General features: G+C 72.4%; 58 protein-coding genes (1 of these 58 only partly in view). 33 read left to right on the forward strand and 25 right to left on the reverse strand.

The window, feature by feature from the left end; all coding sequences use genetic code 11:
• Positions 1–61: 61 nt before the first annotated feature.
• Positions 62–775 carry a spermidine synthase gene (locus ABZU91_RS02060; RefSeq protein WP_355233094.1) on the reverse strand — a complete coding sequence of 238 codons (714 nt, stop codon included), beginning with the start codon at positions 773–775 and terminating at the stop codon, positions 62–64.
• A 127-nt stretch (positions 776–902) separates the two neighbouring features.
• Between ABZU91_RS02060 and eccB the strand changes: the two genes are divergently transcribed.
• The gene (gene eccB, locus ABZU91_RS02065) at positions 903–2,273 is read left to right on the forward strand and encodes a type VII secretion protein EccB (RefSeq protein WP_355233095.1); all 1,371 of its coding nucleotides are present in this window, start codon (positions 903–905) and stop codon (positions 2,271–2,273) included.
• A gap of 75 nt (positions 2,274–2,348) precedes the next feature.
• Here the strand turns inward: eccB and ABZU91_RS02070 are convergent, their stop codons facing one another.
• From ABZU91_RS02070 to ABZU91_RS02085, 4 genes are all read right to left on the reverse strand, one after another.
• Complete coding sequence (locus tag ABZU91_RS02070) at positions 2,349–2,954, reverse strand: class I SAM-dependent methyltransferase (protein WP_355233096.1); 606 nt, start codon at positions 2,952–2,954, stop codon at positions 2,349–2,351.
• A gap of 120 nt (positions 2,955–3,074) precedes the next feature.
• Positions 3,075–3,941 (reverse strand): carbohydrate ABC transporter permease, encoded by an 867-nt coding sequence (locus ABZU91_RS02075; RefSeq protein ID WP_355233097.1) that lies wholly within the window; start codon positions 3,939–3,941, stop codon positions 3,075–3,077.
• Positions 3,941–4,897, reverse strand: a complete 957-nt coding sequence (locus ABZU91_RS02080; protein ID WP_355233098.1) for a sugar ABC transporter permease — start codon at positions 4,895–4,897, stop codon at positions 3,941–3,943. Before ABZU91_RS02080 ends, ABZU91_RS02075 begins: the two co-directional genes overlap by 1 nt.
• Complete coding sequence (locus ABZU91_RS02085; protein ID WP_355233099.1) at positions 4,894–6,288, reverse strand: extracellular solute-binding protein; 1,395 nt, start codon at positions 6,286–6,288, stop codon at positions 4,894–4,896. Before ABZU91_RS02085 ends, ABZU91_RS02080 begins: the two co-directional genes overlap by 4 nt.
• 116 nt (positions 6,289–6,404) lie before the next feature.
• On the opposite strand from ABZU91_RS02085, the gene ABZU91_RS02090 reads away from it, so the two are divergent.
• Genes ABZU91_RS02090 through ABZU91_RS02110 form a run of 5 tightly spaced genes read left to right on the forward strand, consistent with a single transcriptional unit; the run spans position 6,405 to position 10,600 of the window.
• Positions 6,405–7,442, forward strand: coding sequence for a zinc-binding alcohol dehydrogenase (locus ABZU91_RS02090; protein ID WP_355233100.1), 1,038 nt, complete (start codon positions 6,405–6,407; stop codon positions 7,440–7,442).
• Positions 7,443–8,264: a sugar phosphate isomerase/epimerase family protein gene (locus ABZU91_RS02095; protein ID WP_355233101.1), complete on the forward strand. Its 822-nt coding sequence runs from the start codon at positions 7,443–7,445 to the stop codon at positions 8,262–8,264. It begins immediately after the preceding gene.
• Positions 8,261–9,613 carry a hypothetical protein gene (locus ABZU91_RS02100; RefSeq protein WP_355233102.1) on the forward strand — a complete coding sequence of 451 codons (1,353 nt, stop codon included), beginning with the start codon at positions 8,261–8,263 and terminating at the stop codon, positions 9,611–9,613. The genes ABZU91_RS02095 and ABZU91_RS02100 overlap by 4 nt, the downstream gene beginning before the upstream one ends.
• Before the next feature lie 49 nt (positions 9,614–9,662).
• Entirely contained in the window at positions 9,663–10,061 is a 399-nt protein-coding gene (locus ABZU91_RS02105; RefSeq protein WP_355233103.1) for an NUDIX domain-containing protein, read from the forward strand.
• 59 nt (positions 10,062–10,120) lie between these two features.
• Positions 10,121–10,600, forward strand: a complete 480-nt coding sequence (locus tag ABZU91_RS02110; RefSeq protein WP_355233104.1) for a DUF2267 domain-containing protein — start codon at positions 10,121–10,123, stop codon at positions 10,598–10,600.
• Positions 10,601–10,687: 87 nt separating this feature from the next.
• Here ABZU91_RS02110 and ABZU91_RS02115 read toward each other — a convergent pair whose 3' ends face one another.
• Both ABZU91_RS02115 and ABZU91_RS02120 read right to left on the reverse strand, forming a co-directional pair.
• Positions 10,688–11,959 (reverse strand): hypothetical protein, encoded by a 1,272-nt coding sequence (locus ABZU91_RS02115; protein ID WP_355233105.1) that lies wholly within the window; start codon positions 11,957–11,959, stop codon positions 10,688–10,690.
• A gap of 49 nt (positions 11,960–12,008) precedes the next feature.
• The gene (locus ABZU91_RS02120) at positions 12,009–12,524 is read right to left on the reverse strand and encodes an NUDIX domain-containing protein (protein WP_355233106.1); all 516 of its coding nucleotides are present in this window, start codon (positions 12,522–12,524) and stop codon (positions 12,009–12,011) included.
• A gap of 64 nt (positions 12,525–12,588) precedes the next feature.
• Here ABZU91_RS02120 and ABZU91_RS02125 point away from each other — a divergent pair, with 64 nt between their 5' ends.
• Positions 12,589–13,080: a type II toxin-antitoxin system PemK/MazF family toxin gene (locus tag ABZU91_RS02125; protein WP_355233107.1), complete on the forward strand. Its 492-nt coding sequence runs from the start codon at positions 12,589–12,591 to the stop codon at positions 13,078–13,080.
• Between the two features lie 22 nt (positions 13,081–13,102).
• Here ABZU91_RS02125 and ABZU91_RS02130 read toward each other — a convergent pair whose 3' ends face one another.
• Positions 13,103–13,753 (reverse strand): NAD(P)H-dependent oxidoreductase, encoded by a 651-nt coding sequence (locus ABZU91_RS02130; RefSeq protein ID WP_355233108.1) that lies wholly within the window; start codon positions 13,751–13,753, stop codon positions 13,103–13,105.
• Positions 13,754–13,905: 152 nt separating this feature from the next.
• On the opposite strand from ABZU91_RS02130, the gene ABZU91_RS02135 reads away from it, so the two are divergent.
• The 4 genes from ABZU91_RS02135 (at position 13,906) to rox (ending at position 16,840) form a co-directional block, all read left to right on the forward strand.
• Entirely contained in the window at positions 13,906–14,250 is a 345-nt protein-coding gene (locus ABZU91_RS02135; protein WP_355233109.1) for a metalloregulator ArsR/SmtB family transcription factor, read from the forward strand.
• Positions 14,234–14,707 carry an SRPBCC family protein gene (locus ABZU91_RS02140; RefSeq protein WP_355233110.1) on the forward strand — a complete coding sequence of 158 codons (474 nt, stop codon included), beginning with the start codon at positions 14,234–14,236 and terminating at the stop codon, positions 14,705–14,707. The genes ABZU91_RS02135 and ABZU91_RS02140 overlap by 17 nt, the downstream gene beginning before the upstream one ends.
• A gap of 91 nt (positions 14,708–14,798) precedes the next feature.
• Complete coding sequence (locus ABZU91_RS02145; RefSeq protein ID WP_355233111.1) at positions 14,799–15,269, forward strand: phosphotransferase; 471 nt, start codon at positions 14,799–14,801, stop codon at positions 15,267–15,269.
• 143 nt (positions 15,270–15,412) lie between these two features.
• Positions 15,413–16,840: a rifampin monooxygenase gene (gene rox, locus ABZU91_RS02150; RefSeq protein WP_355233112.1), complete on the forward strand. Its 1,428-nt coding sequence runs from the start codon at positions 15,413–15,415 to the stop codon at positions 16,838–16,840.
• Positions 16,841–16,844: 4 nt separating this feature from the next.
• On the opposite strand, the gene ABZU91_RS02155 is transcribed toward rox, so the two are convergent.
• On the reverse strand, positions 16,845–17,492 hold the full coding sequence (locus tag ABZU91_RS02155; protein WP_355233666.1) for a GGDEF domain-containing protein: 648 nt from the start codon (positions 17,490–17,492) through the stop codon (positions 16,845–16,847).
• 269 nt (positions 17,493–17,761) lie between these two features.
• Between ABZU91_RS02155 and ABZU91_RS02160 the strand changes: the two genes are divergently transcribed.
• The 5 genes from ABZU91_RS02160 (at position 17,762) to ABZU91_RS02180 (ending at position 22,242) form a co-directional block, all read left to right on the forward strand.
• Positions 17,762–18,001, forward strand: a complete 240-nt coding sequence (locus tag ABZU91_RS02160; protein WP_355233113.1) for a DUF397 domain-containing protein — start codon at positions 17,762–17,764, stop codon at positions 17,999–18,001.
• Positions 18,002–18,139: 138 nt separating this feature from the next.
• Positions 18,140–19,027: a helix-turn-helix transcriptional regulator gene (locus ABZU91_RS02165; RefSeq protein WP_355233114.1), complete on the forward strand. Its 888-nt coding sequence runs from the start codon at positions 18,140–18,142 to the stop codon at positions 19,025–19,027.
• Positions 19,028–19,157: 130 nt separating this feature from the next.
• Positions 19,158–20,621 carry a protein kinase gene (locus ABZU91_RS02170; protein WP_355233115.1) on the forward strand — a complete coding sequence of 488 codons (1,464 nt, stop codon included), beginning with the start codon at positions 19,158–19,160 and terminating at the stop codon, positions 20,619–20,621.
• A gap of 40 nt (positions 20,622–20,661) precedes the next feature.
• Complete coding sequence (locus ABZU91_RS02175; RefSeq protein WP_355233116.1) at positions 20,662–21,537, forward strand: alpha/beta hydrolase; 876 nt, start codon at positions 20,662–20,664, stop codon at positions 21,535–21,537.
• A 60-nt stretch (positions 21,538–21,597) separates the two neighbouring features.
• Positions 21,598–22,242: a histidine phosphatase family protein gene (locus tag ABZU91_RS02180; RefSeq protein ID WP_355233117.1), complete on the forward strand. Its 645-nt coding sequence runs from the start codon at positions 21,598–21,600 to the stop codon at positions 22,240–22,242.
• Positions 22,243–22,302: 60 nt separating this feature from the next.
• Here the strand turns inward: ABZU91_RS02180 and ABZU91_RS02185 are convergent, their stop codons facing one another.
• The 3 genes from ABZU91_RS02185 to ABZU91_RS02195 are packed head-to-tail and all read right to left on the reverse strand — an operon-like array spanning position 22,303 to position 24,035.
• Positions 22,303–22,800 (reverse strand): DinB family protein, encoded by a 498-nt coding sequence (locus ABZU91_RS02185; RefSeq protein ID WP_355233118.1) that lies wholly within the window; start codon positions 22,798–22,800, stop codon positions 22,303–22,305.
• Positions 22,801–22,848: 48 nt separating this feature from the next.
• On the reverse strand, positions 22,849–23,292 hold the full coding sequence (locus ABZU91_RS02190) for a VOC family protein (protein WP_355233119.1): 444 nt from the start codon (positions 23,290–23,292) through the stop codon (positions 22,849–22,851).
• A gap of 44 nt (positions 23,293–23,336) precedes the next feature.
• Positions 23,337–24,035: a carbon-nitrogen hydrolase family protein gene (locus tag ABZU91_RS02195; RefSeq protein WP_355233668.1), complete on the reverse strand. Its 699-nt coding sequence runs from the start codon at positions 24,033–24,035 to the stop codon at positions 23,337–23,339.
• A gap of 82 nt (positions 24,036–24,117) precedes the next feature.
• On the opposite strand from ABZU91_RS02195, the gene ABZU91_RS02200 reads away from it, so the two are divergent.
• From ABZU91_RS02200 to ABZU91_RS02220, 5 genes are all read left to right on the forward strand, one after another.
• Complete coding sequence (locus ABZU91_RS02200) at positions 24,118–24,912, forward strand: DedA family protein (RefSeq protein ID WP_355233120.1); 795 nt, start codon at positions 24,118–24,120, stop codon at positions 24,910–24,912.
• 594 nt (positions 24,913–25,506) lie between these two features.
• Entirely contained in the window at positions 25,507–26,091 is a 585-nt protein-coding gene (locus ABZU91_RS02205; protein WP_355233121.1) for a hypothetical protein, read from the forward strand.
• Positions 26,092–26,428: 337 nt separating this feature from the next.
• Positions 26,429–26,812 (forward strand): protein-tyrosine phosphatase family protein, encoded by a 384-nt coding sequence (locus tag ABZU91_RS02210; RefSeq protein WP_355233670.1) that lies wholly within the window; start codon positions 26,429–26,431, stop codon positions 26,810–26,812.
• A gap of 141 nt (positions 26,813–26,953) precedes the next feature.
• A complete protein-coding gene (locus tag ABZU91_RS02215) occupies positions 26,954–28,243 on the forward strand; it encodes a D-alanyl-D-alanine carboxypeptidase (protein ID WP_355233122.1) in 1,290 nt (429 codons plus the stop codon).
• A gap of 40 nt (positions 28,244–28,283) precedes the next feature.
• On the forward strand, positions 28,284–29,108 hold the full coding sequence (locus tag ABZU91_RS02220; protein WP_355233123.1) for a peptidylprolyl isomerase: 825 nt from the start codon (positions 28,284–28,286) through the stop codon (positions 29,106–29,108).
• 139 nt (positions 29,109–29,247) lie between these two features.
• Here ABZU91_RS02220 and ABZU91_RS02225 read toward each other — a convergent pair whose 3' ends face one another.
• Positions 29,248–30,270 (reverse strand): LacI family DNA-binding transcriptional regulator, encoded by a 1,023-nt coding sequence (locus ABZU91_RS02225; protein WP_355233124.1) that lies wholly within the window; start codon positions 30,268–30,270, stop codon positions 29,248–29,250.
• Between the two features lie 273 nt (positions 30,271–30,543).
• Between ABZU91_RS02225 and ABZU91_RS02230 the strand changes: the two genes are divergently transcribed.
• Positions 30,544–31,563, forward strand: coding sequence for an acetylxylan esterase (locus ABZU91_RS02230; RefSeq protein WP_355233125.1), 1,020 nt, complete (start codon positions 30,544–30,546; stop codon positions 31,561–31,563).
• A 62-nt stretch (positions 31,564–31,625) separates the two neighbouring features.
• Positions 31,626–32,516, forward strand: coding sequence for a M15 family metallopeptidase (locus tag ABZU91_RS02235; RefSeq protein ID WP_355233126.1), 891 nt, complete (start codon positions 31,626–31,628; stop codon positions 32,514–32,516).
• A gap of 11 nt (positions 32,517–32,527) precedes the next feature.
• Here the strand turns inward: ABZU91_RS02235 and ABZU91_RS02240 are convergent, their stop codons facing one another.
• Complete coding sequence (locus tag ABZU91_RS02240; protein ID WP_355233127.1) at positions 32,528–33,715, reverse strand: spore photoproduct lyase family protein; 1,188 nt, start codon at positions 33,713–33,715, stop codon at positions 32,528–32,530.
• A gap of 161 nt (positions 33,716–33,876) precedes the next feature.
• On the opposite strand from ABZU91_RS02240, the gene ABZU91_RS02245 reads away from it, so the two are divergent.
• From ABZU91_RS02245 to ABZU91_RS02255, 3 genes are all read left to right on the forward strand, one after another.
• On the forward strand, positions 33,877–35,193 hold the full coding sequence (locus ABZU91_RS02245; RefSeq protein WP_355233128.1) for an RICIN domain-containing protein: 1,317 nt from the start codon (positions 33,877–33,879) through the stop codon (positions 35,191–35,193).
• Between the two features lie 538 nt (positions 35,194–35,731).
• Positions 35,732–35,857 (forward strand): hypothetical protein, encoded by a 126-nt coding sequence (locus ABZU91_RS02250; protein WP_355233129.1) that lies wholly within the window; start codon positions 35,732–35,734, stop codon positions 35,855–35,857.
• A 137-nt stretch (positions 35,858–35,994) separates the two neighbouring features.
• Entirely contained in the window at positions 35,995–37,194 is a 1,200-nt protein-coding gene (locus tag ABZU91_RS02255) for an RtcB family protein (RefSeq protein ID WP_355233130.1), read from the forward strand.
• A gap of 42 nt (positions 37,195–37,236) precedes the next feature.
• Here ABZU91_RS02255 and ABZU91_RS02260 read toward each other — a convergent pair whose 3' ends face one another.
• From ABZU91_RS02260 to ABZU91_RS02285, 6 genes are all read right to left on the reverse strand, one after another.
• The gene (locus ABZU91_RS02260; protein WP_355233131.1) at positions 37,237–38,028 is read right to left on the reverse strand and encodes a maleylpyruvate isomerase family mycothiol-dependent enzyme; all 792 of its coding nucleotides are present in this window, start codon (positions 38,026–38,028) and stop codon (positions 37,237–37,239) included.
• Between the two features lie 46 nt (positions 38,029–38,074).
• Complete coding sequence (locus tag ABZU91_RS02265; protein ID WP_355233132.1) at positions 38,075–39,568, reverse strand: MFS transporter; 1,494 nt, start codon at positions 39,566–39,568, stop codon at positions 38,075–38,077.
• Between the two features lie 33 nt (positions 39,569–39,601).
• A complete protein-coding gene (locus ABZU91_RS02270; protein ID WP_355233133.1) occupies positions 39,602–40,213 on the reverse strand; it encodes a TetR/AcrR family transcriptional regulator in 612 nt (203 codons plus the stop codon).
• 131 nt (positions 40,214–40,344) lie between these two features.
• Positions 40,345–41,271, reverse strand: a complete 927-nt coding sequence (locus ABZU91_RS02275; protein WP_355233134.1) for a Gmad2 immunoglobulin-like domain-containing protein — start codon at positions 41,269–41,271, stop codon at positions 40,345–40,347.
• Positions 41,243–42,703, reverse strand: a complete 1,461-nt coding sequence (locus ABZU91_RS02280; protein ID WP_355233135.1) for a HAMP domain-containing sensor histidine kinase — start codon at positions 42,701–42,703, stop codon at positions 41,243–41,245. The genes ABZU91_RS02275 and ABZU91_RS02280 overlap by 29 nt, the downstream gene beginning before the upstream one ends.
• Before the next feature lie 13 nt (positions 42,704–42,716).
• Positions 42,717–43,397 (reverse strand): response regulator transcription factor, encoded by a 681-nt coding sequence (locus ABZU91_RS02285; RefSeq protein ID WP_355233136.1) that lies wholly within the window; start codon positions 43,395–43,397, stop codon positions 42,717–42,719.
• A 160-nt stretch (positions 43,398–43,557) separates the two neighbouring features.
• Here ABZU91_RS02285 and ABZU91_RS02290 point away from each other — a divergent pair, with 160 nt between their 5' ends.
• Positions 43,558–43,890: an L-rhamnose mutarotase gene (locus ABZU91_RS02290; RefSeq protein WP_355233137.1), complete on the forward strand. Its 333-nt coding sequence runs from the start codon at positions 43,558–43,560 to the stop codon at positions 43,888–43,890.
• Between the two features lie 63 nt (positions 43,891–43,953).
• On the opposite strand, the gene ABZU91_RS02295 is transcribed toward ABZU91_RS02290, so the two are convergent.
• Positions 43,954–44,553: a hypothetical protein gene (locus tag ABZU91_RS02295; RefSeq protein ID WP_355233138.1), complete on the reverse strand. Its 600-nt coding sequence runs from the start codon at positions 44,551–44,553 to the stop codon at positions 43,954–43,956.
• A 230-nt stretch (positions 44,554–44,783) separates the two neighbouring features.
• On the opposite strand from ABZU91_RS02295, the gene ABZU91_RS02300 reads away from it, so the two are divergent.
• Entirely contained in the window at positions 44,784–45,428 is a 645-nt protein-coding gene (locus tag ABZU91_RS02300) for a hypothetical protein (RefSeq protein ID WP_355233139.1), read from the forward strand.
• A gap of 9 nt (positions 45,429–45,437) precedes the next feature.
• Here the strand turns inward: ABZU91_RS02300 and ABZU91_RS02305 are convergent, their stop codons facing one another.
• Positions 45,438–46,268 carry a DUF3152 domain-containing protein gene (locus tag ABZU91_RS02305; RefSeq protein ID WP_355233140.1) on the reverse strand — a complete coding sequence of 277 codons (831 nt, stop codon included), beginning with the start codon at positions 46,266–46,268 and terminating at the stop codon, positions 45,438–45,440.
• Positions 46,269–46,412: 144 nt separating this feature from the next.
• Between ABZU91_RS02305 and ABZU91_RS02310 the strand changes: the two genes are divergently transcribed.
• Together ABZU91_RS02310 and ABZU91_RS02315 are read left to right on the forward strand one after the other, a co-directional pair.
• Entirely contained in the window at positions 46,413–46,913 is a 501-nt protein-coding gene (locus tag ABZU91_RS02310; protein ID WP_355233141.1) for a SigE family RNA polymerase sigma factor, read from the forward strand.
• Positions 46,910–47,671, forward strand: coding sequence for a hypothetical protein (locus ABZU91_RS02315; protein ID WP_355233142.1), 762 nt, complete (start codon positions 46,910–46,912; stop codon positions 47,669–47,671). Before ABZU91_RS02310 ends, ABZU91_RS02315 begins: the two co-directional genes overlap by 4 nt.
• A 225-nt stretch (positions 47,672–47,896) precedes the next feature.
• Here the strand turns inward: ABZU91_RS02315 and ABZU91_RS02320 are convergent, their stop codons facing one another.
• Positions 47,897–48,118, reverse strand: a complete 222-nt coding sequence (locus ABZU91_RS02320; protein WP_355233143.1) for a hypothetical protein — start codon at positions 48,116–48,118, stop codon at positions 47,897–47,899.
• Positions 48,119–48,282: 164 nt separating this feature from the next.
• Here ABZU91_RS02320 and ABZU91_RS02325 point away from each other — a divergent pair, with 164 nt between their 5' ends.
• The gene (locus ABZU91_RS02325) at positions 48,283–48,483 is read left to right on the forward strand and encodes a hypothetical protein (protein WP_355233144.1); all 201 of its coding nucleotides are present in this window, start codon (positions 48,283–48,285) and stop codon (positions 48,481–48,483) included.
• Positions 48,484–49,135: 652 nt separating this feature from the next.
• On the opposite strand, the gene ABZU91_RS02330 is transcribed toward ABZU91_RS02325, so the two are convergent.
• A complete protein-coding gene (locus ABZU91_RS02330; RefSeq protein WP_355233145.1) occupies positions 49,136–49,324 on the reverse strand; it encodes a hypothetical protein in 189 nt (62 codons plus the stop codon).
• Between the two features lie 594 nt (positions 49,325–49,918).
• On the opposite strand from ABZU91_RS02330, the gene ABZU91_RS02335 reads away from it, so the two are divergent.
• Positions 49,919–50,173 carry a hypothetical protein gene (locus ABZU91_RS02335; protein WP_355233146.1) on the forward strand — a complete coding sequence of 85 codons (255 nt, stop codon included), beginning with the start codon at positions 49,919–49,921 and terminating at the stop codon, positions 50,171–50,173.
• Between the two features lie 251 nt (positions 50,174–50,424).
• Here the strand turns inward: ABZU91_RS02335 and ABZU91_RS02340 are convergent, their stop codons facing one another.
• Positions 50,425–53,274 (reverse strand): ATP-binding protein, encoded by a 2,850-nt coding sequence (locus tag ABZU91_RS02340; protein WP_355233147.1) that lies wholly within the window; start codon positions 53,272–53,274, stop codon positions 50,425–50,427.
• 204 nt (positions 53,275–53,478) lie between these two features.
• Between ABZU91_RS02340 and ABZU91_RS02345 the strand changes: the two genes are divergently transcribed.
• Positions 53,479–55,011 carry the 5' portion of a M28 family peptidase gene (locus ABZU91_RS02345; protein WP_355233148.1) on the forward strand. 225 nt of this gene lie beyond the right edge of the window, so the window shows 1,533 of its 1,758 coding nt (coding positions 1–1,533); its start codon is at positions 53,479–53,481; its stop codon lies beyond the right edge, outside the window.

Here is a 55,011-nt window from a genome sequence, read left to right on the forward strand (position 1 = left end):
AACACCACACCACAGACACCAGACCCCCCGACCCCACGACCCAACGGGGGGGGGGGCAGGGTCAGCGGCGGGCGACGTAGACGGTGTTGGCGGACTGGCCCCCGGTCAGCGGGTTGGCGAACGGCACGACGTGTGCCCGCACGGTCGCGAACACCTCCGCGAGCGCCGCGACGAAGTCGTCGTCCGGTGGGTCGTCCGACCAGAGCGCGAAGACACCCTCCGGCCGGAGCAGCGCGGCGAGCCGACGGAGGCCGTCCGGCGTGTAGAAGGGCGCGTGGCTCGGGTGCAGGACGTTGCGCGGCGAGTGGTCGACGTCGAGCAGGACCGCGTCGAAGCGTCGCCCGGGATTCTGCGCGTCGAACCCCTCGTCACCCGCCACGGCGGCGAAGAAGTCGGCCTGCGCGAACCGGGTCCGCGGGTCCTCGGCCAGCCCGGCCGCGAACGGCAGCAGTCCCCGCCGGTGCCAGTCGATGACGTCCTCGATGGCCTCCACGACGAGCAGCGCCCGCACCCGCGGGTCGGCCAGCGCGGTGCACGCCGTGTAGCCCAGTCCGAGGCCGCCGACCACCACGTCGAGGGTGTCCCCGGTCAGCTCGGCGAGACCGAGGCGGGCCAGCTCGATCTCGGCGACGGGGAAGAGGCTGGACATCAGGTACTCGTCGTCGAGCTTGACCTCGTACACCTCGAGGTGGAGCGCCGGATCGCGGCGCCGCCGCAGGCTGATCGCGCCGATCGGGGTCTCCCGCCAGGCCAGTTCCTCGAAGCGCGCGCCCACGGATGCCCTCTCGCCGCCGGATTCGTCCCCGGATGGTACCGACCGGACCCCGGCCCGCCACGCAGGGTCCACGGGACATCGACGCAGCGCATATCCTGTGCCCGGTCGAACCAGCGGAAGGGACGTCATGCCGTCGCGGCAGGATCAGCTGCACTCCTACCAGTTCAGCGTCCAGCGGGCGGTCGCCGCGCTGGTGATGCGGGAGACCGACCCGGCGCAGTCGCCGTTTCGGCGGCTGGCGGGCGCGGGCCTGGCCAGCGTCCTCGTGGCGGTGATCGGGCTCGGGGGTTCGGCGCTCTACGGACTGTTCGCCGGTGGCGGCACCGGATGGCGCGACCCGGGCGCGGTGATCGTCGAGAAGGAGTCCGGCGCCCGGTTCGTCTACCGCGAGCAGAAGCTGCACCCGGTGCTCAACTACGCCTCGGCGTTGCTGATCGTCGGGGCGGACCGGTCGAAGACGGTGCTGGTCTCCCGGCGTTCCATCGACGGCGTGCCGCGCGGTCTGCCACTGGGCATCGCCGACGCACCGGATTCGCTGCCCGCGCCGGGCGGGCTCGCGAAGGCGGCCTGGACGGTCTGTTCGACGACGGCCGGCGCGGACAGCCGTTCGGCGCTGCTCATCGGCGTCGACCCCGACGGCGGCCGGCCGCTCGGTGACGACGCGTTGCTGCTGCGCCATCCGGACGGCGGGCTCCACCTCGTGTGGCACCAGCGCCGCTACCTGATCCGCGATCCCAGCCGGGTGCTGGCCGCGCTGGCGACCACCCGGACGCGGGCGGTGTCGGTCGCTCCCGCCCTGCTCAACGCGTTCCCTGCCGGCGTCGACCTGGCTCCGCCGGCGCTGCCCGGCGAGGGCCGACCCTCCACACGGGTGCCCGGCGCCACCATCGGTCAGGTCTATCTCGTGCGCAACTCGGGCGGCGGCCGCCAGTACGCGGTGGCACTCGACGACGGGCTGGCCGGGATCACCGAGTTGCAGGCCGGGCTGCTGCTGGCCCGCACCGGGCAGGGGGAGTCGGAACCGATGACGTTGGGGCGGTTCGCCGCCGTGCCCACGATGCCCGACCTCACCCCGAGCGGCCCGACCGCTCCGCCGCCCGTACCGCCGCGGCTCGCCGCCACCGACGACGCGGCGATCTGCACCCGCGTCGGCGACGACGGTGCGGGCGAGGTGCGCTGGGGCGTACACCTGCCGGACCTGTCGGCCGTTCCGCGGACCGCGCCAACCGGCGGCGCGGCGCTGGCCGACCACGTGGTGGTGCAGCCGGGTGGTGGAGCGCTGGTCGAGGCCGCCGCGGCGCCCGGCGCCTCCGGGGGTGCGCTGTCCGTGGTCACCGACCTGGGCCGACGGTACGTGCTGGCCGACCGGGAGGTACCGGCGATGCTCGGTTACCGCGACGTGCGACCGGTGCGGCTTCCCGCCGGCCTGGTCAGCCTCGTGCCGGCCGGCGCGACCCTCGACCCGGCCGCGGCCCGGGCCGTCGCCGCCCCGTCCTGACCCCGCTCGGGGTGTCGCGGCTCTGCCCTGACGCCGCGCGCGGCATTGCGGCTGTGCCCTGACGCAGGTCTTGTCTCAGGTGGCCGGGCGGCGCAGGATGCTGACCGCGAAGGGGGCGTCGTCGCGCCACGGGCGCAGGTCCCAGGTGGCGAAGCGGTGCTCCAGGCGCAGCCCGGCGGCGACCGCGTCGGCGTCGAACGCGCTCAGCGGATAGCCGCGCTCGGTGCCGAAGCCCACCGCCAGGACGCCGTCCGGGCGCAGGTGCCCGGCGAGCCGTCGAAGGACCTCCGGCTCGGTGCCGACGGCGACGAACGCGAGGACGTTGCCGGCGAGGACCGCCGCGTCGAACGGCTCCGTCTCGCCGAGCGCCGCCAGGTCCAGCTCGGCCAGGTCGGCGACCAGCCAGCGCGGGCCGGGGTGATCGGCGCGGGCGGCCTCCACCAGCGCGGAGTCGGCGTCGACCCCGACCACCCTGTGCCCACGCTGGGCCAGGGCCGCGCCGACGCGGCCGGTGCCGCTGCCGGCGTCGAGGATCCGCGAACCGGGTACGACGAGCGTGTCGACGAGCCGGGCCTCGCCGGCCAGGTCGGCTCCCTCGGCGGCGAGCTTGCGGAACCGGTCGATGTACCACTGCGAGTGCTCCGGACCGGTGTCGGTCGCCCAGCGGGTCGGGTTGGCCATACGGCCCACGGTAATCGGGTCGGACGGGGTCGGTCCGACGGGTACGCCGATCGGTGGCGGTCCAGCAACGCCGGGGTCGGCGTGTCGAGCCGCTGGACCGCCACCGATCGGGCCGCAGCTTCAGCCCTTCTCCGCGCCGCTGGTCAGACCCTCGGTCAGCAGCCGTTCACTCGCGAAGAAGAGGATCACGATGGGCAGGGTGAGGACGACCGACCCGGCCATCAGCACCGTCTTGGGCACCTCCACGCCGTCGGAGAGCAGCGACAACCCGAGCGACACCGTCCACCGGTCGGGCTTGTCGACGAGGAACAGCAGGGCGAACAGGAACTCGTTCCAGGCGATCATGAAGTCGTACAGCGCGACCGCCATGATCGATGGCGCGGCGAGCGGCAGGCTGACCCGGCGGATGATGCCGAGCCGGCTGGCGCCGTCGATGGCCGCGGACTCCTCCAGACTGACGGGGATGGTCTCGAAGTAGTTCTTCAGCATGTAGACCGAGACCGGCAGGGTCTGCGAGATGTAGACCAGCACCAGCCCGAACAGGGAACCGCGCAGGCCGGCAAGGCTGAACACCACGAACAGCGGGATCGCGATGACGATCGAGGGGAACAGGTAGACCGCCAGGAACAGGAAGTCGACCTGCCGCCGACCGAAGAACCGCAGCCGGGCCACCGCGTACGCGCCGGGGATCGCCACGAGCAACGTGAGCACTGTCGCCGCGACGGCGACCAGACCGCTGTTGCGGATGAAGGTGAGGAATCCCTGGCCACCGTCGTCGGTGGCCTTGAGCACCTCCGCATACGTGGCGACGGTCAGCTCGCCGAAGCCGACGACAAGCGAGCCGGGGTCGAGCAGCAGCCGCTCGATGGGGCGTACCGAGAGCACCAGCATGTAGTAGAAGGGGAAGACGGTGACCACCAGGAACGCGGCGATCACCAGGCGGCGCAGCCAGCGCAGGCTCACCGTCTCGATCATGTCGCGGTCCATCAGTCGACCCTCCGTCCGAAGAAGCGTAGGTAGATCAGCACGAACACGATGAGCACCACGGCCAGCACGACCGCCTGCGCGGCGGCCGCCCCGATGTCGGTACGGGCGGTGAGGAACTCGTACACCCGGACGCTGACCACCTCGGTGCCGGCGGCCCCGCCGGTGAGCAGGTACACGTCGTCGAACTTGTTGAACGTCATGATGAAGCGCAGCACCCCCAGCAGGGCCATCACCGGCAGGAGCTGCGGCAGCAGGATGTGCCGGAACCGCTGGGTGGGAGTGGCACCGTCGACACGGGCGGCCTCCTCCAGCTCGCCCGGCACCGCCTGGAGCCGGGCCAGCAGGAACAGGAACGCGAACGGGAAGTATCGCCACGTCTCGAACACGATGACCGTGGCCAGCGCCGTCGACTCCTGGGTGAGGAACGGCACGGGCGCGTCCCAGCCGAGCAGGCGCTGACCCCAGTGGTTGACGATGCCGAGCTGCGGGTCGAGCATCACCTGCCAGAGGAAGGTCACCGCGACCACCGGCGCCACGTACGGCAGCAGCATGGACGCCCGTACCAGGGTGCGACCCCGGAACGGGCGGCGGACGACGAGCGCGGCGACCATGCCGAGCAGGATCGACCCGGCGGTGCCGCCGACGCTGTAGAGCAGGGTGACCCACAGCGTGTCGGCGAAGCCGGGGGTGTGCAGCACCCGGTCGATGTTGTCCATGGTGAGCTCGCCGAACAGGCCGGTCTTGCGCAGGGTGGCGAGCCGGACCCGCTGGAAGGCGAGCACCACGGTCCAGACGATCGGGATGCCGATGACGGCGATGGTGACCAGCAGGGTCGGCGCGACCAGCGCCAGCCCGGCGCGGGACTCACGGCGGCGCAGCGTCAGCGGTCGACGGCGGGCGCGCTCCGGCCGCTCCCCGGCGGGGGAGCGGCCGGTCTCGGGGGCGGTGGTGGTCAATTGACGCCCGCCTTGATCGCCTCGACGTCCTTCTTGGCCCGGCCGGCGGCGCCCGCCGCGTCGGACTTGCCGGCGATGAGGTCGCCCAGCACCTTGGGCACCGGCAGCTCACCGAGCATGGCGCCCACCAACTTGCCCTGCCCCTGGCTGAGCCCCCAGCGCCCGAACGTGTCCGGACTGCGTCGCAGCGTGGCCAGCACGTCGTTGCCGTACACGTCGGCGAGGGGCTTCTTGGCGTCCACACCGGCCGGGCTGGTGTTCCATGCGGTCAGGAACGCCTCCGGCTCGGCCGGGGTGCCCTTGCGTACCGGGAACCGACCCTCGGGGGACATGCCGAACCAGCGCGGGTAGCCGTCGCCGAGCATGTACTCCACGAACGACTTGGCCGGGTCGGCCACCGCGCCGTCGAGTACCGCCCACGAGCTGATCTCGCCGTACTGCGCGGGTTCGGTGCCGTTCGGACCCTTGATCGCGGTGACGAACCCGCTGTTCTTGGCCAGGAACGTCGGGTCGGCCTGGCACTGCGGACAGGTCGGCTTGGCGTCGTTCCGGAGCCCGGCCAACTCGTCGAGGATGAACGGCGACCAGATCACCATGGCCGCCTTGCCCGCGAAGTAGGTGGCCCGGGTGGTGTCCACGTCCTGCGCGCCCTTCACCGAGCTGGCGCGGATCAGATCGCCGTAGAAGCGGAACGCCTCGACGCACTGTGGCGAGTCGAGGGTGACCCCGCCGGAGTCGTCGGTGAGCTGGCAACCGTTGGCGAGCGCCAGGTGCTCGAAGGTCTGCTGGGTGAACACGTCGCTGGGCGAGGTCGCCGCGGTGATGCCGGCGACGCCGCCGGTGTTCAGCTTCGCCGCCGCGGTGGCGATCCGCTCGTACGTGTCGGGGGCGGGCAGGCCGGCGGCGTCGAACAGGTCCTTGCGGTAGACGAGCAGTTGGCCCCACCCGTCACTGGGGACGGAGAGCTGCTTGCCGTCGTCCGAGGTCAGCTCCAGCGCCCGGGGCGAGAACGTCTGCCGGCCCAGCTTGTCGACGACCTCCGCGTTAGCCGAGGCGTCCAGCAGCTCGTTACCCGCGAGGGTGCGGATGCCGGCCAGGGACACCGAGCCGACCACGTCGGGCAGCTCGCCGGCGGCGGCGTTTGCGGCGATCAACGAGGGGAACTGGTCCTCGTTGACGGTGACGAGGTCGACCTGGATCCCGGTCTTGGCGGTGAAGTCCGCGATGATCGCCTTGGTGGCGGTGACGCGGTCGGCGACGTCCTCCAGGCTCCACACGGTGATCTTTTTGCTGTTGCTGTCGGATCCGTCATCTCCGCAGGCCAGCAGGGTCGACCCGGCCAGTGCCAGGATCAGGGTGGTGGCGAGTATCCGCCTCGGAGGTGCTGACATCGGTGGCACTCCTCTCGAAGGGTACAAGACGGATTCAACACCTTCGATTGATTAATAGCAAGACATATGGCTATTTTTTGGCTATCCTGGAGCCCAGTGCTACCGGGATGTGACACATGGGCAACTGGGTGGTCTCCCTCGCCGGGCCTCGACGGATCAGTCTCGAGCCCTGTCCACCAGATCCGCTCGGCCCCGGCCAGGTCCGGGTCCGCACCTGCTACTCGGGCATCTCCGCCGGCACCGAGCTGACCCTCTACCGGGGCAGCAATCCCCGGCTCAGCAAGGACTGGGACGACACCGCCCGCATGTTCGTCCCCCGCCAGGCCCCCGTGCCGTACCCGTTGATCGGCTTCGGTTACGAGGAGGTCGGCGAGGTCGTCGAGGTGGCCGCGGAGGTCCCCGACCGGCATCCGGGCCAGCTCGTGTGGGGCATCTGGGGGCACCGCGCCGAGGCCGTGCTGCCCGCCGACGCGGTGCGTCCACTGCCCGTCGGGCTGGACCCGCTCGTCGCGGTCTTCGCCCGGCCCGGCGCCATCGCGCTGACCGCCGTTCTCGCCGGTGACCTGCACCTGGGGGACTGGGTCGGCGTCTTCGGGCAGGGTGTCATCGGGCTGCTGGCCACCCGTCTCGCGGCTCTCTCCGGCGCCCGGGTGGTGGCCGTCGACCGGGTGCCCGGCCGACTGGCCCACGCCACCCGCTACGGCGCCAGGTCCACCGTGGACGCCGGTACGCAGTCCGCCGCCAGCGTGCTGCGCGAGGCCACCGGTGGCCGGGGCGCGGACGTCTGTCTGGAGCTGTCCGGGGCGTACCCGGCGCTGCACGAGGCGATCCGCTCCACCGCACACGCCGGCCGGGTCGTGGCCGCCGGCTTCTACCAGGGCCACGCCGAAGGACTCGGCCTCGGCGAGGAGTTCCACCACAACCGCATCCAGTTGGTGGCCGCCCAGGTCTCCGGACCCACCCCCGCGCCGAGCATGGCCGGCCGGTGGACCGGCGACCGGGTGGCGCAGACCTTCATGGAGCTGGTGGCCGACCGCAGCGTCGACCCGTTGCCGCTGGTCAGCCACATCGTCGACGCCAGCGCGGTCGCCGACGCCCTCGCGCTGCTCGACCGCGGCGCCGGTGACGTCCTCCAAGTGGTGTTGAGGTTCTAGATGACCACCATCGCGCTCGCCTGCCAGGAACAACTCCTGCCGGGCACCAACCTGATCCAGAAGTACGCCCTCGCCACCGCCCTCGGCTACCAGGGCATCGAACTGCGGGGTCGCGGTGACCTCGCCTTCGCCCGCCGCCTGCCCGAGCTGCGCCGGGCCCGCGCCGCCGGGGTGGTGATGCCCACCGTCTGCGTCGAGATGGACCACTTCATCGGCGACTTCGACCCCGACCGGTCCGCCGACGCGATCCGCAACCTGCGCTCCCAGCTCTCGGTCATCGCCGAGCTGGGCGGTGTCGGGGTCATGACCCCGGCCGCGTGGGGCATGTTCTCCCGGCGGTTGCCGCCGTTCGAGCCGCCGCGCCCGCCGGCCGACGACCGGCAGGTGCTCCTCGACGCCCTCGGCATCCTCGGCGAGCACGCCCGGGCCGAGGGGGTCACCCTGTTCCTCGAACCCCTCAACCGGTACGAGGACCACATGGTCAACCGGCTCGACGAGGCGGTCGCCCTCTGCGCCGCCCTCGGGCTGCCCTCGGTCCAGGTGGTCGCCGACACCTTCCACATGAACATCGAGGAGGACGACGTGCACCTGGCGCTGCGCACCGCAGCGCCGTACCTCGGGCACGTGCAGGTCAGCGACTCCAACCGGTACCAGCCGGGCGCGGGGCACCTGGACTGGCCGGCGCTCGTGCGGACCCTGCTGGAGCTGGACTACCGGGGCTGGCTGTCCCTGGAGTGCCGACTGCGCGGCGATCCCGTCCGCGCCCTCCAGGAGGCCGCGACGGTGCTGCGGCACGCGCTACCCCGTCGGGCCGCCGCATGACCGCCGGCGCTGTCCCCACCCGCACCGGTGGTCCGACCGATCTGGCCGGGCTGCGCCGGCTGGCCGTCGCCACCCTCGACGCGAACTGGGAGCACGACCACACGGTGCCGTCGCGCACGCTCTACCCGCACCAGTGGAGTTGGGATTCGGCGTTCATCGCGATCGGGTTGGCGCACGTCCGGCCCGAGCGGGCCTGGCGGGAGCTGACCAGCCTGTTCCGGGCGCAGTGGGCCGACGGGCGGGTGCCGCACATCGTGTTCGACCCGGCGCTGCGCGTCGGCGCGTACTTCCCCGGCCCGGAGCTGTGGCGCTCGGCCGACGCCGAGGGCGCGCCGAGCGTGGACACCTCCGGCCTCGTGCAGCCGCCGGTGCACGCGCTCGCCGCGCTGCTGGCCTACCGCCGGGCACCCGATCAGGCCGGCCTGGTGGCGCTGCACCGGCTCTATCCGGCGCTTGTCGCCCAGCAGAGCTACCTGGCGAAGCGGCGGGACGTGGCCGGCGACGGGCTGGTGTGCGTCGTACACCCGTGGGAGTCCGGTCTGGACAACAGCCCCGCCTGGGACGAGCCGATGGCCGCGGTCGACGCCGAGGCGGCCGTCATGCGCGCGTACCGCCGGCACGACACCGCGCACGCCGACGCCGCGCACCGCCCCACGGACCTGGACTACGCGCGCTACCTGGCGATCGTCGCGGCCTACCGCGATCACGGCTACGCCGACCACGACCTGGCCGACGGTCATCCGTTCCTGGTGGAGTGTCCGCTGTTCAACGCGGCGTTCGGGTCCGCCGAGCACACGCTGGCCGAGATCGCCACGCTGGTCGGCGCGGACCCCGGCCCGCACCGGGTCCGCGCGGACCGTGTCACCGAGGCGTTGGTACGACGGCTGTACGACCCGGGCACCGGCACGTTCCAGCCGCGTGACCTGCGCACCGACCGGCTGATCGGCGCGCGTACCGTGCTCGGGCTCGCGCCGCTGCTCCTGCCCGACCTGCCCACCCGGCAGGCCGCGGCGCTCGTCGTCGAGGCGACGTCGGCGCGCTTCGGGGTGGCCCGGGGAATGGACCGCCCAATGCCCAGCTACGACCGCACCGCGCCCGACTTCGAACCGTTGCGCTACTGGCGCGGGCCGAGCTGGCTGAACGTCGGCTGGCTGGTGCGGCGCGGCCTGGCCACCCACGGGCACCCCGAGCTGGCGGCGGGCCTGCGCCGCTCGATGATCGACCTGGTCGCCGGGGCGGGCTGCCACGAGTACTTCCACCCCGACACGGGGGCCGGCTTGGGCTCACCGGCGTTCAGTTGGACCGCCGCGCTGCTGCTCGACCTGCTCGCCGACGAGCAACCGCCCTGAACGCCGACGCCTGGTAGCGTGCCCGTCCCGGCGGCCGTGAGGGGATGACGTGCGCGAGATCGACAAGGTGGCCTGGCTCCTGATCGAGGACGGACGGGTGCTGAGCACCCGTTCGCAGGGCAAGGACGTGTGGTACCTGCCCGGCGGCAAGCGCGAGCCCGGCGAGAGCGACCTGGAGACCCTGCGCCGGGAGATCGCCGAGGAGCTGAGCGTCGAGGTGGACGTACGCGGCGCGACGCACCTGGGCACGTTCACCGCCCAGGCGCACGGGCACGCGGCCGGCGTCGCGGTGCGGATGTCCTGCTACCGGGCCGGGTACCGGGGTGGGTTGCGACCGGCCAGCGAGATCGCCGAGATGGCCTGGCTCGGGTACGCCGACCGGCATCGCACCTCCCCGGTCGACCAGCTCATCTTCGACCACCTGCTGGCCGTCGACCTGCTGCGCTGACGGGCGCTGGCCGGGCCCGGGCGTCGTTTGCCCCCGTCGAGTACGGGTAACCGCCCGGCGTGACCGACAGCGCGGGCGGCGACGGGTTTCCGCAGTTCATCGACGCGGTGTCCCGGCGCTCCGGCCTACCGGCCGCGCAGGCCGCTGTCCTCGCCCGCGCGGTGCTCACCACGATGGCGGAGCGGGTCACCGAGGCGCCGCCGGACCCTGCCGGACACCTGCCCGACCAGGTCGACGGCTACCTGTACGACTTCGCGTCGGACGCCGCCCCGCCCTCGGCCCCGACCACCCGCGCGGACGGGCCCGACACCGGTGTGGGCCTCGACCTCGGTGGGTCCGTTGCCACCCCGCCGCCGATGGACGCCGGACCGGTGGACTTCCTCCGTCGGGTGGCCCAGCGTGCCGGAGTGGACCCGGCCACCGCACGGGTCGGCACCGGTGCCGTCTTCGCGACCCTGCGCGAGGCGATGACCGTACGGGAGTTCCACGAGATGGTGGCCCGACTGCCGCTCGACGAGGACCACTCCGACCCGGCGTGACCGAGGACGGTCAGTGATCCACGGCAGCTCGCCGGCATCGCGGCATCCGCGCGCGGGGATGCCGCGACATCGCCGAGCTGGAGTGGATCAACGGCCGCACCTCTCGGCGTCCGGCAGGTCGTCCGGCTCGCTGACCCAGGCGGAGAAGACCGGCACCCCGTGCCACGGCCCGCTGGTCCCGTCGGCCCTGCTGTCGGTGGCGACCGCCACCACGGCGTACGGATGGCCGAAGCGCAGCTCGGCGGTCCGGGCGACCCCCTCCGGCGGCAGGCTGACCGTGCCGAACATGCCGGTCACCGCCGCCGCCTCGAACCCGTACCGGCCGTACCGCGCCATCGCCACCTGCCGCGCCTCGAAGCCCTGCACCGGTTGGTCGAGCGCCCGGGCCAGCGTCGCCGCGGCGGCGGGGAAACCCAGCGACTCGGCGGTCAGATCGTGGTCACTGCGCGCCGACCAGCAGGGGAGAAGGGCCTGGTGCCGCTCCTCGCGGCCGTCACGGGCGCGGGTCCGCACCCGCTCCTCGCGCAGCGTCCACAGAGAAGTCTCGCCCAGCGGCAGGTCGAACAACGAGCGGCGACCGGCCGGTTGCGCGCCGTCGGCCGCGCCGGCACTGAGCCGGTACGCGGTGGCGAGCACATCGGCCGCCGGCACGTGCCGCGCGGCGGCCACCGAGAGGACCACCAGCCCCGCGCCCTCGCTCGCCTGGGCCCGGGCGACGTGCACGATCACGTCACCCGAACCCTCGGTCGCGACGATGGCACCCCGGTGCCCGTGATCCGGGCTGCGCAGCACCTGGCGCAGGCCCGTCCACGAGCTGTCCGGGCCGAGCGCGCGGGCGTCGGCGACGTCGAACGGCTCGGCCCACGAGATCCGGGTCGCGAGCGCGCTGGCCAGGGCGAACACCACGTCGGGGCTGACCTTCAGGGGGAACGTCTCGATCAGGGCGTCGGTGTGCTCGCGCGCCCAGGCGTCCAGCCCGGCCTGGTCGGGGAGCGTACCGACCTCGGTCGTCGCGGGGAGCGCCGCACGCCACCGGGCCGGCTCGTCGACCAGATGACGCGTACGGAGCCACAGCGCGGTGGCGGACGTGACCAGCGGATGCGGCGCGTCCAGCAGGGCGTGGGCCACCTTCGCGGCGCTGGCCAGGTCGGTGCCCAGCGCCGCCGCCAGCCCCTCGGCCGCCGTGGCCGGGCCGGCCGCCGGGTCCGAGTCGGTCGCCTGGCCGGCTCCGGTCGTCGCGGCGGTGACAGCGAGCAGCAGCCAGGCGCCGAGCGGCGAAGCGACGTGGTGCCGGTCGCCGATCGTGGCGTGCAGCCGCTCGGCGTACGCGGACAGCGGGCCGTGCAGGTCGGTCGTCATGCCTCCACTCTGCCCGGCCCACCCCGGTCCGGCATCCCCGCCGACCCGCTCACGACCACAGTTCGAACGGCTCCTCGATCCGCTCGCCGGCCAGGAAGGGCGTGATCAGTCGGGGGAGCTGGCCGGGATAGAAGCGCTCCCGGCTGGTAACCACCTCGGTCAAGGGCCACCAGCGGAAGCCGAAGTAGTCCTCCAGCTCGTAGTCGAGCCGGTCCGTCTCGTCCACGTCCGGGCCGGGAGCGGTCAGTCGTACGGCGACGACCACCTCGTCCTGGACATGGCGTAGCTGGCGGTGCAGGAAGGTGGCCCGCCGTCGCCAGGTCGGCGCGCCCACCTGGTCGGCGGTGACCATGATGCCGGTCTCCTCGCGCAGTTCCCGCACGGCCGTTTCCCGGTACGTCTCGCCCGGGTCCATGCCGCCGCCGGGCAGCTCCCACCAGGTGCCCAGCCGGGGGTGGTCCGGGTCGCGGGTGTGGAACAGCAACACCCGGTCGGTGTCGTCGCAGACGACCACGCGTACCGCGCGCCGCTCGAGGATCGGCAGGTCGTCGGGCAGTTCGTCCATCGGGTCAGTCTGCCGCAGTGCGCCGACTCCGGCGCTCCTCCCGGCGACCGGTAGGCTGCCCGCCGTGGCTGGTCTGTTGAGGAACGTGGCGCAACGCATCTCCCGGGTGGGCGCGGCAATCCCGTCGCCCCGGCGGACCGGGCCGTCGCCGGCGCGGGTGGCCCGTCCCCGTCAGGTGAACGCGTTGCAGCGGCGCGAGTTGAGCTACGCGCCGGAGGTCGACGGCCAGGCCGACCCGGGTGAGATCGTCTGGACGTGGGTGCCGTACGAGGACGACCCCCGCCAGGGCAAGGACCGCCCGGTGCTGGTGGTCGGGCGGCACAGTCGGACGCTGTTCGGGCTGATGCTGTCCAGTCAGAGCGAGCGCGACGGGCAGCGCCACTGGTTCGCGCTCGGCCCCGGCGAGTGGGACCGGGACAACCGGCCGAGCTGGGTCCGGCTGGACCGCGTGCTCACCATGCGCGAGGACAGCATCCGCCGCGAGGGCGCCGTGCTGGATCGGCCCCGGTTCGACCGGGTCGGGCAGGCGCTGCGTACCGGCTACGGCTGGCGCTGACCGTACCCCCCCGGCCGTCCCGTCAGGCTGGCTCACGGCTCGGACCGACAGCGGCACCCTGCGCCTCCGGCGGCGGGTACGGCTGATCGGCGAGCAGCCGGGCCAGGTGGGCGCTGTTGAGCGCGAGGGCCTTGGTGGTGCGGCCGGTGGTGTCCGGCTTGGGGCCGGCGTCGCGGTAGTCCACCGTGTGGAGCGCCTCGCCGACCCAGTAGGTCGCGCCGGCCGCGGCGACGGTGAAGCCCACCTCGTTGAGCGCCGCCTGCACCTCGGCGATGCTGTGGTGCGCCCCGTCCTCGTTGCCGACGACCGCGACGCCGGCCACCTTGCCGTAGGTGAGCAGTCGCCCCTCGTCGTCGGTCTCGGACAGTTCGGCGTCGAGGCGTTCGAGGACCATCTTGGCGACGCTGGCGGGCTGGCCGAGCCAGATCGGCATGGCCACGATCAGGATCTGGGCGGCGAGCAGCTTGGCGCGGATGGCGGGCCAGCCGTCGCCGTGGCCCTCGTCGGTCGACACCCCGAAGCGCACGTCGTGGTCGACCACCCGGACGATCTCACCGTCCACGCCCTGGCGGGCCAGTTCGGCCAGCACCTCCCGGCCCAGTTGCTCGGAGCTGGAGGGGGCGGGCGACGGCTTGAGGGTGCAGTTGAGTAGGAGGGCAGAAATGCTCGCCACGAGCGGGTCCTCTCGTCGGTCGTATCGGGCTGTTCCTTCCGTACCCGTGTGTCGGGTCGAATCACGGTCTTGTTCCGGTGGAACCGTTGACAGTCGGCGTTCGAGCTGTAGATTCAACCTACCGGTTAATTAGCTAGGTGGTTGAAAGCGACATGACAGCGGACCCGGTCAGCGCCGTGTTCGGCGCGCTCGCCGACCCGACCCGCCGCGCCATCCTGGCCCGGCTCGCCGCCGGTGAGGCGACGGTCAACGAACTGGCGGCGCCATTTCCGATCAGCCTCCAGGCCATCTCCAAGCACCTGGGCGTGCTGGAGCGTGCCGGGCTGATCGTGCGGACCCGCGACGCCCAGTGGCGGCGGTGCCGCCTCGATCCGACGCCGCTGCGCACCGCCGCTGAGTGGGTCGACCAGTACCGCCAGCTCTGGGCCGAGCGCTACGACGCCCTCGACGACTATCTACACGACCTGAAGGAGACCAGCCATGACCGAGACCCGTGACCTGACGGTCGACGTGTCCTCCGAGCGGGACATCACGATGGTCCGTTCGTTCGACGCCCCGCGAGACCTCGTCTTCGCCGCGCACACCAAGGCCGAGCACCTCAAGCACTGGTGGTGTCGGGGCAATCCGGCGGACGTCGAGATCGACTTCCGCGAGGGTGGCCGCTACCGCATCGTCGAGCACGCCCCGGACGGCAACGACTACGCCTTCCGGGGTGAGTTCCGGCAGATCGCCGCGCCGGAGCGGATCGTGCAGACCTTCGAGTTCGAGGGCATGCCCGGCCAGGTGGCGGTGGAGACGCTTGTCTTCACCGAGCAGGACGGCGGCACGCTGCTCACCAGCACCACCCGCTTCGATACCGCCGCCCAACGCGACGGCATGGTCGAGACCGGCATGGCGCAGGGCACCGCCGAGTCGTACGCGGCCCTCGACCGCCACCTGTCGACCCTGCGCTGACGGACGAGACCGCGCTGATCAAGAGGTTCGCGTCAGAATACGAGCCGATCGTGACGCGAACCTTTTGATCAACACGGGTGGGGGGGCAGGAGTGGGGGCGGCGAACGCCGACCGGGTGTCCACCCTGCTCGATGGAGTCCAACGGCTCGCCGGTGACCGGGCGGGGCCGGTGGTGGTCTGCCACGGCGATCCCCATCTGGGCAACGTGTTGCTCGGCCCGGACGACGAGGTCTGGTTGGTCGACTGGGACGACGCCGTGCTCGCCCCGCGCGAGTGTGACCTGATGGTCGTCGTGGGCGGGGTGCTCGCCTTCGCGCCGATCACCCCCGAGCAGGAGCGGGCCGTGCTCGCCGGGTACGGCGCGGTCGACATCGAGGCGGCGCGGCTGGCCTGGTTCCTCGCGGTACGCGCGCTCGACGACCTCAGCGACTGGACCCGCCAGGCGTTGGACCCCACCGGTAGCCCTTACGATCGCGCGACGGCCGCCCGGATCGTCAGTGGTCTCGTGTCGCCGGTCGGCCTGGTCACCCTCGCCGACACCGCGCTGCGTAACCCAGCCTGAGAGGCTCCAGAAACGACACAGGCAGGGAGATCGAACTCCCTGCCACTTCTAACGTATATCGCACCGGGGGTCTTGCGGCAAGACCCCCGTCGTGCCGCAGAATCTCCACCCGAAGCCCAAACCTGGAAAAATCGGGGGATATCGTGATCGATGTCATCATTGTCGGCGGCGGACCGACCGGTCTGATGCTCGCCGGTGAGCTGCGGCTGCACGACGTGCACGTGGTGGTGGTGGAGAAGGACACCGAGCCGACCCGTCACGTCCGTTCGCTCGGCCTGCACGCGCGCAGCATCGAGGTGATGGACCAGCGCGGTCTGCTGGAGCGTTTCCTCGCCCTGGGTACGCGGCACCCGCTCGGGGGTTACTTCGCCGCGATCCCCAAGCCGCCGCCGAGTGGCCTCGACAGCGCGCACGCGTACGTCCTCGGCATCCCGCAGACCGTCACCGACCGCCTCCTGGCCGAGCACGCCGTCGAGGTCGGCGTCGAGGTCCGGCGGGGCGGCGAGGTGGTCGGACTGCGCCAGGACGACGACGGGGTGGCGGTGGAGCTGGCCGACGGGACGCGGTTGCGGTCGCGCTACCTCGTCGGCTGCGACGGCGGTCGGAGCACGGTCCGTCGACTGCTCGGTGTCGGCTTCCCCGGCGAACCCAGCCGGGTCGACTCGCTCCTGGGCGAGATGGAGGTGGGCGTACCCCCGCAGACGGTGGCCGACGTGGTGGCCGAGGTCCGCAGGACCCACCTCCGATTCGGCCTCGGGCCGCTCGGGGACGGCGTGTACCGGGTCCTCGTGCCCGCCGAGGGGGTTGCCGAGGACCGCACGGTCCCGCCGACCATCGAGGAGTTCCGACAGCAACTGCGGGCGTACGCGGGCACCGACTTCGGCGTGCACTCGCCGCGTTGGCTCTCCCGCTTCGGCGACGCCACCCGGTTGGCCGAGCGCTACCGGGTCGGCCGGGTGCTGCTGGCCGGCGACGCCGCGCACATCCACCCACCGACCGGCGGGCAGGGCCTGAACCTCGGCATCCAGGACGCGGTCAACCTCGGTTGGAAACTGGCCGCCGAGGTCAACGGTTGGGCGCCCGACGGGCTGCTGGACAGTTACCACGCCGAGCGGCACCCGGTGGCCGCGGACGTCCTCGTCAACACCCGTGCGCAGATGTTCCTGCTGTCACCCGACCCGGGACCGCAGGCGGTACGCCACCTCCTGTCGGAGCTGATGGACTTCGAGGACGTGAACCGGTACCTGATCGAGAAGGTCACCGCGATCGGGGTCCGCTACGACTTCGGCGCGGGTCACGAACTGCTCGGCCGGCACCTGCGGGACGTGCGGCTCACGCGGGGACGTCTCTACGAACTGATGCGCGCCGGCCGGGGGCTGCTGCTCGACGGGACGGGTCGACTCTCGGCCGCCGGGTGGACGGATCGGGTCGACCACGTCGTCGACGTCGGCGACGAGCTGGACGTACCCGCAGTGCTGCTGCGCCCCGACGGACACGTCGCGTGGGTCGGTGACGAGCAGGCCGACCTGATGGGACCTCTGCGCCGGTGGTTCGGCGCGAGCGCCACCTGAGTCGTTACTCCCCGAAGCGGGCGCTGTCGACGAGTTGGCGCGGCGCCCGCGGGCCGGAGAGGCTCTTCGCCTGGTACATGGCCGCGTCGGCGCGGCTGAGCGCGTCGGTGAGCTGGGCCGGGCCGCTCACCGGGGCGAGTCCCACCGACGCGGTCACCCGGACGCTGCACCCACTCAGGCGAATCGGTGCGGCAACGGTCTCGCTGAGGCGTCGGGTGGCGTGCTCGATCCAGCGTCGGTCGACGGTCGGGCTGGCGAGCAGCCCCGCGAACTCGTCGCCGCCGAGGCGGGCGACGAGGTTGTCGCCGGCGAACCCGGCCAGTCGTTCGGCGACGCTGATCAGCACCTGGTCGCCGGCGGCGTGCCCGTACCGGTCGTTGATCTGCTTGAAGTCGTCGAGGTCGAGCACGATCGCGATCAGCGGCTGGCCGTCGGCGTTGGTGAGCAGGGCGGCCGCGAGGCGGTAGAAGGCACGCCGGTTGGGCAGACCGGTGAGCGGGTCGTGGCTGGCGGCGTGCCGTTCGGCGGCCAGTTCGGCCTGGAGGTGCTCTATCTCGGCCTCGGCCCGCACGGCGCGGCGGCGCAGTTGCCAGGAGGAGAGCAGAGCCCCCGCCGCACAGACGCCGGAGGCGACGCTCATCGGATCCGGCAGGAGTCCTCCCATCGCCGCGACCGCCTCCCGCCTTCGGTCCACGCGGCGCGCGTGCCGCGTCAGGGCCAGTTTTCCCTGGTCGTCACCCCGCTCGGGGTAACGCAAAGTGAACGGATAAGCACCGAACACGTGCGTTATCATGCTCGCGATCAAGTGCAGATGCAATAGCAGATGCACGTGCAGCACGGCCCAATGTTGATACCGCACCCCTCGCCGTCACCGCTCCTCCCACGGCCACCGGCGGGCTCGTGAGCAGAAAGACGCCTCCCATGCAGCAGCCACCCAATGGCGTTCCGATTACTCAGTTGCCCCCGTTGAGCTGGCAGAAGAGCCGCCGCAGCAACCCGAGCGGCAACTGTGTCGAACTCGCCGAACTGCCCGGGGGCGCCGGCATCGCCGTCCGCAACTCGCGTCACCCGGAGGGGCCGGCGCTGATCTACACAGTGGACGAAATCGCCGCCTTCGTCCTCGGGGCCCGGGACGGGGACTTCGATCACCTGATCGACTGACCGGTCGCGCAGGGGTGTCCCGGCGATGGGACTGAATCGCCGGTCCGGAGGAGTTCACCTCACTGTCGGTCCATGGCATGCTTACACGTCGGTCGGGCTCGGTGCCCGATCGCGTCGTCGGTATCCGGAGGTCCGCACGTGACGATGGTTCCCGCCGAGGGCGGCCCGACAACCGGGCCCACGGTGCTGCGCATCCTGCTCGGCGCCCAGCTACGTCGGCTGCGGGAGTCCAGCGGTGTGACCCGGGAGGGCGCCGGGTGGGAGATCCGCTCCTCCGAGTCGAAGATCAGTCGCATGGAGCTGGGCCGGGTCGGCTTCAAGGAACGCGACGTCGCCGACCTGCTCACCCTCTACGGCGTCAGCGACGAAAAAGAGCGCGAGGCGCTGCTCAAGCTCGCGCGGGACGCCAACAGCCCCGGCTGGTGGCACCGGTACGGCGACGTGCTGCCGAGCTGGTTCCAGTCGTACCTGGGCCTGGAAGCCGCAGCGGCGTTGATCCGCAGCTACGAGGTGCAGTTCGTCCCCGGCCTGTTGCAGACCCGGGAGTACGCCCGGGCGGTCGTGCTGCTCGGGCACGGCGCGGCCGGCGCCGCCGAGATCGACCGCCGGGTGGCATTGCGGATGCAGCGCCAGCAACTGTTGCACCGGGACAACCCTCCGCTGCTCTGGGCCGTGGTGGACGAGGCGGCGCTGCGCCGTCCGATCGGCGGGTCCGAGGTGATGCGGGGCCAGCTCACCGCACTCATCGAGGCGACCAAGTCGCCTACCATCCGACTCCAGGTCATCCCCTTCGCCGCCGGTGGTCACGCGGCGGCGGGCGGCGCCTTCACCATCCTGCGCTTCGGTGACCAGGAGCTGCCCGACATCGTCTACATCGAGCAGTTGACCAGCGCCCTCTACCTGGACAAGCGCGACGACCTCGACAACTACGCCGTGGCCATGGAGCGGCTGTGCGTCGAGGCCGAGCCGCCGGAGCGTACGCCGGAGATCCTGGGTCGGCTGCTGGAGGAGACCTACCCGCACTGAGCATGGCCGGAGGCTCGCGGGTTCGTCGGGGAGGGGATCACCGCCCATTCCGGCACTTCGGGGACGAACAGTGCTGGTCCGGGCACGCAGAGTGGTCGAGTTGCTTCTGACCAGGCAGACTGGTCTGGCCATGTCACCCTTCACGCCCACCCTCCGCCTCCACGACCGCTACGTCCTGCACGAGCGGATCGGTCTCGGCGGCATGTCCGAGGTGTGGCGGGCCGACGACGAGGTCCTCGGCCGTCCGGTGGCGATCAAGGTGCTCGCCGGACAGCTCGCCGCCGACCCGCACCTGCGGGCCACCATCCAGCGCGAGGCCCGCGCGGCCGCCCGGCTGACCCACCCACACGTCACCCAGGTGTACGACTACGCCGAGGCGACCCTGGCCGATGGCGTCGTCGTCCCGTACCTGGTGATGGAGCTGGTCGAGGGCCACAACCTGGCCGACCGGCTGCGCTCCGGCCCGCTGCCCTGGCCGGAGGCGGTGCGTGTGGCCGGGCACATCGCCGCCGCGCTGGCCGCCGCGCACCGCATCGGGGTGGTGCACCGCGACGTGAAACCGGGCAACGTCATGCTCACCGACACCGGTGCCAAGGTGCTCGACTTCGGCATCGCCGCGCTCGGTGGGCTCGACAGCCAGTCCGGCGAGCCGCTGATGGGCACACCCGCCTACTTCGCCCCGGAACGTCTCGCCGCCGGCCCGCCCGACCCGGCCAGCGACGTGTACGCCCTCGGCGCGCTGCTCTACCGCACGCTCACCGGGGCGGCGCCGCTGCCCGTGCAGAGCTGGGAGGACGCCCTCGAGGTGCACCGGCGCGGCACACCGGTGCCGCCGCTGCGCGTGACCGGCCTGCCCGCCGACATCGCCGAGCTGACCCTCGCCTGCCTTGCCGCCGACCCGGGCAGACGGCCCAGCGCGGCGCAACTCGCCCGCCGGTTCGGCGCGGGTCAGCCCGTCGAGCCACCCACCGAGCTGCTGCGAATCGTCCCGCCGACACCGGCGGCCCATCCGCCCACCCTGATCGACCGCTCGGCCGCCCGCCCGGCACCGGTAGCGGCCACGCCGGCCCGACGCCGCTCGCGCCGGCCCCTGGCGCTCGTCGTGGCGGCCGGCCTCGCCGTGCTGGTGGGCCTCGGCGCGCTGCTCACGCAGGGCTTCGGGGCGCCCGACACCCCCGGCCCCGGGTCCGTCGCGGCGTCGCCGTCGCGCTCCACACCGGCGCCACCGCCCCGCACGCAATCACCGAAGCCGACGCCGCCGGCCTCCCCGTCGCCCAGGGTCAGCAGCGCCGCCCCGTCCACCGTCGGCCAGCAGGTACCGGTCAGCTTCCAGCAGGTCAGCGACGAGTTCACGCAGGTGCTCGCCGCGGCGGTGGCCCGCGGCGACGTCGACCGCAGGACCGCCGAGGACCTTCGCGACGATCTCGCCGACGTGAACCGACGGTCCCGGGACCGCGAGCGGCGTATCGCCGACCTGCGGCGCACGATCACCGAACTGGTGGACCGTAACCGGCTGCCGCAGCAGATCGGGGCCCAGCTCGACGCGCTGCTATACCAGACCCGTGGGCTGTCCGCCGGACACGCCGACGACTGAGGGCATCTGTCGTGGTCCCACCCGTCGTAGTCTCACCCGAATGACGACGAAGCAGACGCACCACCTTGCCGTACCCGGCGTCGACCTGGTCTACGACGTCCGCGGTCCGCTGCCCCCGGCCGACGGGCGTCCCGCGCTGCTCATGATCGGTCAGCCGATGACGGCGGAGGGCTTCGACGCGCTCGCCCCGCACTTCACGGACCGGACCGTCGTCACGTACGACCCGCGCGGTCTCGGCCGCAGCGTCCGCACCGACGGCCGGTCCGACCACACGCCGCAGCAGCAGGCGGCCGACCTGCACCTGCTCATCGAGGCGCTCGACGCCGGCCCGGTGGACGTGCTCGCCAGCAGCGGCGGCGCGGTGACCGCACTCGAACTCGTCGCGACCCACCCCGCTGACGTCGTCACGCTGGTGGCGCACGAGCCGCCGATCAACGCGGTGCTCCCGGACGCGACGGCGGCCGAACGCGCTCGTGCCGGCTTCTACGACGCGTACCAGGCGAAGGGTTTCGGCCACGGCATGGCCGCGTTCATCGCGATGACGTCGTGGCAGGGCGAGTTCACCGACGCCTACTTCGCCCAGCCCGCGCCCGACCCCGCCATGCTCGGCATGCCCACCGACGACGACGGCAGCCGCGACAATCCACTGCTGTCCAAGAGTTCGTGGGCGATCACCGACTACCGCCCCGACGCGGGCGTTCTCACGGCGGCGTCGACCCGGATCGTGATCGCGGTCGGCGTGGAGTCGACGGGCACCTACACCGCGCGTACGGCTCTTGGCACGGCGGCGCTGCTCGGCCAGGAGGCCGTGGTGTTCCCGAGTCACCACGGCGGCTTCCTCGGCGGGGAGTTCGGGTACGCGGGCCAGCCCGAGCAGTTCGCCGCACGACTGCGCGAGGTCCTGGACGCCGGTTGAGGGCCGTCGTCTCGTCCGGACGGCTGATCTGTCCGCGGGCGTCGCTGGCATGATGGGCCGATGCGAACACGGCTGATCTTCGTGCGTCACGGTGAGTCGGTCCACCAGGTCGACGGGATCGTGGGCGGCCCGCACGGGTGCCGCGGGCTGACGTCGCTCGGCTACGACCAGGCCGACCGGCTGGCCAAGCGGCTCGTCGACGACTATGCCGTCGAGGGGCCGGTGGCGGTGTACTCGTCCGTGCTGCGCCGGGCCGTCGAGACGGCGCAGCCCATCGCCGCGGCGTTCGGCGTCCGGCCGCTGGCCGACTGCGGCCTCTGCACCTGGCACACCCCGCCCTACGCCGACGGGCTGCCGGTCGCCCGCTTCCGTACCGAGCACGCGGTGCCCGGTGGGGGAGTGTTCCGCCCGTTCGAGGACGGCAACGAGAGCTGGGCCGAACTGGTCGTACGCGTCAGCCGCGCGATCATGGAGATCGCGCATCGGCACCGGGGCGGCACCGTGGTCCTGGTCGGCCACAGCGAGACCGTGGAGAGCGCCTTCCACGCGCTGGCCGCGCAGCCGATCTTCCGGGCGTTCGACCTGGACGTGCCCCCGGCGTCGATAAGCGAGTGGGTCACCGACCACGACACCGGCGGCTGGCCGCCGGCCCGCTGGACCCTGCGCCGCTTCGGCGACACCGTCCAGGGTCGGCTGGCGCTCTGATCCGTCCAGTTCGGACGGTCGGCGCCGCACCGCCGCCGCACCGACCTGCGCAGGAGCGCGTCAGTCGCGCAGGATCTGCTCGCGCAGGATCTCCGCGTGCCCACAGTGCTGTGCCAGCTCCCGCAGCACGTGCAGGTAGACCCAGCGCAGCGGCAGCGGGCCGCGTCGGTTGCCGCGCAGCACGTCGTCCAGGCCCAACGACGCCGTCGCGCGGCGCGACGCCTCGCACGCCTCGCGGTGGGCTTGCTGGACGCCGGCGATCGTGTCGCCGTCGTCGAGGATGAACGACTCGTCCGGCGTCGCCGGGATGCCGATCTCGGCGCGCGACCGGCACGTGACGGCCTCGTCGAACCAGACCTTCTCCACGAAGGCCGCGTGCTTCACCAGACCCAGCAGCGTCGTCCGCGACGGCACCAGGGAGCGGCGTGCCTGCTCCTCGGTCAGCCCGTCCAGGGCCTCGTCCAGAACGCGGCGGTGCTCGTCGATGAAGGCCTCGAACTGCTCCTTGGCTGGCTGATCGACGACGTCGTCGGCGAAGGTCGGCGGGAAGATGGTCATGGACCGAAGCATGCCAAGGCCCTCGCCCGGGGGCAACCACGGCACGGCTCACCCGCCGAAGGAGACCAGGGCGCCCCGTTCGTCGAAGACAGCCGTGCCCGCCCAGGCGATCTCCCACCGGTTGCCCTCCGGGTCGGCGATGTACGCCGAGCGGCCACCCCACGAACGATCGGTCGGCTCCGCCACGACCGCCGCACCCACCGCGACGGCCGCCGCGAAAGCCGCGTCGACCTCCGCGCGGCCGTCGACGTTGCAGGCCAGCGTCACACCGGACCAGCCGCCGGCCGGATCGGTGACGCCAGGTGCCGCCTCGGCCGCCAGGTCCGTCAGCGGATAGAGGGCGAGCAGGACGCCGCCGAGCAGGAACGCCGACCAGCCGTCGTCGCTGGCCGGCAGCTCGGGCCAGCCCAGGGAGCGGTAGAAGGACCGCAGCCGGCCCAGGTCACGGGCACCCAGGGTGACCACCGACAGTCGAGGGGGGATCGCGCTCATGGCCCGATCCTGCCGCACCGGTACGACAAGACGTCCGGGTGTCCTCAGGAGATCGTCGTCGCCGCCCACCCGCCCGGCGTCGTGCCCGCCCGGGCGGCCACGTCACCTCCCGGCGTCCACACGGCCGACCGCCCCGCCGCCTCGGTGTAGCCGCCGCCGGTGGACCCGGCGAAGCTCGCCACCGCCACCCAGACCCGGTGCGTCGTGGCGATCCGGTGTGCCCGCTCGTCCGGCACGGAGGCGTCCCGGGCCGACTCCAGCACGCCTGCGGCGTACACGTCGATTCCGAGCGCCGCCGTCGACGCCGCGTGCGCGGCGACGCCGGTGTCCCTGCAGACGGCCAACCCGATCCGCCACCCGTCCACATCGAGCACGCCAGGTGTGTCCCCCGGCCGGAACCGCTGGGCCTCCACGCCGCCCAGCCACATCTTCCGGTACGCCACGGTCACCCCGTCGCCGGTCACCGCCAGCATCCCGATGTGGTCCCCGGCCACCGGCGCGCCGGCCAGCGCCAGCGTGCCCGCCTCGGCGCACGCGTCGACCAGCGGCGTCAACCGCGGGTCGTCCACCGCCACGGTCGGGCCCCGCAACTCGTACCCCGTCAGGGAGAGCTCCGGAAAGACCACCACCCGGGCGCGCGCCGCGCGGACCGCGTCGGCGTGCGCCCGCGCGTTCTGCGCGACATCCAGGGGTACGCACGGCGGCTGCGCCACCGCGAGCCGCAGCGGGGTGCGGTTTTCCACACCCCCGCCGGTGGGGGCGACCCGCGGGGTCGGACGGTCCGCCTCATGGTCGACTCTCAGGATCGGTTCGTAGCGTGGGGACATGATTCGAACGTCGCACGCCGTCCTCGCCACCGGAACCCCCACCGCCGCGGCCGAACCACCGCAGGGCGGAATCGTCGGCTACGTCAGCGATCTGGTGGAACGGCTCGGCGGGCCGGGCGCGGGCCTGGCGGTGGCGCTGGAGAACCTGTTTCCGCCGATCCCCAGCGAGGTCATCCTGCCGCTGGCCGGCTTCGTGGCCGCGCAGGGCCGTATCAGCCTGGCCGGCGCGATCTTCTGGACCACGCTGGGTTCGGTGCTGGGCGCGCTGGCGCTCTACCTGATCGGCGCGTCCCTGGGCCGCGACCGGATGCGCGCCATCGTCTCCCGACTGCCCCTGGTGAAGCTCAGCGACGTCGACCGGACCGAGGCGTGGTTTCTCCGGCACGGCGTGAAGGCGGTGTTCTTCGGCCGGATGATCCCGATCTTCCGGAGCCTGATCTCCATCCCGGCCGGGGTGGAGCGGATGCCGGTGCGGACCTTCCTGCTCTACACGACGCTGGGCAGCCTGATCTGGAACACCACCTTCGTCCTCGCCGGCTACCTGCTCGGTGACAACTGGCACCTCGTCGAGGGCTACGTCGGCACCCTCCAGAACGTCGTGATCGTCGTCTGCGTCGCGGCCGTCGCCTGGTTCGTCGGCTCGCGGGTGCTGAGGGCCCGTCGCGCCGCCCGAAAGCCCGGATCGGACTCGGATTTCTCCCGCCGCGACGCGCCACCGGCGGCAACGCCAGATCCCGATGGTCGGGGCACCCTCTACCGGGGTGCCTCCTGGGCCTCGGACGAGTACAGCTAGCCCGCCGCCTGCCATCTTCGACAAGCTCGGCCTCGCCCACACGACGGGCTACAGCCGCCGTATCCTCGCGGTCCTGCGCTACCTGGGCACGCCCTAGGGCCGGAATGTCCCCATCACTCGGGGCCAGGCGGTATCGGCCGGCCCGGGCGGATCGTCACCCTCCGCACCCGGAGGGTGATGGTCGTCGGGCGTGGTGTCCGGTTGTGGGCGGTCTGGGTGTGACCGGGTGCACCGCAGGGCCGGAATCGTGGCCGCCCCGGGGTCGTTACACACCCTGACGATCGCAGGACCACGGCCACCCCGCCCGCTCGACCGGCATGGGAATGGCCGGCCTGGCCAGGTCGTTGCAGACCCCCGAACGACCGCAGGCCCGCCCCCGGGTCCGCTTCCGGGTCCCGCTGAGGGCCCGGGAATGACCCCGGACCGGCGGTCGTTCCACACGGTCCCGGCGCCCCGAGCGACACCCTCGCCCGTGGGCCGCCGCCCCGAAAGCCTCCCCGTGTTATGTGCAGCGCCGGACGAGGTGCTCACATCCGCGTCACCGGTTCCCCTGTGGTGAGGCGGGTGTTTCCTACCCCCGAAGGAGCTACCCCCATGAACACGATCTTCCGTAAGAGCATGCTGTCCGTTGCCGGTCTCGCGTTCGCCGGTGGTGTCTTCGCCGGCCCGATCGCCCATGTCGCCGCCCCGAGCACCGATCCTCGGCCGGTCGCCGTGGTGCAGGCCGACAAGCCCGACACGAGCAAGCTGATCCCGCACGGCACCCAGGGCGAGCAGTCGCACATCGACCTGAACGACGAGCAGACCGCCAACGCCAAGGCCATCATCGCGGCCACGAAGAAGGCCGGCCTGCCCGAGCGGGCAGCGGTCATCTCGATCGCGACGAGCCTGCAGGAGTCGAAGCTGGAGAACCTGGGCCACCTCGGGGACATGAACGACCACGACTCGCTGGGTCTGTTCCAGCAGCGCCCGTCCAGTGGTTGGGGCACGCCGGAGCAGATCACCGATCCGGAGTACTCGACGACCGCGTTCCTCAAGGGCCTCAAGCAGGTTGACGGTTGGCAGGACATGCCGCTGACCGACGCCGCGCAGACCGTGCAGGTCTCCGCGTACCCCGACGCGTACGCCCAGTGGGAGCAGCAGGCCGCCGACCTGGTTGGCCAGTACTGGAACAGCTGACCCATCGCACGACCCGACCGATGGCCGGCACCCGATGGGGTGCCGGCCATCGGCATCCCCACCCGGGAACACCGGGCGGCGTCGGCTGGTTGTAACCGGTGTCGGTGTGACTCAGTGTCCCCGGGCCTCACCTACATAGCCCTCGCGGAATACCGTTCGGCTGGAGCCGCGTCGCGCCACTCGCCGAGAGGCGACCTGCACACCGACACCGGCGCCGCCCCCGACCCACGTGGTCGGGGGCGGCGCTTTTCTGTGCCCACCGGGCACGACGGCCTGCCCCCGGTCGCGGCACAATGTGCCGGTGACCGCCGCGCAGACCTGGTCGGAGCAGTCGGGGATGCTCGTCCTGCCGAGCGGTACGGTGGTGCGTGGACGCCGCATCGCCGCGACCGCCTCGTCGGCCGACTTCGCGCTGCTGTTGGCGCCCGGCCCGGAGCCGGCCTGGCCGCACCGGCGGATCAGGTGGCCCGACTTCTGGATTCCGCTCGACCGGGCGGACGCACTCGACGCGTTGCGCGCGGCGCTGCGGAGGGCACGCGACGGCGAGCGCGTGGAGGTGGCCTGCCGGGGCGGAGTCGGCCGCACGGGAACGGCGTTGGCCGCGCTGGCGATCCTCGACGGCTTGCCGGCCGAGCGGGCGGTGTCGTGGGTCCGGGCGGGCTACCACCCGAAGGCGGTCGAGACGCCCTGGCAGCGGCGCTGGCTGCGCCACATCGTCTGACCACAGGTGTCGCCCGGCCAGGCGAGAGGGCCGGCACGCGCACCGACCGTAGGGCCGGCCGAACGGGCCGTCGGTCCGTCGCCGGATGGTCCAGCGGCCAACAGCCTCCGCCGGGCGATCTTGTTGTCTAGGGTCGGGCACATGAGAGCTGCGCTGCTGGCGGTCACGGCGTCCGCCATCCTGCTCGCTGCCGCGCCGGTCACGGCCGCCGCGGCGGACCCCACGCCCGTCGCCGCGACGGAAGCCGCCGCCACGGGTGCGGTTGCCGCCGGGCCGGCCGTGCGGTGCCCACGGACGCCGGCGCCGGCGGTGTCCCGGCCGCCGCGGCCGTCACCCCCGCCCGCCGTGCCGGAGGCGCGGGTGGTCGGGGGCGCCGGGCTGGCGACGAGCGGCCTGGTCGTGCCGGCCGGTGTGGGCGCGCCACCGGCGATCACCGCCACGTCGTGGCTGGTCGCGGACCTGGACTCCGGTCAGGTGCTCGGGGGCTGCGGCCCGCACGAGTACGGCACCCCGGCGAGCGTCCAGAAGCTGCTGCTGGTGGCCACGATGATGCCCCGGCTCGACCCGACCGAGACGGTGACGGTCACCGAGGCGGACATGAACATCGAGCCCGGCTCCTCCGCGGTCGGCCTGGTCGAGGGTGGCCGCTACACGATCGAGACGATCTGGCTGGGACTGTTGCTGAACTCCGGCAACGAGGCGGCGAACGCGCTGGCCCGGCTGGGCGGCGGCCCCGATGGAGCCGCCGGGGGAGTGCGCGCCATGAACCAGCGGGCACACGACCTCGGTGCGCTCCAGACGCACGCCGTCACCCCGTCCGGTCTGGACGGCAAGGGACAGTTCACCAGCGCGTACGACCTGGCGCTGATCGCCCGGGCCTGCTTCGTCCAGCCGGCCTTCCGCCGGTACGCGCTCACCGAACTGGCGACGATTCCGGCGCAGCCGGCCCAGCGGACGAAGGGCTTCCAGATCCAGAACGACGATCAGCTCATCTACCGCTACCCGGGCGCGTTGGGTGGCAAGACCGGCTTCACCGATCTGGCCCGGCACACGTACGTCGGCGCGGCGGAACGGAACGGCCGCCGGTTGGTGGTGACGTTGCTGGGTGCCGAGCCGACTCCGATGCGTGGCTGGGAGCAGGGCGCGGCCCTGCTGGACTGGGGCTTCTCGCTGCCTCGCGACGCGGGCGTCGGCCGCCTGGTCGAGCCGGGAGAGCTGACCGCCACACCGTCGGCGACCCCGTCCGCGCTGGCCGCGCCCATTCCACCGCGCCCGGCGGCGGCCAGCGGTCCGGCGCGCACCGGCTCGGGGTGGCTCTGGACGGTGGTAGCGCTCAGCGGCGCGACGGTGCTGGCCCTGCTGGGTGGTCTGCTGTGGCACCGCCGTCGCCGGTTGCCCGGCCAGATCGACAACCAGCCCCGGCATCCATAGACTCCGGTCTTTCTGGCAGCACGAGCTCAGGAGGATCCCTGTGTCGAGTGAACGCGAAACGCCCTCCAGCGCGGCGGCACCCCGCCCGTCGGTGCGCGCGCTGAACCGCCTCGTCGGTGTGACGGCGTTCGCCGCAACGCTGATCGTCGGCGCGTCGGCTACCGCGGTGGCCGCGCCGAGCGCGTCCCACGATCCGGCGAGCGCGCCTGCCGCCGCCGCCCGCCCGCCGCGCACGACGCACGGCCCGTGCGCGTACACCGAGACGCCGGACGAGCCGGCCGCGCGACCGGTGCCGTTGCCGCCCGACCCGCGCCGCACCCCGGACCGGGGCAGCGTCCGGGTGACCCTCGCCACCAACCAGGGGCCGATCGGGCTGACCCTGGACCGGGCGGCCGCGCCGTGCACCGTGCAGAGTTTCCTGCACCTGGTCGGCAAGCGTTTCTACGACCGCACCCCGTGCCACCGACTCACCGCGTACCCCACGCTGAGCGTCCTGCAGTGCGGCGACCCGTCCGGCACGGGCGAGGGCGGACCGGGCTACCGCTACCGCGACGAGCTGCCGACCGACCTGCCGCCCGCGCCCACCGACCCGACCGGCGTACGTCGGCTCTACGCGCGGGGCGTGCTGGCGATGGCCAACGCCGGGCCGGACACCAACGGCAGCCAGTTCTTCCTGGTGTACGCCGACTCGGCGCTGCGCCCCAACTACACGATCTTCGGCACGGTCGACACCGTCGGGCTGGACACGCTGGACCGGATCGCCGCGGGCGGCGTGGCGCCGACGGCCGAGGACCCGGCACCGGTCGACGGTGCGCCCGCGCTGCCGGTGACCATCCGTCGGGCCGTCCGGGCACACCACCACTGATCCGCTCGGCGCGGTGGGCGGCCCGAGGTCGCTCACCGCGCCGCCGGTGTCCGCGCTCGCGGGCCGCAATTTTCGGAAGCCGGACCGGTATCGGCGGAACCAGAATCCGACCCGGTTCGGACCGTCGGAACGACGAGGGTCACCCGGTCGGCGGCTCGGTGGTGCTGTCTCGGACGACCAGTTCGGTGGCGAGTTCCACACGGGGTGAGTCGATGCCCTCACCCTGGGCCAGTCGCAGCACCGTCCGCGCCGCGAGCCGGCCCATCTCCACCAGGGGTTGCCGCACGGTGGTCAACGGCGGGGACGCCCACCGGGCCTCCGGCAGGTCGTCGAAGCCCACCACGCTGACGTCGTCCGGGACGCGCAGTCCACGACGGCGGATGGCCTCGTAGACGCCGAACGCCATCTGGTCGCTGGCCGCGAAGATGCCGGTCGGCGGGTCGGGCAGGTCGAGCAGCGCCGTGCCGCCGGCGAAGCCGGAGGCGTGGTAGAAGTCGCCCGGGTAGATCAGCTTGTCGTCCACCGGCACCCCGGCGGCCTCCAGGCCGGCCCGGTAGCCGTCCAGGCGGGCCCGGCTGCACAGCAGATGCGTCGGCCCGGCCACGAACCCGATCCGGCGGTGGCCGACCGCCAGCAGGTGCTCGGTGGCGGCGAGCCCGCCAGCCCAGTTGGTGGCGCCGATCGTCGGGACGTCCATGGCCGGGACGCCGGCCGGGTCGACGACCACCACCGGCACGTTGAGGCGACGCAGTTGGGCGTGCAGCGGTGGGCTCAGGTGCGACGTCACGAAGATGACACCGTCGGTGGCGCGGGTACGCAGGTTCTGCAACCACTGTCGGGCCGCGGTGGGCTGGCGGTGTATCGCGGAGACGACAGTGCCGACGCCGGCGCTGTGGCCGACGTCCTCCACGCCTCGGATGATCTCCACGGCCCAGGGGCTGTCCAGGTCGTTGAAGACCAGGTCGACAAGGCCCGCTCGGCGGACGCTGCGGCTGCTCCGGCGTCGGTAGCCGTGGTGGCGCAACAGCTCCTCGACGCGTTCCCGGGTGTCCGGGGCCACATCGGACCGGCCATTGAGCACCCGTGACACGGTCGGCACCGAGACCCCGGCCTCCCGTGCGATCGCGGTGATGGTCACCCTGCGTCCGTCGTCCGCGTCCACCCGTGTCTCCTTCACCGCTCCGGGAGGGGCGACCGCTTGTGTCCGCCCGTCCCGTGTCCCGGAACGGCACGCCCGCTCCTCGCGTCATCTTGCCTCACGAAGGGGGGTTGACGACACGCCAGGTCGGTCATAGCGTTCGGCGGAGTTGCGGAAATGTTCCGGTAACTTGTCGGACGCGTCTCGGCGTACCGTCCCGCCTCTGCCGCCTGGCTGTCGGCGCCGCGCACGCCGCGGGCGCACCCTGTCCAGCGCCACGCGACAGACAAGGACGCCATGTACACGGATCTGCCCGAGGAGCAGCTACGCGCGTACCGCGGCGTGGTGCGCGAGCCCGCCGACTTCGACGACTTCTGGGCTCACACGCTCGCCCAGGCGCGCGAAGCCGCCTGGCCGGTCCGGCTCGAACCCATCGTGACGAGCCTGACCGCCATCGACGTGTACGACGTGACGTTCCCCGGGTTCGGCGGTCAGCCCGTACGGGCCTGGCTACGGGTGCCCCACGGCACCGGCACCGCGCTGCCGACGGTCGTGCAGTACGTCGGCTACGGCGGCGGGCGTGGGCACCCGCTGGAGAACCTGCTCTGGGCGTCGGCCGGATTCACCCACCTGCAGATGGACACCCGGGGGCAGGGTTCGGGCTGGAGCCGGGGCGACACCGCCGACCTGGGGGCCACCGGCGCACAGGCGCCCGGCGTGGCGACGCGGGGCATCGCCGACCCGCGTACGTACTACTACCGACGGTTGATCACGGACGCGGTGCGGGCGGTGGACGCCGCCCGTACCCTGCCGATGGTCGACCCGACCCGGCTGGCGGTGCTCGGCCACAGCCAGGGCGGCGCGCTGGCGCTCGCGGCCGGCGCCCTGGTGCCCGGTGTGCGGGCGGTGGTGGCCCTCGTGCCGTTCCTGTGCGACATCCCGCGCGCCGTGGTGGTCACCGACGCCCATCCGTACCGGGAGATCCGCGACTACCTGGCGATCCACCGGGACGCGGAGGAGCGGACGTTGACGACCCTGTCGTACGTCGACGGCGTCAACTTCGCGCGACGCTGCCGCCAGCCCACCCGGTACTCCGTGGCGTTGATGGACGACATCGTGCCGCCCTCGACGGTGTACGCCGCCCACAACTCCCACGCCGGGCCGACGGAGCTTTCGGTGTGGCGGTACAACGGTCACGAGGCCGGTGGGATCGACGACGACGAGGCGGCCCTGCGCTTCCTCGGCGCCCTCCTGGTCGAGGACCCCGCGGCGACGCCGACCGCAGCCCGCCCGGCACCGCTGACGCCCGGCGCGTGAGCGGGTCCGGCGCGCCCGGCTGATCCGGCGCGTCACCGCGGCCGCTTTGGTAGACAGGAGCTGTGCGCAGGTCAGGGCGGGTGGGCGGCGCCGCCGTGCTCGCGCTCGTCGCGGTGCTCGGCGGCTGCTCCGAGCCGCCACGCCCCGGACCCAGCGTCTCCACCCCGACGTCCGCCAGCCCACGACCGGCGCCCGAGAGCCCGAGCCCGCAGGCGAGCCCCATTGCGCGGTCGAGCACCGCCCCGCCGACCACCGGCGGGTTACCGGGCTTCGTGGTGCTGACCGATGTCGACAGGCGTATCCACGCCGACATCCGCTACGCCACCGCGCACAACTTCGTGGGCCGGCCGATCGCCGGCTACCGCGAACCGCTGTGCCTGCTCACCCGGCAGGCGGCCGAGGCGCTGCGCCGGGTCCAGGACGCCGCGCTCGCCGGGGGTCACAGCCTCAAGGTGTACGACTGCTACCGCCCACAGCCGGCGGTGGACGACTTCGTCGCCTGGTCCAAGCGCCCCGGTGAGCAGCAGACCAAGGCCGAGTTCTATCCGGACCTGGCGAAGGACCGGCTCTTCGCCGACGGCTACATCGGCGCGCCGACCGCGCACAGCCGGGGCAGCACGCTGGACCTCACGCTCGTCGACGAGCCGCCCGCCGGTCAGCCCGCGTACGTCCCCGGGCAGCGGCTGGTCCCGTGCACCGCGCCGCCGGGGCGGCGCTTCGCCGACAACAGCGTCGACATGGGGACCGGGTTCGACTGTTTCGACGCCCGCGCGCACACCGACGACCCCCGCATCACCGGTGCGGCACGGGACAACCGGCAGTTGCTGCGGCGGCTGATGACCGCCGCCGGGTTCGTCAACTACGACCGGGAGTGGTGGCACTACAGCCTCCGCGACGAGCCGCACCCGCGTACGTACTTCGCCGCGCCGGTGGCCCGTTCCTCGCTCGGCTGACCGTCGGGCGCTCAGGTCCAGTAGAGGACGCGGCAGGCTGGTACCCGTGCGGCCAGCTCGTCGGTGAACCAGGCCCGCAGTTCGGCCATCGTGTCGCGGGGGTAGACGTACTTCACCGCGCCGAACCTGCCGTGCTTGCGGCTGCGGACCTCCTCGTCCATCTCCAGGCGGGTGCGCGGGTACCAGCCCAGCAGCACCTCCTTGCTGCCGGGCGTGAACCGGTGGGTGATCAGCTCGGCGGTCAGGTCCAGCTCCGGGACCCCGTCGACCGCCGCGCGGACCTGGTCCAGCAGTTCGCCGTACGCCTCCCGCCAGTCGGGCAGCGCGATGATCGGCGCGATGGTCAGACCGACGGGGTACCCGTCGAGCGCGAGCCGGCGCAGGGCGGCGAGCCGGTCCGGCACCCGGGCGGTACCGCCCTCGAACCGCCGGCTGACCGGTGCGCAGTTGACGCTGAACCGGACCCGGGTACGGCCGTGGTGCGGCAGCCCGACGAAGGTGTCCACGTCGGCGTACTTGGTGGTCCACCGCAGCTGCACGGGCGCGTCCCAGTCGGCGAAGTGCTGGACCGCGCGCCGCCAACTGCCGGTGACGTGTTCCAGGGCGAGGGGGTCGGTGTAGCAGGACGCCTCGAACGTGGTGCCCTCGTCGGCGCGACGCGCGTTGCGGCTGGTCACCGTGCCGCGCCCGGCGTACGCGGTCAGCGCGGCCAGGATGTCGTCGAGGTCCGCGTACACCCGGGTCACGGGCGGCCCGGAGAGCGAGCCGGCCAGGTAGCAGTACTGGCAGTGCGCGGGGCAGCCCTCGGCGAGGTCGACGCGCCAGTCGGCGCTGGGCGCGATGGGTTGCAGGTTGCGCCGCGACGGTGGGCTCACCACGATCGCCATGGTCGCCTTGGCCCGGGCGTACGTCTCGGCGTCGGTTCGTCCGCGTACCCCGGTGAGCCGGTTGGATCGTAGGTGTTCCACCTCGATGCCCAACGCCCGCACCCGGTCGACGATCCGCTGTCCGTGTGGGTGGTCCAGGGCGGCGGGGGTGGCCACCACCCGGCCCGGGGTCCAGCGTCGTGCGGGCCGGGCGGCCGGGGCGAGGCCGGCCAGGTCGCGGGTCGGCACCCGCTCGCCGCTGGCGTCGTGCGGCGCGGCGGGTACGTCCACGGCCAGCGGCTGGTCGACGTCGACGGCATCAGAGCTGGTCACCGGGCCGGGATACCCGCTGCCGCAGGAATCCCACCCGATCGCCCGCTCGGCGATTGACGTCACGTATCGGGAACCAATAACCTTTCGTCTATCTGTAAACCTTGTGAACAGATCTACGACGACGACGCGGCGGCGCGCGTCCCCACCGAAGGGACGATCAGGTGATCGCAGAACTCTCCTCCCGTACCAGAAGGCTCCTGTCGCTGTTCGTCGCACTTGTCGTCGCCGTGAGTGCCGGCGTCGGCCTCGGCGTCGCGCGCAGCGCGCAGGCCGCGCCGACGTTCAAGGTCCTGGCCTTCTACAACGGCACCTGGGACGACGCGCACATCGACTTCATCAAGGACGCGCGTGCCTGGTTCCCGCAGGCCGCCGCCCAGTACGGCTTCTCCTGGGAGGCCACCAACAACTGGAGCCTGCTGAACACCTCCAACCTGGCCCAGTACAAGGTCGTCATGTTCCTGGACGACGCGCCGCCCGCCGCCCAGCGCCCCGCCTTCCAGCAGTACATGCAGAACGGCGGCGCGTGGATGGGTTTCCACGTCAGCGCGTGGACCGACAACCCGTCGAGCTGGAGCTGGTACTACAACACCTTCCTCGGCTCCGGCTCGTTCCGGACCAACACCTGGCTGCCGACCCGGGTCACCATGCGCGTCGACAACCGCACCCACGCCGCGACCCGGAACCTGCCGGCGACCTTCGGATCGTCGATCAGCGAGTGGTACTCCTGGAGCAACGACCTGCGGCAGAACTCCAACATCGACATCCTGGCCTCGGTCGACCCGTCGAGCTTCCCGGTCGGCACCGACCCCAACCAGTCCTGGTACAGCGGCTACTACCCGCTGGTCTGGAGTAACCGGCAGTACAAGATGATCTACGCCAACTTCGGGCACAACAAGATGGACTACGCCACCAAGACCGGCCTGTCGTCCACGTTCGACAGCGCTCAGCAGAACAAGCTGCTGATCGACGGGCTGCACTGGCTCGCCGGTGTCGGCACGTCACCCACGCCGACGCCCACCCCGACCGGCAGCGCGGGCCCGATCTCGCCGACGGCCTGGCACACCGTGGTCAACCGGGGCAGCGGCAAGTGCGTGGACGCGCGGGCCGCCGCCAGCGCGAACGGTACCGCCATCCAGCAGTACGCCTGTAACAGCAGCGCCGCCCAGCAGTACCAGTTCGTTCTGACCAGCGACGGCTACCTGCGCGTCAACAACCGCAACAACAGCGCCCAGGTGCTCGACGTGACCGACCGGTCGACCGCCGACTCGGCACCCATCCAGCTCTGGTCGTACAGCGGCGGCACCAACCAGCAGTGGCGTGCGGAGTCCGAGGGTGGCGGCTACTACCGGCTGGTCAACCGCAGCAGTGGCAAGTGTCTGGACGTGCCGGGAGCGTCCACGGCGGACAGCGTCCAGCTCGTCCAGTACACCTGCAACGGCACCGCCGCGCAGTCGTTCCGGCTGGTGGCCCTGTCGTAGATCAGACGACTGGTACCGCCACAAACGGTGGTACGCGGTGCTGCACCGGTTCGACGCCGACGGCGCGCACACCGACTCGGACATCTTGGTGCGCCGGCACCAGCGAGCACGAGGACGCCTCGATCGACCGGGCGGAGGCGCGCCTCGCCGAGTGGCTGGACGCGCTGCCGTGGGACGGCTGCTACGACACCTGAGTCGTCCTGTCGAGGAGGGCCCCGGCACCCCACGCCGGGGGGAGGGCACCGTGTGCCTCGGACCCTTTGCTCTGCTTCAGCGGAGGAAACACGTGGTGTCCGATTATCGGACGTCAGGTGTTGCCTGGATTGAAGCAGAGCAAAGGAAGACTCGACCACCCTTGCCCTCCGACGAGAGACGCGGGCCACGCGGGACACGCGGGACACGCGGGACAACCGGGACACACGGGTGCGGTCCCGTCCTGCGCCGCTCGGGCGGCGGCGATATCCATTGCGGACTCGCCGCCGCCCCTCCTACTCTCATCAGCGCACGGCCAACCGATCAACCCCGGAGGGAGTACGCCATGTCGCGCCGCGTCCGCACCGATGCCCGCCGGTGTCTGCTCCCCGCCGGCACCCCCGCGCTCGACATCACCGCTCCCTGCGCCTATCGCACCTTGCGGCACAACGGGCCGGGGTGGCGCGACTGACGCCGACGCTCACCGCGTCCGCCGGCCGCCCATCCCACCGGGATCGGCGGCCCTTTCGTTTCCGCGTACCACCGCCGCGCCGTCACCGGCCGGCACATGATCGATATCGGTCGCCCGCACGACAGAAGGAGACCACCATGGGATTCACCCCGCTCGCCGGCACCCGGGCGCCGGTCCGGGTCTGGACCGACCCGTACGCCATCGAACCGCAGGCCGCGAAGCAGCTGCGCAACATCGGCGCGCTGCCCTGGGTGCAGGGTGTCGCCGTCATGCCGGACGTGCACTTCGGCAAGGGCGCGACCGTCGGCTCGGTGATCGCGATGCGACAGGCCGTCTCGCCGGCAGCCGTCGGCGTCGACATCGGCTGCGGCATGTCGGCGGTGCGCACCTCGCTGACCGCCGCCGACCTGCCGGACGACCTGGGCGGGCTGCGGTCCGCGATCGAGGCCACCATCCCGGTCGGCTTCGCCCAGCGGTCCGAGGCGGTCAACCCGCGTCGGATCCGAGGGCTGGAGCAGGCCGGCTGGGACGACTTCTGGAGCCGCTTCGCCGGCCTCGACCGCGGGGTGGCACAGCTGGAGACCCGGGCGCAGAAGCAGATCGGGACCCTCGGCGGCGGCAACCACTTCATCGAGGTCTGCCTCGAGCAGGGCGGTGACGACGAGGGCCGGGTCTGGCTGATGCTGCACTCCGGGTCGCGCAACATCGGCAAGGAGCTGGCCGAGCGGCACATCGGCGTCGCCCGGAAGCTGCCGCACAACGCCGACCTGCCCGACCGGGACCTGGCCGTGTTCCTCGCCGGCACGCCGGAGATGGACGCGTACCGGCGGGACCTGTGGTGGGCGCAGGAGTACGCGCGGCGCAATCGGGCCGTCATGCTGGCGCTGCTCTGCGGTGTGGTGCGCGAGCACTTCCCGCAGGTCGGCTACGACGAGCCCATCTCGTGCCACCACAACTACGTCTCCGAGGAGAGCTACGACGGCGTGGACGTGCTGGTCACCCGCAAGGGCGCGATCCGGGCCGGCCGGGGCGACCTGGGCATCATTCCCGGGTCGATGGGCACCGGGTCGTACATCGTGCGGGGTCGGGGTAACCCGGACGCGTACTGCTCGGCGTCGCACGGGGCGGGTCGGCGGATGTCGCGGGCGCAGGCGAAGCGGACGTTCAGCACCGCCGACCTGGCCGCGCAGACCGCCGGCGTGGAGTGCCGCAAGGACGCCGGGGTCGTCGACGAGATCCCCGGCGCGTACAAGGACATCACCGCGGTGATGGCCCAGCAGGACGACCTGGTGCAGGTGGTCGCGCACCTCAAGCAGATCGTCTGCGTGAAGGGCTGAGGGGTACGCGCGGGCCGGAGGTCCCGGCCCGCGCGCAATCCCTCAGAAGCCGACGAAGACCCGGCGCAGGTCGTCGAGGGTCACCGGCCCGCTCACCTGCACGCCGTCCGGGGTGTAGCGCGACCCGAGCCGGCCCACCACCAGGCGCAGCCACGCCTCGGCCGGCAGGGACAGCTCCCCGTCCGGCTGCTCCGGCGCGTCGGTCAGCGTGATCTGCTCGCCCAGCCGCAGCCCGAACGTCCGCTCGGGGTCGCGCAGCCGTACCAGCAGGGTCGCCTCGCGGCCGTCCAGCTCCTTCGGTCGGCTGGTCCAGCCGAGCATGCCGCCGATCTGCTCGATCAGCAGCGGCACCGCCTCCGGCGTCACCGCCGCGAACGGGTTGAACGCCACCTCGGCGTCCCACTGGTGAAAAGCGAACTCGCTGAGCCGGAACCGGGCGGCCGTGGCGACGTCGACCGGTTCGGGCAGGAAGCCGAGGTTGATCCGCAGCGTCTCGCGGGTCTCGGCGTCCAGTGCCTCGTACGCCTCGACCAGCCGCTGGTTGGACTCCAGAAAGCCGGCGGCGTGGTCCTCCGGGGACATGGCGTCCCAGCGCTGCCACACGCCGCGGTTGAAGTCGCCGTCCGGAGCGGGCGTGCCCTCGACGGAGGCCTTCAGACCCGCGAGGCCGATCTCGGCGCCGCTGCCCAGGTGGCTGAGCACCTGGGAGACCTGCCACTCACTAGCGCCCGAGGGCTGGCGCAGGTCGTCCTCCTTGAGGTCGCGCACGAGCGCGGCAAGCTCCTCGTGGCCTGCCCGTAGCGCGTGGATGATCTGGTCGGCAGGCGTGGACATGATGTCTCCTCAACGGATCTTCGACAGTGTTCGGGACGCTACCGGTTCAGCCCATGTGCACGGCGTTGCCGGCCGGGATGTCCTCCTTGCGCACCTTCACCAGGACCAGGGTGACCAGCCCGGCGAGCACGATCAGGACCGCGCCCCAGGCGAACGCGACGCGGTAGCCGTGCACCAGCGCCTCCACCTGGGTGACCGGGCTCGGCGCCCGGCCGACCAGGTACGCGGCGACCGCGCTGGTGTAGAAGGTGTTCAGCAGCGCGGTGCCGAGCGAGCCACCGACCTGCTGGGTGGCGTTGAGGGTCGCGCTGGCCGCGCCGGCGTCGTGCTCCGGCACCCCCACCAGGGCGAGGCTGGACAGCGGCACGAAGGTGAAGCCCAGTCCCAGGCCCAGGATGACCTGCGCGGGCAGCAGGTGGGTCAGGAACGGGGTGTCCACGTCGATCTGGGTCAGCACCAGCATGCCGAGGGCGGCGAGCACCGCTCCGGCGACCATCAGCGGCTTGGCGCCCAGTCGCGGCATGAGCTGGCTGGCGCCACCCGCGGCGATCAGCACACCGGCGGTCACCGGAAGCGAGGCGAGACCGGCCTCCAGGGGCTTGTACTGCAGGACCACCTGGAAGTAGAAGGTCAGGAACAGGAACGCCCCGAACAGGCCCGCGCCGATCAGCGTCGAGGTCAGGTAGGCCCCGCCCCGATTGCGGTCCAGGATGATCCGCAGCGGCAGCAGCGGGTGGTTGGTGCGCAGCTCGATCACCACGAAGGCGGCGAGCAGAACCACGCCGGCGGCGATGAACCCGAGCGTCGCGGTGGCGTCCCAACCGTCCTCGGCGGCCTTGGTGAAGCCGTACACGAGGGAGACCAGACCGGCGGTGACGACGACCGCGCCGGGCACGTCGTAGCGGGTGTTGCCCTGGGCCCGGCTCTCCGGCACGAGCGGGAGGGCGAAGGCGATCGCGATGGCGGCGACCGGGATGTTGACCAGCAGGCACCAGCGCCAGTCGGCGTACTCGGTCAGCACGCCGCCGAGCAGCAGCCCCACCGCGGACCCGCCACCGGCGATCGCGCCGTACACGGCGAACGCCTTGGCGCGCTCGGTGGCCTCGGTGAACAGCACGGTGAGCAGCGCCAGCGCGGCCGGCGCGAGCAGCGCGCCGAAGGCCCCCTGCAACGCGCGGGCGGCGAAGAGCATCCCGCCGGTGGTGGCCAGGCCGCCCAGGGCGGAGGCCAGCGCGAAACCGGTCATGCCGACGATGAAGGTGCGCTTGCGCCCCCAGTAGTCGGCGATCCGGCCGCCGAGCAGGAGCAGACCGCCGAAGGCCAGCGTGTAGGCGGTGATCACCCACTGCCGGTTCGCGTCGGTGATGCCCAGGTCGGCCTGGGCCTGCGGGAGCGCGATGTTCACGATGGTGGCGTCGAGGACGACCATCAGCTGCGAGACCGCGATGACCGCGAGCGCGATCCAACGCCGCGGGTGCGGCGCGCCTGTCGACGTCCCGGCGCCGGGTGCGCCGGGGGCGGTCGAGGTGGTTCCGGGCATGGTGAAGCCTTCCGTGGTGCGGATATTGATGGATCAGGCCTGGGACGGGCGGTCGTGCCGGTAGCGGAGAACCGGGATGAGCACCTGGTCGACGACCTGCGTGAGGAACGCGTCGTCGGCGGGCAGGCCGTGCGCGACCAGTCGGGACAGGAGGAGCGCTGGCGCCAGGTCGTGGAACAGTTCCCGTTCGCCGGCCTCCGGAGGGATCTCCCCGCGGGCGGCGGCACGGACGAGGACCGCGGTGCTGGCCACCCGGCCGGCGGGCAGCACCTGGTGGCGTACCAGACGTTCCAGCTCCGGGCTGGTCCGCATGGCGAAGGTCAGCGCCTGCATCAGGTCGCAGTCGGCGACGCAGATCGCGGCGGTGGCGCGGAGCAGCTCGATCAGGTCGCCCCGCAGCGAGCCGGTGTCGGGTGGGTTGAGCACACCGACCTGGCGATCGCTCAGGGCGGCGACGACCAGTTCGGCCTTGCCGTCCCACCGCCGGTAGATGGTGGCCTTGCTCACGTGGGCGCGGGCGGCGACGGCGTCGATGGTCATCCGGTCGTAGCCGACCTCGCGGAGCAGGTCGATCACCACCGTGAACAGGTCGGTGGTCGTGCACCGCGCTGCCCGGGCGGCCGGCACCCCGACGCCCGTGCTCACCTGCTGACCCTCCACCACTCGACAACCCCCCCGTGAAACGATGTCGTACCGACCATAGTTCGCTGGTAGCGGTTCGCGCAGGGTTTTATGAGTTGTGTCGCACCGCAGGAGCGAAACGGTCACGTTTCCCGTCAGCTCCCGTGCGGGCCGAGGAGAACCGGCACGATCACGGCGTTGATCCGGGCGCCGTCGCGGGCCGACACCTCGTACACCTCGATCGTGCCGTGCTGCTCCCGTGCCGTGCGCCAGGTGACCACCACCCGGTAGGCCCCCCGGCAGCCGCTGCCGCAGCTCGCGGTGCCGAAGCCGGCGGCCACCTGACGGCCCTCGGCGTCCAGCACCCGGACGCTCACGGTGGCCTCGAACACGTCCGCCGTGCCGCTGACGGTGAGTGGGGCGGTGACCCGGTCGCCGACGCTCGGGCCGGTGACCACGATCGGCGCGAGCAGGGGATAGTCGGCCCGACCGACCGGTGCGCCGCCGGAAAAGCGGATCTGTCGGACGGTCGGGAACTGGGTGAGGGTCCACACCACCTGCGCCTCGCGCAGCCGTCGGTCCGCCGGGTCGCCGCCGAGTGGAACGGGACCGAGGGTCGCGACGCCGTCGACGATCCGGGTGACCTCGACGCCACCCGTCAGCAGGGTGACCATCCCCGTGGCGGTCTCGGCCGGAGTCGGTCCGGCGGCCAGCTCGTCGAGGGCGAGCCGGGACGTCGCGACGGTGGCCGGCCGGGTGCGCCGGGTGGGCACGAGCCGCCCGGAGCGGACGTACCACAGCTCGATCGTCACCGTGTCCGGCCGCCGCGTCCCGGTGGCCGTCGCCGTCGACGGACGCGGCGCGGTGTCGGTGCCCGACGGCGGCGGCGGAGTCGGCGACGGTGGGGTCGGCACGGGCGTCGGTTCGCCGGTGGGCGCGAGGGTCGGCGGCGGTGCGGTGGGCGCCGCGCCCAGGACCCCGGAGCGGGGGGTGCCGCAGCCGCCGAGGACGAGCACGCCGACGAGCACCGCGACGGCCGCCGCGCGCCACCCGTCACGCCCGTTCCCGCCGAGCGGGCTCATCCCGCACCCCCTTCCGGGCGCTCTCGTCGGGGCGCGGCGCCGGGCCCGGCACGTCGGGGCCGTGCGCGGGCAGTTCCAGGCGGAACCGCGTTTCGACGCCCGGCGCGCTGCGGACACTCAGCACCCCGCCGAGCAGAGCCGCGTGCTCCCGGGCGATCGCCAGGCCGAGGCCGCTGCCCGGCGCGGAGCGCGACACGTCGACCTTGTGGAACCGGTCGAACACGAGCGGCAGGTGCGCGGCCGGGATGCCCGGCCCCCGGTCCGACACCTCGACGATGACCATCCGGCCCGCCGCGGTCACGCTCGCGGAGATCACCCCGCCGCCGTGCTCGACCGCGTTGGTGACCAGGTTGGCCAGGACGCGCTCCAGGTGGCGAGGGTCCGTGCGCAGCGCCACGGGGTCGCCGTCGACCAACACACGGTCCGACCAGCCACGTGCCGCGACGATCGCGCGCAGCAGCGCCCGCGCGTCCACCGGCTCGACGCGCGGACGTTCCTGCCCCGCGTCCAGCCGCGAGATCTCCATCAGGTCCTCGACCAGGCGGCGCAGCCGGACCACGTCCCCGACCAGCAGCCGCGCCGCCGGTCGGGCGTCGTCGGGCAGCCGGTCCAGCTGCTCGCGCAGCAGCGAGGCCGCGGCCACCAGGGCGGTCACCGGAGTACGCAGCTCGTGTGCGACGTCGGCGGTGAACCGCCGCTCCCGGGCCTGGGCGGCCGACAGGGCGGCGATCTTCGCCTCCAGCGCCTCGGCCATCTCGTTGAACGACGCAGCCCAGACGCTGAACTCGTCCCGCCCGCGTACCGGCAGACGGGTGGCGAGCAGACCCTCGGTGAGCGCCCGGGCGGCACGACTGGCCCGACCCACCGGTTCCAGGGTGCGGCGAGCCAGGAGATGACCCACCCCGGCAGCGACGAGGACGACGACAACCCAGCCGGCCAACAGCGCGGCGCGCACCTGATTCAGGTCGGCCGCGATGTCGTCCTCCACGGTGATCACGTACAGCTCGGCCGTCGAGCCGGGGATACGCCCACCGACCACCAGCAGGCGGGGCCGCTGCGCCGGCGTCGAACGCTCGAACGCGAGCTGCCCGTCGGCGACCGCGGCCCGCAGTCGGGTCCCCAGGGTGGGGGCGTACGCGGGGTGGGAGGGGCGGATCGTGCCGTCGACGAGGACGACGTGCCGGCCGCTGCCCTCGAAGCTGGTGAGCAGCTCGGCGCCGCGCTGCTCGGTCAACGGCAGGAACTGTCCGGCGAGCACGAGCTGGTAGCGGGCGTCGGCGGTGGCCTGGCGCAGCGAGGCGTCCAACCAGGACTGCCGCAGCAACAGCCCGGTCCCTCCGGCGAGCAGACCGGCGGACACTCCGGCGACCAGCACGAACGCGATCGTCAGCCGACGCCGCAGCCGGCCGGGCGCCACCGCGCGTGCGGCCATCGCCGACCCCCCGTCAGCCGGTGGACAGTTTGTAGCCCGCGCCGCGCACCGTGCGGATACGCCGGGGATGCGCCGGGTCGTCCTCGACCTTGGCGCGCAACCGCTGCACCGCCACGTCGACCAACCGCGAGTCACCCAGGAAGCGGTGGTTCCACACCAGGTCCAGCAGCAGCTCCCGGGTGAAGACCTGGCCGGGGCGACGGGCCAGCTCCAGCAGGAGCCGGAACTCGGTGGCGGTCAGCTCCACCACCCGGCCGTCCCGGCGTACGGTGAAACCGCCCGGGTCGATCTCCAGGTCGCCGATCGTGATGGTGCGCGACGGCGTCGGCGCGCTCGCCCGCCGCAGCACCGAGCGGACCCGGGCCACCAGCTCCGGCAGGTCGAAGGGCTTGCGCAGGTAGTCGTCCGCGCCGCACTCCAGGCCGACCACCACGTCGAGCGTGTCGGTGCGGGCGGTCAGCATGAGGATCGGCACCTGGCTGGTACGTCGGATCTCCCGGCAGACCTCGAGGCCGTCGAGCCCGGGCAGCATCACGTCCAGCACGATCAGATCGACCGGGTGGGCTCGCCAGGTCACCAGTGCCTGCCGCCCGTCGGTCGCGGTGTCCACCCGGAAGCCGGCGCGGCGCAGGCCGAGGGCGGTGACCTCCCGGATGGAGACGTCGTCCTCGACCACCAGTACGCGGCCCTCCACCATTCGAGGGTAGACCCGCGGCCACGGTGCGTAACCCTGGCGGAACGGTCGTCATCGCCGGGCCGGTCGGGTCCTCGGCCCGGCACTGTCCACGGGCTACGGTCAGGTGCCCTCGGCACCCCCTCACACGAAAGGGCACGACGTGCAACGTCATGGCTGCGTGATTCGACTCCGCCCCGAGCAGCGGGAAACCTACCTGCGGTTACACGCCGCCGTCTGGCCGAGCGTCGAGCAGACGCTGCGCGAGGCGAACTTCCGTAACTACACCATCTTTCTCCACGACGACCTGCTCTTCGGTTACTACGAGTACGTCGGCGACGACTACGAGGCCGACCTGCGACTGATCGCGGCGGACCCGCAGACCCAGGAGTGGTGGAAGCTGACGGACCCGTGTCAGGAGTCGCTGGCCGAGCCCGGATCGGGGGACTGGTGGGCCCCGATGCGCGAGGTCTGGCACCTCGCGGACGAGGCCCCGCAGGACTCCGCTGGCTAGCCGTTCAACGGTTCGCGCCGGCCGGCAACCGCCCTGCTCGCGGCGGCGGTCGGCCGGCGCTGGTCACCACTGGTGGGCGACGTCGAGCACGATCCGGCTGTGGGTGCCCGGACCGGCCAGCACGAAGGTGCGGAACGGAAGCCGGGCCCGTACCCCGACCGCGAAGGTGGTGTAGCCCTCGAAGCTGCCGCCGAAGACCACGTCGCGCAGCGTCGGGTAACGCAGCAGGTTCGTGACGTGCGCGCCGACCGCGTAGGGCACCGTGCCGAGGTGGTCGTCGTCGTACGCCGGGGCCCGCAGGGAGACCCGTAGCAGCGCGCCGCCGGCCGTGTACGGCGAGAGCGCGAGACCCTCGCCCTCGGTCCAGGTCTCGCCGTAGCCGACCGCGTAACCGTCGACCGGGCCGGCGAACTCGAACACCACCCGGTCGTAGCAGTCCTGCCGGCCCGTCCGTACGTCGACAAGCGGGGCGTCGCTCAGCGCGCCCGCCGACTTGTCCGCGCTGCCCCAGGTGATCCCGCAGTACGCCGCCTCGGCCGCGCTGCCCACGCTGGCCGTGCTGCCCGTGGCGCTGCTGGTGCCGGTCGCGCTGCTGGTGCCGGCGCTGCCGAGCAGTCCGGCGAGGACGACCGCCATCGCGGTCAGTGTGCTCCTGATCCTCATCGTCGTTCTCCGTTCGATGTTCCGGGGTCACGTCGCGGCGGCCCTGCCGGTGACCCTCTGCCGCCACGGTCGTCCCGTCCGGACACGGGCACCTCGCCGTGGCGTAACCGCCGGGTAACAGCCGTCTACCCCGTTGCGATCAGCGTCAGCCGCAGCACAGCGTGGCGCGGCACCCATGCGATCCCACATTGCGATACGGTGCCTCGCATCGGCACATCGGAGGTGGATGTATGCCGGCCGTCGTCGTCCTTGCGCTGACCCTCGCGCTCGCGCCAACGCCCACGCCGTCGGTGTCCGTCACCCCCGGACCGATCGGCGAACTGGTCGGCGGTGTCGGCCGGATCGTCGGCGAATTGCTGGGCGGCGACGGTACGCCAACTCCGACGCCGAGCCCGACGGGCACCCGCGCCCCGACCACCGGGCCGAGCCGACCATCGACGACCGGGCCGTCCAGCCCGTCGACGCCCGCCGCGCCCGCCGGGTCGCAGTCCGGTGGCCGAGCGGTGCTCACCCCCGACCGCCCCGGCAAGGGCGCAGGCGCCGACGACCGCGATGCGGCCGTGCCCCTGCGCGGTGGTGACACCCCGGCTCCGGTCGTGGCGCCGTCGCTCGCCGACCCCGTCCGCGATGGCTGGCCGCCCGTGTCGTACCTGCTGGTCGCGGTGCTCCTGGTGGTGCTGGCAGCGCTGCTGCTGCGGCGCCGCGGTGATGCCGCCGCTCCCGCACCACCGACACCCGACACCGAACCGACTCTCGACCACGATCCCGACCCCGGAGCAGACAACGTCCGCCGTCTGCCGACGAGCCTCAACGCCGTCTACGAACTGGGTCGGCTCGACGAGCGCCTCGAGCAGGAGCGCCGCCGCCGACCCTGACCGGCGGTCTCAGTGCTTCGGGTACGCGCCCTCGCGTCGTGGAATCGCGTCGTCGTACGCCCCGGACGGGCCGCGGTAGCGGACCGTGCCGCTCGGGTAGGGCCACGCGCTGGCTCGGCAGCCGTGCAGGCCCAACGTCTGCTGCTGCATCACCGGCGCCGGCCGGCCCTGCCCCGGGCAGCGTTCGTGGCCGAATCCGAGCCTGTGCCCGACCTCGTGGTTGACCATGTACTGCCGGTAGGTGGCCAGGCTCGCGCCGTAGTTCGGCACGCCCGAGACCCAGCGCGCCACGTTGAGCACCACCTTGGCGCCGTTGCGGCAGGACGTGTAGCCGTCCGGCACGTCCTGGCAGAGGGTGTCGCGGGTGCCGGGGGTCGCCAGGTAGATGGTGAAGTCGGCCGCCTGGTCGGCGCCCACCCGGCGCAGCCGCCAGTTCCCGCCCGCCGTCCACCCGCGGGGGTCGTTCAGCGTCGCGGAGATCGCGGTGGCGATGTCACCCGCTGGAAGGCCATGGATGTCGCGTTCCACGGCGACCCGGTAGCGCAGCAGGGTGCCGCTGTCCCCGCTGCCACCCGTCGTCTCGGCCCCGGCCACCGTCCAGCGGTTGTCACCGGTTGCGGGATAGCTGACCGGGCGACTGGGCGTGCTGCTGGGGCGGAGGATACCGACACCGGTCGGCCGGTTCGAGGCTGCGGCGTGACCACCGGGTCGCGGTCCGGTGGTGGGGTCTCCGGCGCCGGACTGCCCGGCCGTCGGCCCCGTGCACCCGGTGAGCAGCGCCACCACCAGCAGTGACGCCCCAGAGGCAGGAAGCCACCGGCGGGTACCCTTCGTCGACATGTCTCTCCCCTCGCGCGTCGCCCAGTGTGGCGGCGCACAAAGGAGAAGACGGGTGCGGGCGGCGAAAAGTTGAAGTGACCCCGGTCTCAACTTTTTGTCGGCCTGTCCCGTCTGTAGTGGTGTGGCACGGGGGAGGGTTTCGCGGTGGCGCGCGGTGACGCGGAGTTCGTCGAGTTCGCGCGGGCGGCGTCCGCGCGACTGGTGCATGCGGCGTTCCTGATGACCGGCGACCACCACCAGGCCGAGGACGCCGCACAGACCGCGCTGGTGCGCACGTACGTGTCGTGGTCGCGGATCCACGACGACGACGCCTACGGGTACGCGCGCCGCACCCTGGTCAACCACCTCGTGGACCGGTGGCGGCGGCCGATGCGGGAGTACCCGACCGACGTGGTGCCGGAGCAGCGACGTGGGGACGTGGCCGACGACGTGGCCACCCGGCGCTGGCTGGTCGCCATCCTCGGCGCGCTGAGCCCTCGGGAGCGGGCCATCGTCGTGCTGCGGTACTACTTCGACCTGCCGGAGGCGCAGGTGGCTCGGGAACTCGCCGTGTCCGTGGGCACCGTCAAGAGCACCAGCTCGCGAGCCCTGGAGAAGCTGCGGACCGCAGCGCCGCGCGCCGCCGACGAGGAGGCGTGCCGATGAGCGAGCTGGATCGCCTTCGTGCGGCCATGCGGGCGACCGAACGCCCCGACGCCATCCTCGACCTGGCCAGCGTCATGCGCGAGGGACGGCGGCTGCGCGCCCGTCGGCGGATCACCGGGGCTGCGGCGGCCACGTTCGCCGCCGGCCTGGTCGCCGTGACTGCGGTGGTGGTCGACCCGACCGGGTCGCGCGATCCGTTGCCGACCGAGCCCGCGTCCCCGGTCGCCGTGGCCTCGCCCCCGGCCGGTGTCGCGCCGACGACGGCGGCGACGTCGGACGGGCCGACGCCACCGCCCACGCGGGCTCGCGGCGTGCCGAATCCGAAGCCCCTGGGGCAGGTGATCGACTCCGGGATCGGGCACGGCACCGACCGGCGGGTCTACTTCGTCGTCGCGGTGACGGTTCCCGGGGCGCCCAGGGTGACCATCGGGTTGGCCGCCGGTCGCCGAGCCGCGGACGGAACGGTGAGCACGGACATCCTGGTCAACGACGTCGACGGCGCCGACCGCAGCCCCGGTTTCCATCAGATCGGGTACGAGGAGAGCGAGTCGGTCTTTCCGGTGCCGACCTTCGGCTACTTCGTCGGCCCGGCGGCACGGATCATCGGCACCGTCGACGGTCGGCAGGTCGACGCCACGGTGGCGCGATGGAGCCTCGACAAGCAGGTCGTGATCTTCTGGTTCGATCCGACCACGCTCACGCCGGGGGCCCGGCTGGACGGCATCGTCGCCCACGACGGCGCGGGTCGCCGGCTCTGATCCCTGGGACAGCCGTGAAACATGCCATTGCGCGACAGGGAACCGGTCAATACCGCTGCGGCCGGTTACCGGCCAGCCGGTGCGCCTCGATCCGGTCCCGCGCCCAACGCAGCGCCGGGCACCCGTCCGGCCGGCAGCGCCCACACGATCCGTGCACTTGGTGCTGCCTGATGACCTGCCGGGCCGCCATCGGCACCCACACCGACGGGGGCAACTCCCGCTCGATCATCGGCGGGAGCCGGTCATGCCGTACCGGGCAGCGCGACTGCCGGCCATCCGCTGGCGCTTGACCTCCCCGATAGCCCACGCGAGCATCCCGCACGCGCCCTCACCGCACTGAGCACACCGCCCGGTCTCCCGGTGCGGGCTGGTCGGTTCCGCGTGCTGGTTGATCACGCGCATGGCCGACCACAACAGCAGTGCGGGCGTTACGGGTCCGTCGTCCATCGGCACGGCTCTACCTCCCATAAATGGGCAGGTCCGGCCACCGATCCCCGATCAGGTGACCGGACCGCATCCGGTTGTCGCCCCGTCAGCATCCCCTGCAACGTGCACACCGTCAAGGTTGGAAGTGGCAACGTGTTCCCCTGGCACGTACATACGGTCACTGCGTGAGACTCGTGGCGCTCTCCGACATCGCAGACATGCTCGGCGGCGTGTCACGCACCCGGGCTACTGAGATCACGAACCGCAAGACCTTCCCGGCACCGATCGACACGGTGGCCAGCGGCAAGGTGCGAGTCTGGGACCGCGCGGCCGTAGAAGCGTGGATCAAGAAGTACCGGAAGAATCAGGCGCTGGGCGAAAGCTGAAGCGGCCCTATCCCGAGTAGGGATGGGGCCGCTCGTCTGTCACCGTTCAGGCGGGCTGAGACGCGTTCTCCCGCGCCACCTTGGCGGCGTGCCGCTCCAGCCCGGCCAACGCCTCTGCGGCGCTCTGGCGGGTTGCCGGGCCGCCTCCACGGCGCTCGTGGCCGGGATGGACGTCCCAGCGGTGAACAGCCGGCCAGCGCTCGGAGACTCCACCGTCTGGCGCACCCGGTCGATCTCGGCCAGGTCGGACACCGCTGCGTCCAGCTCGGCTAGGACGAGATCCAGCCTTGCCAGCTTGGCGGCAGCCTGGCGCTGCAGGTAGCTCAACCACTCCGCCCGGCGCTGCTCGATCCCAGCGGCTAACCGACGCCGGACCTGGCCGGGTGCCGTCCTCCGTGATTTGTGCGGCCTCCGCCTGCTCCTGCCGCTCGCGGATCGTCCGGGTGACGGCAGCGGCATCGAGCGGGGTGCCGGCGGCGGCAGCGTCAGCGGCGAGCCGGCGCGCATCGGTGCCGGCGCTCTCCGCGTCCCGCTTGGCGTCTCGCGCGGCCCGGTCCAACTCCCCGGAGCGAGCGGCCAGCGCGGACAGCCGCTCCAGGTCGGCCCGGGTGTCCGGGTGCGTGCCGATCGGCGAGGGACATCCCGGCCACGGTCACCGAATCGCCGCCTTCCCACGCGGGCGCAGCATCGGTGCCCGCGCGGCCGGCTGGAGCGCACCCTCGGGCACCCCCCGGCCGTGCCCGTACAGCACGATGCCGCCCGTGCGGCCGATGCGGTGCATGGTGGGCGCGGTGGTGGTGACGCCGTGCATGGAGACGCTGGACGACTCCGGGAGGCACACGCAGCCTGGCGGTACGTCGCTCGCCTGCCTGCTCGGCGTAGACCATCATCGTGGCGAGGATCTGGTCCGCGCCTGCAGCGGACCTGATCCAGCGGAGCACCGCCGGTTGCCCGTTCGGCTCGGTATTGCCGCCTGCGCTATCCGTCGGAGGTGGAGCAGTACAAGGACGCCGCACTGCTGCGCAAGAACCTCTCCACGGGTCGCGCGGCTTGATGGGTGAAGGACGGGGCCGCCGCCGAAAGTGACGATCCATCAGACAGCGTCCACATACTTATCCACAGCGGCGTTTCGGGAGCTGTCGCACTGATGTGCATTTGCCCTTTAGCTGCGCCGCGTTGGCGCGCGCGGGGCGGGACGGTAGTGAGGGGAGGTGCCATTACAGTCCAACCGAGCGCGGGAGAAAGGGCCGCCGGACGCTCTGCGGCCGTGGCTCTGTCCTCTTCGAACGTTAGATTGCTCCAACGGAAGTAGCCGGCCTGGCTCGCCAGGTCAAGGCGGCGGACTCCCGGGGACTGGCATCCCCGGGGCCGCCTTGAACGGTCACGTCCGCTCATGTCCGAGGCAAGGACCATCTGAGAGGGAGAACGAGACCAAGTGACCACGGTAACGAGAGGTACCGGGCCGCACCAGCCCGGGGGACCTGGCAGCACGGACAACGCCCTGATCGCAGGGTTGCTGCTGGTGACGGCGCTGTCCATCGGGGCGCTGCTCTGCATCGTCCTGAGCAGCGCCGAGGAGATGGGCAACGTGGCCCCGGTGGCGATTCCTGCCATCAGCGGCATTGCCCTGGCCGCGATCGGCGCGATTGCGGTGGTGCTGCGCAAGCGGCCTCCCCGGGGCCGGCGGTAGCACGGGCGGCAGTGCGGGTTGTGCTTGGCGACCCGCACTGCCAGCCGTTCGCCCACAACTGCATCGAGGTGGGCCACTTCTATACGGAGGAGATTTCGTAGGGCGGTCGGGTACCGGTTTCAGCGACTTGGTCTGGTTGCTCAACGCGCTGCGCTTGTGCTTCCGAACCGGGGGACATCTAGGCGGCCAGCGAGTTGTCCGACCGGAACCGATCGGATGCGTCGAGCTGGACATGGGACAGTGGCCTGCCGCTACTGCGAGCCGGTCGCCCGGTTTCTGGTCAGCCGGCGTTCGATGGTCACGGTCGTGCCCTCGCCGGTGGAGACGAGCTGTACGTCGCCGTAGGCGTTCATCAGCAGCGCGCCCCGGCCCCGGTCCATGGCCGGTCGACGGTCCCGCCAGGTGCCGAAGTCGCGTACCGAGATCCGGACCAGCGTGTCGCCCACCTGGAGACGGACCCGCACCTCGGGGCGGCTGGGTCGTTGCGCGTGCTCGACGGCGTTGTTCATCGCCTCGGAGGCGGCGAGCAGCAGATCCTCCGCCACCTCCCCGTCGACGTCGAGGTCGTCCAACGCCAGCCGGACGTCCTGTCGCATGGCGGCCGCCGAGGTGGGCACCGACGGGTACGTCCATTGCTCGTCCAGCCGGTCGCCGAACCCGTCGCCGTGCGGGCCGGCTGTCGACGTGCCGGTTGTCGACGTGCTGGCCGGGTCGCCGGTCACGGAATCGACAACACGATCCGCGAGGGGCGCGCTCTGCTCGGGCTGGACCTCGACCGCCGTGGGCCGGGCGGGAGCGCTCGACGCCGGCTCGCCGTCGGCGCTCGGCGCGGTGGCTGCGTCGCCGGCGACCTCGGTGCGGGCGCGGCGGATGGCGGTCCGGATCCGGGCGATCAGCTCGGCGGCGGCGAATGGCTTGACCAGGTAGTCGTCGGCGCCGAGGCTCAGGCCGGCCACGCTGGCCTCCTCGCCCGCCCGCGCGGAGAGCACCACGATTGGCAGCGCCCGGGTTGCGGGGTCGGCCCGCAACCGGCGGACGAGGTCGGAGCCGTCCAGCACCGGCATCATGACGTCGGTGAGCACCAGGTCCGGTGGCTCCCGGTGGATCGCGTCGAGCGCCTGGAGCCCGTCGGTGACCGACCGCACCCGCCAGCCCTGGGCGGCGAGCAGCCGGCTCAGGTATGCGCGCATGTCGCTGTTGTCGTCGGCCACCAGGATGCGTGCCCCGACCAGCTCGTCGGCGGCCGGGCCCGGCGCCGTGGCGGGCTCGGCGACGTCGCCGGTGGGGTCGGTCAACCAGCTCACCGCCTCCTGGACGGCGGCGCGTGCCGCGTCGCCCCGCCCCTCGCCGGGCGGTGCGGTCGTGGCCGGGCGTCGCGTCGCCGACCAGGGCAGGGCCACGGTGAAGGTGGTGCCGCCGCCCACCCGGCTGGTCACCCGGACCTCACCGCCCTCCAGACGGGCCAGCTCGTGGACCAGGGCCAGGCCGATCCCGGTGCCCTCGTGGCTGCGGGACCGTGCGCCCTGCACCCGGTGGAAGCGCTCGAAGAGCTTCGGCAGGTCGGCCTCGGCGATCCCGATGCCGGTGTCGGCGACGGTGAGGCGTACCTCGTCGTGGTCCGCGTCCACGGCGATGCGGATGCGACCGATGAAGGTGTACTTGAGGGCGTTCGACAGCAGGTTGGTGACGATCCGCTCCCAGTTGACCGGGTCGACGGTGACCGGGCGGGGCAGGGGCGGGCAGTCGACCTCCAACGTCAGGCCGGCCCGCTCGACGGCGGCGCGGAAGACGCTGGCCAGCTCGGCGGTGAGCGCGGGCAGGTCCACCTCGTGGGCGTCGCTGCGAGCCCGCCCGGCCTCCAGGCTGGAGAAGGTGAGCAGGCTGTTGACCAGGGTCAACAGGCGGGTCGCGTTGCGCCAGGCGGTCTCCACCCGCTCTCGCTGCGCGGGTGCCAGCGGCGCGGCGGTGTCGGCGAGAGCGTCGGCGAGCGGTCCGAGCATGAGGGTCAACGGGGTACGGAATTCGTGGCTGACGTTGGTGAAGAAGGTGGTCTTCACCCGGTCCAGCTCGGCCAGCGTCTCGGCCCGGCGTCGCTCCCGCTCGTACTCCTGGGCGTTGTGCACCGCCGCGGACACCTGCTGTGTCAGCAGTTGGTAGAAGGAGCGGTAGGCCTCGTCCAGGTCCCGGTTGGGGCTGACGCCGACCAGCAGGACGCCGAGCGGCTGGTCCTCGGCGGCCGAGGGCAGCGGCAGGGCCAGCGCGGCGCGGGCCGGGTCGCCCCACGGGCCGGCGGGCAGCGACAGCCGGTCGGCGACGCCGGTCAGGTCGGTGGGTCGACCCGACGCCGCCTCCGGTAGCGCCCAGGCGCGGGCCGTCGGGCTCGGGTCGGCCAGGTCGACGACGGACGGCAGCGCACCGGTGACGGTGGCATGGTGTGGGCCGCCGCCCGCGCAGGCGATCCGGCGCAGGGCCGCGCCGTCGCGCAGGTAGATCGCGGCGAAGGGTACGTCCATGGGATCGCCGTGGATCGCGTCGATCAGCCGCGCGCACGTCGCGTCGACGTCGACGGTGCGCCCGTCGCCGGGTAGCGACAGGTCGCGGAGCAGCCGCAGCCGCCGTTCGCCGACGACCTGCTCGGTGACCTCGCTGCACACCGTCAGCACGCCGACCGTGCGGCCGTCGTCGTCGCGGGCCGGGGCGTGCGAGACGCTGAAGTACGCCTCCTCGCGGTAGCCGGCGCGCTCCAGCAGGAGTTGGAGGGCGGGTACCCAACTGGCCACGCCGGTCGCCATCGCCTGCTCGATCAGGGGGGCGAGGACGTCCCAGCCCTCGGCCAGGGTCACCCGCACGTCGCCACCCAGGGCGGCGGGGTGCTTGTCGCCGATCAGCGCGGAGTACGCGTCGTTGTAGAGCTGGGAGAAGCGCTCGCCCCAGAGCAGCAGCATGGGGTAGCGGGAGGAGAGCACCACCCGTACGGCGGACCGCAGGCTCTGTGGCCAGTCGGAGACCGCGCCGAGCGGTGTCTCGGCCCAGTCCAGCTCCGCCATCAGCCGGCCGGTGTCACCACCATCGTCGAACAGGTCGGTGCGGGGTCGTGTCACGCTCGACCCGGCCTCATCGCTAGCCCCCCGTTCCGGGCCCGACGACCCCTGCTGGCGTTACCTACCCATCCTGACACCTCTACTCACCTGTGCCGACGCCGGTACCCACCGTCTAACGGGCGGGGGTTCGGGACGAACGTCCGATGTCACAGAGATAGATATCTGTAAGTGTCTCGGTTATCTCTCCGACCCCGAGGAGCCCCCATGAGAGGTAGAACGCTGAGCGCGGGAATCGCGCTCGCCGTGTTCACCGGGATGACGGTGACGCTGGCCGCCCAGCCGGCGACCGCGTCATCCTCCGCCACGACGACAGCGGCCCGGCCGATCGCCGCGTCCGCCGCCGTCCTGGCGGCGCCGGACATCTCCGTCAGCAACGTCCAGGCGCACCTGACCCAGTTCAACTCCATCGCCAGCAGCAACGGCGGCAACCGGCGGGCCGGCTCGGCCGGCTACACCGCCTCGCTCAGCTACGTCAAGACGAAGCTCCAGGCGGCCGGCTACACCGTCACTGAGCAGTACTGCTCCAGCTGCACGTACCCCTCGAACAACCTCATCGCCGAGTGGCCCGGCGGCCCGTCCGACCAGGTGGTCATGTTCGGCGCGCACCTGGACAGCGTCTCGGCCGGTCCGGGCATCAACGACAACGGGTCCGGCTCGGCCACCCTGCTGGAGAACGCCCTGGTCCTCGCCGCGCAGAACCCGACCGTGACGAAGAAGGTCCGGTTCGCCTGGTGGACCGACGAGGAGCAGGGCCTCAACGGCTCCCGCTTCTACGTCAACTCGCTCAACTCCACCCAGCGCGGCTACATCAAGGGCTACTACAACTTCGACATGGTCGGCTCCACCAACGGCGGTTACTTCATCAACCGGGTCAGCTCGACCACGGCGGCGCCGCTGAAGGCGTACTGGGACTCGCTGGGGCTGCAACCCGAGGAGAACGTCGAGGGTCAGGGCCGCTCCGACGACTACTACTTCCAGCAGGCCGGCATCCCCACCTCCGGGTACGCGGCGGGCGCGAGCGCCCGCAAGACCAGCAGCCAGGCGGCCAAGTGGGGCGGCACGGCCAATTCCGCCTACGACTCGTGCTACCACCGTTCCTGCGACACCACCGCCAACGTCAGCGCCACCGTGCTGAACCGGGCCGCGGACGGCGTCGCGTACGCGCTGTGGCAGCTCGCCGTGGGCAGCGGCACCCCGACCAACGACTTCTCGCTCGCGGTCAGCCCCACGGCGCTCACCGTCGCCCGGGGCGCCAGCGCCAGCGCGACGGTCAGCACCGCGACCACCTCCGGCTCCGCGCAGACGGTCAGCCTCAGCGCGTCCGGAGCGCCCAGCGGGGTGAGCGTCTCCTTCAGCCCGTCGTCGGTGACCTCCGGCGGGTCGGCCACGGTGACGCTGACCGCGTCGTCCAGCGCCACCACGGGCACGGTGACCGTCACGGTCACCGGCACCGGCTCGGTCACCCGGACCGCCAGCCTCACCCTCACGGTCACCGGCACCGGTGGCTGCGCCGGCGGCCAGGTGATCGGCAACGGTGGCTTCGAGAGCGGCACCACGCCGTGGACCGCCTCCTCCGGCGTGATCACCAACTCCGGTAGCCAGCCGGCCCGGACCGGGTCGTACAAGGCGTGGCTCGACGGGTACGGCAGCAGCCATACCGACACCCTGTCCCAGTCGGTGACCGTGCCGGCCGGCTGTTCCAGCTACACGCTGTCGTTCTGGCTGCACGTGGACACC

The organism is Micromonospora sp. NPDC005174 (genome assembly GCF_040608495.1).
GTDB lineage: Bacteria > Actinomycetota > Actinomycetes > Mycobacteriales > Micromonosporaceae > Micromonospora.

What these genes read in the sequence shown, in the direction of transcription:
- eccB (WP_355233095.1), top strand. Translation starts at nt 903, where the DNA reads ATGCCGTCGCGGCAGGATCAGCTGCACTCCTACCAGTTCAGCGTCCAG.
- ABZU91_RS02070 (WP_355233096.1), bottom strand. Translation starts at nt 2,954, where the DNA reads ATGGCCAACCCGACCCGCTGGGCGACCGACACCGGTCCGGAGCACTCG.
- ABZU91_RS02075 (WP_355233097.1), bottom strand. Translation starts at nt 3,941, where the DNA reads ATGGACCGCGACATGATCGAGACGGTGAGCCTGCGCTGGCTGCGCCGC.
- ABZU91_RS02085 (WP_355233099.1), bottom strand. Translation starts at nt 6,288, where the DNA reads ATGTCAGCACCTCCGAGGCGGATACTCGCCACCACCCTGATCCTGGCA.
- ABZU91_RS02090 (WP_355233100.1), top strand. Translation starts at nt 6,405, where the DNA reads ATGGGCAACTGGGTGGTCTCCCTCGCCGGGCCTCGACGGATCAGTCTC.
- ABZU91_RS02095 (WP_355233101.1), top strand. Translation starts at nt 7,443, where the DNA reads ATGACCACCATCGCGCTCGCCTGCCAGGAACAACTCCTGCCGGGCACC.
- ABZU91_RS02100 (WP_355233102.1), top strand. Translation starts at nt 8,261, where the DNA reads ATGACCGCCGGCGCTGTCCCCACCCGCACCGGTGGTCCGACCGATCTG.
- ABZU91_RS02115 (WP_355233105.1), bottom strand. Translation starts at nt 11,959, where the DNA reads ATGACGACCGACCTGCACGGCCCGCTGTCCGCGTACGCCGAGCGGCTG.
- ABZU91_RS02120 (WP_355233106.1), bottom strand. Translation starts at nt 12,524, where the DNA reads ATGGACGAACTGCCCGACGACCTGCCGATCCTCGAGCGGCGCGCGGTA.
- ABZU91_RS02135 (WP_355233109.1), top strand. Translation starts at nt 13,906, where the DNA reads ATGACAGCGGACCCGGTCAGCGCCGTGTTCGGCGCGCTCGCCGACCCG.
- ABZU91_RS02140 (WP_355233110.1), top strand. Translation starts at nt 14,234, where the DNA reads ATGACCGAGACCCGTGACCTGACGGTCGACGTGTCCTCCGAGCGGGAC.
- ABZU91_RS02160 (WP_355233113.1), top strand. Translation starts at nt 17,762, where the DNA reads ATGCAGCAGCCACCCAATGGCGTTCCGATTACTCAGTTGCCCCCGTTG.
- ABZU91_RS02170 (WP_355233115.1), top strand. Translation starts at nt 19,158, where the DNA reads ATGTCACCCTTCACGCCCACCCTCCGCCTCCACGACCGCTACGTCCTG.
- ABZU91_RS02175 (WP_355233116.1), top strand. Translation starts at nt 20,662, where the DNA reads ATGACGACGAAGCAGACGCACCACCTTGCCGTACCCGGCGTCGACCTG.
- ABZU91_RS02180 (WP_355233117.1), top strand. Translation starts at nt 21,598, where the DNA reads ATGCGAACACGGCTGATCTTCGTGCGTCACGGTGAGTCGGTCCACCAG.
- ABZU91_RS02185 (WP_355233118.1), bottom strand. Translation starts at nt 22,800, where the DNA reads ATGACCATCTTCCCGCCGACCTTCGCCGACGACGTCGTCGATCAGCCA.
- ABZU91_RS02190 (WP_355233119.1), bottom strand. Translation starts at nt 23,292, where the DNA reads ATGAGCGCGATCCCCCCTCGACTGTCGGTGGTCACCCTGGGTGCCCGT.
- ABZU91_RS02200 (WP_355233120.1), top strand. Translation starts at nt 24,118, where the DNA reads ATGATTCGAACGTCGCACGCCGTCCTCGCCACCGGAACCCCCACCGCC.
- ABZU91_RS02205 (WP_355233121.1), top strand. Translation starts at nt 25,507, where the DNA reads ATGAACACGATCTTCCGTAAGAGCATGCTGTCCGTTGCCGGTCTCGCG.
- ABZU91_RS02210 (WP_355233670.1), top strand. Translation starts at nt 26,429, where the DNA reads ATGCTCGTCCTGCCGAGCGGTACGGTGGTGCGTGGACGCCGCATCGCC.
- ABZU91_RS02215 (WP_355233122.1), top strand. Translation starts at nt 26,954, where the DNA reads ATGAGAGCTGCGCTGCTGGCGGTCACGGCGTCCGCCATCCTGCTCGCT.
- ABZU91_RS02230 (WP_355233125.1), top strand. Translation starts at nt 30,544, where the DNA reads ATGTACACGGATCTGCCCGAGGAGCAGCTACGCGCGTACCGCGGCGTG.
- ABZU91_RS02250 (WP_355233129.1), top strand. Translation starts at nt 35,732, where the DNA reads ATGTCGCGCCGCGTCCGCACCGATGCCCGCCGGTGTCTGCTCCCCGCC.
- ABZU91_RS02255 (WP_355233130.1), top strand. Translation starts at nt 35,995, where the DNA reads ATGGGATTCACCCCGCTCGCCGGCACCCGGGCGCCGGTCCGGGTCTGG.
- ABZU91_RS02260 (WP_355233131.1), bottom strand. Translation starts at nt 38,028, where the DNA reads ATGTCCACGCCTGCCGACCAGATCATCCACGCGCTACGGGCAGGCCAC.
- ABZU91_RS02265 (WP_355233132.1), bottom strand. Translation starts at nt 39,568, where the DNA reads ATGCCCGGAACCACCTCGACCGCCCCCGGCGCACCCGGCGCCGGGACG.
- ABZU91_RS02275 (WP_355233134.1), bottom strand. Translation starts at nt 41,271, where the DNA reads ATGAGCCCGCTCGGCGGGAACGGGCGTGACGGGTGGCGCGCGGCGGCC.
- ABZU91_RS02280 (WP_355233135.1), bottom strand. Translation starts at nt 42,703, where the DNA reads ATGGCCGCACGCGCGGTGGCGCCCGGCCGGCTGCGGCGTCGGCTGACG.
- ABZU91_RS02295 (WP_355233138.1), bottom strand. Translation starts at nt 44,553, where the DNA reads ATGAGGATCAGGAGCACACTGACCGCGATGGCGGTCGTCCTCGCCGGA.
- ABZU91_RS02300 (WP_355233139.1), top strand. Translation starts at nt 44,784, where the DNA reads ATGCCGGCCGTCGTCGTCCTTGCGCTGACCCTCGCGCTCGCGCCAACG.
- ABZU91_RS02305 (WP_355233140.1), bottom strand. Translation starts at nt 46,268, where the DNA reads ATGTCGACGAAGGGTACCCGCCGGTGGCTTCCTGCCTCTGGGGCGTCA.
- ABZU91_RS02315 (WP_355233142.1), top strand. Translation starts at nt 46,910, where the DNA reads ATGAGCGAGCTGGATCGCCTTCGTGCGGCCATGCGGGCGACCGAACGC.
- ABZU91_RS02320 (WP_355233143.1), bottom strand. Translation starts at nt 48,118, where the DNA reads ATGGACGACGGACCCGTAACGCCCGCACTGCTGTTGTGGTCGGCCATG.